Source organism: Enterococcus sp. DIV1083b (assembly GCF_051713705.1).
Classification (GTDB): domain Bacteria; phylum Bacillota; class Bacilli; order Lactobacillales; family Enterococcaceae; genus Enterococcus_D; species Enterococcus_D casseliflavus.
This window is the reverse complement of sequence record NZ_JBIOQJ010000001.1, coordinates 2,430,001-2,487,671: the sequence shown is the minus strand read 5'-3', so window position 1 is coordinate 2,487,671 and position 57,671 is coordinate 2,430,001. Positions and strand designations below refer to the sequence as shown.

Sequence of the window (57,671 nt, the reverse complement as noted above, 5' to 3'; positions counted from 1 at the left end):
ATGTGAATCATCCTGATTACATTGTTCAGCCTAGTGCAACCACTCAGTATTTAGAAATGAATCAAGCACCAGAAGATTCGCCTTTTCGAAATGCAAATCTGCGCCAAGCCATTTCGTATAGTATGAATCGACAACAAATCGTTGACAATATTTTAGGCAACGGCTCCTTACCGGCGGTCAGTTTTGTTCCTTCTGACCTAGCGTTTAATCCAGAGACAAAGGCTGATTTTGTCGAGGATGCGGCAACCACCTTAGCCTTTGACGAAGAAAAAGCCCAAGAATATTGGGAAAAGGCAAAAGCTGAACTGGGTATCGATACATTGTCTTTTGAACTGTTGACATCAGATACCGATCAATCGAAAAAAATGGCAGAATACATTCAAGGTACCTTGCAGCAAACACTGGATGGGCTGACTGTCGAAGTCACAAACGTTCCATTTTCTGTGCGCTTGGATCGTTCAAATAGCGGCGATTTTGAGATGGTCATGAACAACTGGATCGGGGATTATGCAGATCCAATCAACTTTTTGGAATTGTTCAAAAAAGACAGTTCCTATAATCGTGGAAAGTGGCTAAATGATGACTACAATCAATTGATCGAACAAGCCTCCAATGAAAATGCTAACAATCCAGAAGCTCGTTGGGAAAATATGGTAGCAGCAGAAAAAATCTTAAACGACGACTTAGGCGTTATTCCACTCTTCCAAAGTGCTGAAGCACATCTACGGTCGCCAAAAATCAAAGGCCTCATCGTTCATAGTGTTGGCGCGGCCTATGATTATAAAAATGTCTTTGTCGAAGAATAAGGAGAAAAAAGCTCCTTTTGTCTATTCATTGTCTGACTTCGCCAAAGAGGGCAGCAGACGAGAAAAACGTTACTAGAATGTTTAGCAACTTGATAACAAGGAATAAAGCAGTTCTTTTTCTAGCAGCGAACAATGACGTATTCATTTTAGCTAGATAAGAACTGCTTTTCTTTTTGGGAGGAACACCAATGAAAATCACAGCAGTTGAAACCAAACGAATTCCGATCCAGCTGAATGCACCCTTTAAAACGGCGCTCAGAGAAGTGCACGCCGTCGAAGTGATTCGAGTGCTGCTTTTTTTTGATAATGGGATCGTTGGCATCGGAGAAGCAGCACCTACCGAAGTGATCACCGGTGATACAAAAGAAAGTATTTTAAAAGATATCGAAACGGTCTTTGCCCCGTTCCTGTTAGGCAGAAAGGTAGATGCCCAATTGCTAGTAATGGATGAGCTTCATGCGTTGATCCAGCATCATACGAGCCCTAAAGCGGCGATTGATATCGCGTTGCATGATGCACTGGCAAAAGCGGCCAACTTGCCTCTTTACCGCTATTTAGGTGGTTCTGCCAATACACTGACAACCGACTATACGATCAGTGTTGGCTCACAGGAGCAGATGCTGCATGATGCCCAAGCGAAAGTCCAGGCGGGATTTCGCTCCTTGAAAATCAAACTAGGGGCAGGAACGATCGAAGAGGAAGTTGCGAAAATTCGCCGCATCAATGAACGCTTGGCAGGAAAGATTCCCTTTCGAATTGATGCGAATCAAGGCTGGACCAAAGAAGAAGCGGTGCAGATTTTAGACCAATGGCAAGACATTCCGATCGAGTTTGTTGAACAGCCAGTAAAAGCCCATGATTTTGCTGGACTCAGCTATGTGACTGCTCGTACGACGATTCCAATCATGGCCGATGAAAGTCTTTTTTCCTATGAGGATGCCAAGCGTTTGATTGCTGAAAACTGCTGCAATTATTTGAACATTAAATTGATGAAAAGCGGTGGGATCAAAGAGGGACAAAAAATTTATCAATTGGCAAAAGAGCATCAAGTGCCGGTGATGGTCGGTTCGATGATTGAAGGGTATGGGGGAATGGCGGCAGCCGCCCATTTTGCCTTGGGGATGGCCGACGTCCAATTTTATGATCTGGACGTTCCTTTTATGTGGGAGACCCAAACGACTTCCCCTGAAATGCAAGGGATTCTTCAGCGTCCAGGAAGTTTGAGAGTCACCGAACGCATCGGTCTAGGAATCAACGAATAAATAGTTATGAGAGGAGCAAAGATGAAACAAATTGTTCAGGCTGGCTCTTCCTTCTTATGGAAGGAACCCAAAGAAAACAAAGTACTAGCAAAAATCAAAGCATTTCCTTTAGAAGCGCTGCACACTTTTTTGACTGATGAAGATACGATGCGGCTTTATCAGGAAAGCTTAGTGGACTCCGAAGTATTATATGGGACGATAGTAGAAGTCATCACCCAAACGGATGGTTGGTCCCATGTGATCGTCTTGGATCAAAAAAGCAATAAACACCCACTCGGGTATCCCGGTTATCTGCCGAACGAGGTATTGAAGCCATTGCCACCAGATTATGCACCAGCTAAAAGAAGGATTGGGGTGATTGCAAAAGAAGCCGTGCTTGTTTTTGACTCGACCACACGACTTGTTTCTTTTGGAACAGTTTTACCACTTGTTGGGGAAACCGCAGATTCCTATCAAGTGGCTACGCCTAATGGACCAGCAACGATCGCTAAAGCTTTTGCTCACGTCCTATCGGACACATGGGCAAAGCTCCCAGAAAAAATAATAGCCTTAGCAGAACAATTTATAAACCAGCCCTATGTCTGGGCAGGCATTAGCGGCAGTGGCTTTGATTGTTCTGGATTCATGTATTCGCTGCATCGACTTCATGGTATTTTAATCCCCCGAGATACGATCGAGCAAGCACAACAAGCAAACATCGTACCTTACAGTCAGGCACAACCAGGGGATCTGCTGCTGTTTGCTTATGAAGAAGGAAAAGGCGAAGTCCATCATGTCGGTCTATATTTGGGGGATGACGAAATGATTCATTCAAGAACACCTGGGTCACGGGTCATGAAAACCAAAATCACTGGCTCTAATTATGAACCAGAACTCGCAGTTGTGGCGCGTTATTGGCAAAACCAGCCGAATGCATCACAGGAATGCTCATGAACATTCTTTTCATGATCGTAAGGAAAGGGGCATTTGATGGGAAAAGATGACTTGCGTGTAGCAATTAAGCCTATTCTAGAAAACTATCAGACAACCTTGGAAATGGGTTTATGGATCGGTACGCCAACGGAATGTCTTGTTGACTATCAGAGTCAAAAGTCGTTTTCGGCAGCGAGTATCAGTAAGCTTGTTTTGTATGCCTATTATCTTGAACAGATTAACGAAGAAAAAATCGATCCGCAACAGCTGATCGGTGTGAACGCCGTTGATCTGACAGGTGGTGCTGGGGTGATCCGTCTTTTTCCTCAGAAGAAAGGTTGGACCATCAGTGAACTTCTCACGGCGATGATCGCCGTATCTGATAATACTGCGACCAATGTACTATTGGACTTAGTAGGGTTGCCCACGCTTCAGGCCTGGATTCAGGAGCCAGAGATTCAATTTGAACGGTATATGATGCGACCGATCAAAGACAAAGAGAACCGCTTGACCCCCTCGGCGGCTGCTAAACTACTACTAAGGTGTGTTAAACGAGAAGAAGCTGCACTAGGGTTTTCACCCTTAAATCAGCAGCAATTTCAAGAAGGATTAGCGGGAAATTTTGCGGAAACTGCGCAGCCCGCTTGCCGCATTTTTAATAAGACAGGCCGTCTTGACCGCATCGAACACGATGTAGCGTATTTACAAGCCAATGAAACGACGATCATCATTGCGGCATTTTCCTATGATAAAACCGGTAGTGGTCAAGGGATCAGTTGGCTAAGAGAAATTGGTCAAACAGTCTATCAGCAATATTTTTAAGTAAAATGCGCTGCGTATCGCTCCTCACTTAGAGGCACTTGATCCGCAGCGTATTAATTATTTACAACAATAAAATCCCCCATATCATAGCGGTGCCGTGATTGGGAAAATTCAAAAGGCGTCCCATCGCCGAGGTAAACCGTTTGCTCAACTTCTAAAATGGGATCGGTGGCGGCACAAGCTAAGTATTGCTGGTCATAGGTGTCTGCACGATCCGCTTTGATACGACGGACAGATGTTCCAATCGAGGAGTGGAGTTGGTTCGTGATGTAGCTATAGACTGAAGAGGATAAGACTTCTTCGGTAATGCCAGGAATGACATGAAGCGGCATGATGGTATATTCTAAAACAACGGGTACATCGTCAAATAGACGCAGACGAACGATATCATAAATTTGCTGGTCACTGCGAATTTTTAGTTTTTCTTGTTCTTTCTCATCGGGAAAAAGAATGGCAAAAGAAATGATCTTGCTGGTGATTTTTCCTGTCTCTCCAAGGCGCTTCGTCAGCCCGCGATTGATCTTGGCGTTGTAATCGAAGGTTGAATAGGAATCACTGATAAACGTACCCGTGCCTTTTTTACCGTAAATAATGCCTTCCATTTGTAAAATATTCAATGCTTTTTGAATCGTCACGCGGCTCGTTTGATAATCCGCAGCCAGTTCGGATTGCTTCGGCAATTTTTTCTCTTCTTCGTAAAACCCGTGATTGATTTTGCTCCGTAAATCGGCAGCGATGTCATGGTAGTTCGCCATTTGCTTCACCTCAAAATAATAATAAGTGATAAAACGAAGTATGTAAACTTGGAGCTTTACATACCCTGTTTTGAAGGCTTTTCCTGCGTTTACATTCTTCAGGAAATGAATTACATTTGTAATGTAATCGTTTTCTAACAATTGAAGAATAGGGGTATAGGAGGGAGTTTTATGCAAGGATTTATGGATCGACTCGCTGACGTTTTAGGAAAGTTTGCCAATAGGATCAATAATTTACGCTACATCATGGTCATTAAAAATGCCTTTGCTGCTTTGATTCCAGTAATCATTACAGGAGCGTTTGGTACATTGTTTTCAGCAATGGTTTTTGATGCTGAAAATGGATTGGCACAAATCGAGGCACTGCGCTTTTTAGAAAGTTTAAAACCGATCTCATCTGCGGTCAGTTATGTGACGTTGAGTTTCTTAACGATCTATGCAGTGTTTCTGATTGGGATTGAGCTAGCAAAATTAAATAAGATTTCTGGGGTCTTTCCAGGAATCATCGCAGTGATGTCTTATCTTTCTGTTAATCCAATGATCTTTGAATTTTTGCACGAAGATGCGACGGTGGTTGCCGAAAACGTGCTGGCTAAGCAATATACTGACACGAAAGGCCTATTTTTAGGCATGTTCGTTGCGATCGTTTCCATCGAGCTTTATGCGTGGTTAGGAAGACAAAAACGGCTGCAGATCACGATGCCTGATAGTGTTCCTGGGAATGTTTCGGCAAGTTTTTCGGCATTGTTTCCAACGATTTTCACCGTGACCATCATCGCCACCGCTGGTTTTGCTATCAAAGCACTTACAGGGATGTATGCTTACGATATCATCTACAATGTCGTCCAACGACCACTGGAAGGGATCGTCCAAGGATTACCAGGTATCTTGTTGTTGATGTTTATCGCACAAGTTTTTTGGGTCATCGGGATTCATGGGAACCAGATGGTCAAACCCATTCGCGAACCATTGTTGCTGGCAGCGATCGCTGTCAATACGGAAGCTTTTGAAGCTGGAAAAGAAGTACCCAATATTATTACGATGCCGTTTTGGGATATGTATATGAGTATGGGCGGCTCTGGGGTTACGATTGGGTTGCTGATTGCGATTTTGTTCGTCGGCAAGCGGGAGGACATGCGCCAAATCACTAAATTGTCATTAGCACCTGGGATTTTCAATATCAATGAGCCAGTGATCTTCGGCATGCCAATTATGTTGAATCCCATTTTGGCGATTCCCTTTATCCTGACACCATTAGTAACAGGAACGATTGGGTACGTGGCCACAAGCCTAGGCTTTGCCGCTAAAGCAGTGGTAATGGTCCCATGGCCGATGCCACCGATCGTCAATGCTTATCTAGCTACTGCTGGGGATATCGGGGCTGTGATCACGCAAGTTATCTGTATTGTCGTGGCGATTTTGATCTATCTACCTTTTGTTTTGGTAATGAATCGTACGACCAATGAAGTTGCATAAAGGAGTTTTAAAAAATGGTAAAAATACCTGAAACATTTATTTTAGGGGCTGCTTCGTCTGCTTGGCAGACAGAAGGCTGGCAAGGAAAGAAAGAAGGGCAAGATTCGTATCTCGACCGCTGGTACAAAGAAGAACGCTTTGTCTGGCATAATGGCTACGGGCCGGCTGTTGCGACGAATTTTATGGAAAAGTTTTCAGAGGATGTTGAACTGATGCAGGAGGTTCATTTGACCCATTACCGAACATCGATCAACTGGGCGCGCTTCTTTACCGACCATGAACAGCTGATCGTTGATGAAGATTACGCTGCTCATATCGATCAGCTTATCGACCAATTGCTTGCGGCTGGGGTCGAACCGATGCTTTGTTTGGAACATTATGAACTGCCAGCTAGTTTGATGGATGCCTATGATGGCTGGAGCTCGCGGAAAGTGGTCGATCTATATACTCGTTATGCCGAAATCGCCTTCGAGCGTTACGGTGATCGAGTCAAACAGTGGTTTACCTTCAATGAGCCGATCGTTATTCAGACTCGTTGCTATCTCGATGCGATCCGCTGGCCCCATGAGCAAAACACAAAAAAATGGATGCTTTGGAACTATCACAAAGTATTGGCGTCCGCCCAAGCGGTGGCTGTCTATCATGAAAAGGGCTACGAGGGGCGCATCGGTTGTGTGCTAAATCCAGAAATGGTTTACGCACGCTCTTCCTCACCAGAGGATCAAAACGCGCAAAAAATGTACGATCTTTTTTTCAACCGAATCTTTTTTGATCCAATGGTTAAGGGGCATTATCCAGATGAACTTATCACGCTTTGCCAAACCTATGACATCTACTTTGATCCTACAGAAGAAGATTTGGAAACGATCCGCACCCATACGGTGGATTTCTTAGGTGTCAATCAGTACTACCCGAAACGCGTGCGGGCACCACGATATCAATGGCATTCGGATACACCATTTCATCCAGAAATGTTTTATGAGACCTTTGATTTGCCAGGAAAACAAATGAATAACTCCCGTGGCTGGGAAATCTATCCGAAGGTCATGTACGATATGGCTAATTATCTTAAAGAAAATTATGGCAATATTCCATGGCTGATCACTGAAAATGGTATGGGGCGGGAAAATGAAGAACAGTATATGGATGCCACAGGTCAAGTCCAAGATGATTATCGGATTCAGTTTATTACCGAACATCTTTACTGGCTGCTAAAAGCCGTCGAGGAAGGCGCCAACTGCGAAGGCTATATGCTTTGGGCATTTACCGATTGTGTTTCACCTATGAATGCGTTCAAAAATCGCTATGGTCTCGTACGAATCGAGCTAAATGAAGAACGGACTCGGTCATTAAAAAAATCAGCCGCTTGGTATCGTTCCCTGATTGATGAACGGTGGCTTCCATTTGAAGAAAAACCATTGATTCTGTAATAAAAACCCACGTTGATTTCCTCATCCTAAAGGAAATCAGCGTGGGTTTTCAGTTAAAAGGGTTGTTTATGAGGAGCAAGTTTCTCCCAGTCAAAGGTGACGCCAATCCCTGGTTCTTCTGGGGCAATCGCACAGCCATCGGATGGATCGATCACTAACGGTCTCGTGGTGTATTGATCGATTGGGAAACTGTGCATTTCGAGATACCCAGCATTAGGCATCGCTGCCAGTAGACTAACGTGCAATTCTTGCATGCCATGTGTAGAAACAGATAAGTTACTAGTTTGTGTTAAGGCAGCAATTTTCAACCAGCCGGTGATCCCACCGCAATTGGAAGCGTCGGGTTGCGGAAAATCGACATTACCATATTTGATCATATGAGCAAATTCGATAGGGGTGCGCAAGTTTTCTCCGCCTGCCACCGCAATTTGCCCTTCTTTAGCGATACGAGCGTAGCCTTCGTAATCTTCGGGGATCGTTGGTTCTTCAAGGAACAAAATGTCATAAGGCGCCATCAGTTTGGCGGCTTTGATCGCTTTTTCAACAGACCAGCTCATGTTGGCATCCACCATAAAGACAACATCGGGACCAATCAATTCTCTGACCGCTTTTATTCGAGCAATATCTTCGGCAAGTGTTTTTTGTCCCAATTTGATTTTGACCGCTTTTAATCCCATGTCTAAATATTTTTGATTATTGGCTAAGAGTTTTTCAAGAGGAAAGTTTAGATCAATCGCACCACCATAGCATTTTACTTTGTTGCTTGCGCCGCCTAAAAGTTTGTAGAGGGGTTCTTGTGCTTTTTTCGCACGTAAGTCCCACAAGGCGATATCACAAGCCGCAATGGCGAAACTTGCTAAACCGCCTCTGGCAACATAGTGGATTCCCCAGTTCATCTGATCCCACAAGGCTTCCACACATGCTGGATCTTTCCCTAAAAGGATCGCTTTTAGTTCTTTATCGATCAGTTTGGCGATCGATTCGCCACCGAAGCCACCAGTATACGTATAGCCGACCCCTTCACGTCCATCATCAGTAACGATCTTGACGATAGGCACTTCAAAGTGGGTGTGTAAGCCATGCTTCGCATCTCCCATGATTTCTGGAAGAGGTATCCGATAATACGCTGTTTGTACATCTGTAATTTTTGCCATTAAAAATCCTCCTCAAATTAATGTTCACGTGTGCATTTTAATGTTAACGTTTGCATAACCATGGTAGCATGGGAAGGCGAGATTGACAAGGCTGAATTTCCTCAAATTCAAAACTTTAAAAGAAGGAGGATCGCTATCGAAGGGATCGCATCTCATCAACTGATGCTTCATGGAACCATTTAGAATATAAATAGATATAGGGAATATTAGCTAGAAATGAAGTGAAACCCCTATAAATTGTCACAAAATAGCATTTTGTTTATTTTTAAAGCATGGTTATTGAATAAAAATCATTTTTGTATTATGATTATCTTAACAACGAGCAATGAAGAGTACTGGGGCAAATGAAAGCTTGGGGAAGTCTTTTATTTGGGATACCTAGTACTCTTATCTTTGTTAAACGACAAGTGAAATACAAAAGAGCGACTGAACTTCTTTGGTTCAGTCGTTCTTTTGTATTTCAAAAAGCGAGCGAGAGTAACTTGTCGTAAGGAAGAACAAGTTTTTCTCAATTGACAAAGGAATAATCATTGGCGGTTAAAACAGTACGAGCTTGTTCTACCTGATGCTCCTTGATTAAAATATAATCAGTATTGAAGGTAGAAACAGCAAAAATACTGATTGACTCCTCGGCTAGAAGGGAAGAGATTTTTGCAATAATGCCAATTAAGCTAAAATCCAGCACACCAATTATTTTCATCGCTTTCCATCCATCTTCTCTGTTTATCGTTTCAGAAGGGACGTTGGTAGTCGGCAATACCAAAGAAAGTTCTTCTGAGGTCTGGGCAAAAAATAGAGGGACGATCTTCAGCATCGAAGGATCGATATTCTTTACTTGGATGACAGCAAACGAGGGTTCTAATAAGGTCAATTTCATTTAATCACGTCCTACGTTTGATGCTTTCATCATATCAAATGGGAAGAACGATGGGAACAAGCTATTTAACATTTTCAATTTTAACCCAAAATAGCAAAGGGAACGATAGTCTATAGCTTGATAGGAGCTTAACCTATCGTTCTTGTATTAAACTTTTCTTCGCGTTTTTAACTCACCAATCTGACGTTCCATTTTTTCGAGGGAGCTACCAAAGTCTGTGAGAAAGACATGAAATAATAAGGAGCAGGCATGATAATCTCGGATGATTTTCTGCTTATTAGCTGGTCTTTTTTTGTCACTGAAAAATTTTTCTAATACACAGAGTGGTTCTTGCCAAGATTTCAATTGCTCCAAAGTATCTCCTAAACCATATATGTCCTGGTAGCTAATTTCTTTTACCGGCTGCTTATTACTCGTCTTAATGCCAATCTTTTCTATTTCTTTCAAAGTAACGCCTCCATTCTGTTTTTATTGGTGCTCTTATAGACACCACCTTCGGTTCTATTTTACTATATGATGTCCTTATGAACAACATCTGCTTGCAGAAAAAGGTGGCTAATACATGAACAGAAAAATAGAAATAGGCTTAAAAGAGCTTGTAAAAAGCCGAGGAATTTCTCTAAGAGAGTTAGCACGCTTATCTGATATTGAACCTTCGATTATTAATAAGCTGGCAAATGGCAAACGAGAAAAAGTTTATCTTCAACATATTGAAAGAATCGCTAATGCATTAGAAATTGACGATATTTCAGAAATTATCAGACTCACAAAAAAGTAACTTTTGAAAAGTAGGACAAGACAAAAAGAGAACACTTAGAATAGCAACACTGTACAACGTGCCTACTCTAAGGTTCTCTTTATTTTTATATTCTTTTGAGAGGGAAGAAGACGACTAAGAAGGATCGTTAACCATCAAGACCGCATCACCTCAAGCAGTAAGTATATACAATAGATGAATAACAGAACATCAAGTATAATAATGATGAGTTTTGGGAATAGATAAACTTAAAGTGTAACAATAGAGGAATACTTTCTCTATGAATAAATTTTATAGCAATTATGCCATTAGTTTAGATACAAAGCTGATGGTATCTATGTTCAGAAATAGTCAGAATAGAAAATCACCGACACGATGCTGCATAATAGCTTTTTGAAAACTCTGCAAGGTATTATCAAAAAAAAATCTTATAGCTTATACCAATTAAGGAATACTGGTCCATGTTATTTGATTATTGAAATTGGAACAAAATTTTTAGGAGTAACGTCTTTTAGAAAAGCGATAGAGCCAGAGCAACAAATAGATATAAAATCCAAATATCCAAAATAATTTCTCACCTAACGTTGGTGTTTTTGGGGAGAAGGGGAGTATAGATGTTGGAATTGTGGGAATATGTTGGAAAGACCGTTAAACTCAAACATATTAGTGGTAAGAAAATTACTGGGAAAGTTATTGACTGGACTGATGGGTATACCTCTGTTTCTTGAGAAGAAGAAATATCAATTGGATCCGCAATCTATGCTGAATCAGATTTGAAATCAATCGAGTTAATAGAAGATAAATAGCACTCAATCATAAATCAATGGTTGAGTACTATTATTGTACATAAAATTATGGTGGACAGAGGAATGGAACATAAATCACTAATTGTTTGATTGGAAGAAAAATTGATACTGAGGATCATAAAGAGAAGAAGGAACATGCTAAATTTTAAGAAGACCTTACAAGATTCAAGGAGAAGGTAAAGAACGCTTTGTAATATTTTGATAAACTTTAGTCAAGGAGGTGTGATGAATGGATAAATTTTTCAATTTTATTAAAAAAGGACTTTCCGAAGAAATCAATTTTTTTATGTTTTCCATAGATTTGGAACATTATTTAGTCGATCACTACGAGGAAATGTATACCGAAAACAAGGAAGCTACATTGTACCTGAATGATTTACTTCCTGATGAGGCTGAGAAAATGGAACCTGGAATGAATCCAGATAGTTTTTGTGAACGAGTAAAGGAAATTGTAGAGAAATCGAAAACACTTTAATTAGCACTTTTTTTACTGAGGCAGAGTCATATCAAGCCAGCAACGAACTATCATAGATTGCTGATGATCAAGCAGATTATGAAACTTACATCAAGCTTTGATGAAAAGAAACATCTTCAAAAAATTTCATGCGATGAGGCAGGGAAAATAACTATTGTGGAAGCAAAGAAAGCCGTTGAGAACACAAAACAGGAGTGGAAAAAAAGTGTATCTAAAGATACTAAGGAGTAAAAAGCCTTAAATCAAAAATAGAGTAAAAAAATCAGCCCAAGAAAAACTCGCAAAAAAGAGATTCGTATACAATTTGGTGAGAAGGTACGCCATTGAAGAGCATTGATTGCTTAAAAAAGCATCTGACTTCACTTGAACAATTAATTTAGGTTCAATCGGTATAAGAAATACAATCTAAGAAAAGCGAGGAAAAGCACATCGATGCGAAGATAAAATTTGACCACCATTTGACTACCAAATGACTACCAAATAAGAAAAACTACGAAAAACATTGCGAATCCGAAAATACAAAAAAAGTGTTCAAAACCTCTTTAAATCAAGGCTTTGAACACTTAGGAAAAACTACGAAAATCTAATCGATTTTTCTTTATGGAGATGGCGGGAGTCGAACCCGCGTCCAAACATATTGCTACCTAAAAATCTACGCTCATAGTCAACTCATTTGAAGGTTCGCTTTACAGCTTGCCGAGTGACAGGCAGTCTGTATCGCTAGTCTGATGATCTCTTTTTTATCTTACAGACGGAAAGATAAAACGTATCCCACTTAGAATAGGACCCTTACTCGAGCACATGGGCGATGCCGAGAGGATCTACGCTAACTGTTTTTAGGCAGCTAAAGCGTAAGAGTTTTCGTTTTTAGCAGTTATATTTAACTGTAACGTTTTAACGTAGACGTAACCTACGAAGCGCAATTCAGGCTCAACTATGCCTGTCGAATCCGTAACATCCCCTTGATAAAAGGGGTATCGCTACCATTCATTAGTATACCATAGTTTTGCCTGTATGCAAAGAATCAGATTAAGTCAAAGTGTTTCAGGGCGTGCACGATCCCGCCTTCGGTATTTTTCAGGGTCACGAAGTCTGCCAACTCTTTCAACTCTTGAATTCCATTTCCCATTGCAATTTTGTGGTCGCAGGCTTCTAAAAGAGCGAAGTCGTTGCTGCCGTCACCAAAGCCGAAGGTAGGTACATCTTCTAGACCCAACAATTCTACCAAGGTTTTTACGCCCGTCCCTTTAGAGGTGCCAGATTTTACGACATCGATGGAAAAGGGGGTATTACGATAAAAAGTTAATTCTGGAAAACGCTCATGATAATAAGCATCGTTGCCGACACCTAAAACCAACAACATATTGGTCCGATCTTTTTCATAATGCAGAGGATCGATTTCTGGTAAAGGGCTGCGGACATAGTTGTACGCACCAATCATTTCCTCGGTATGTCCAGTCGCCCAATAGCCTTTCTCATTGTAATAGCACAGTTCATCGCCATTGTCTTTGACTGCTTGGAACATCCGTGCGCAAAGTTCAGGTTCAAGGGTATCGGAAAAAACTTCTTTGCCGTCAATACGGATAAACGCCCCGTTCATGACGATGTTCGAGGTGATCCCAGCTGCTTCACGAATGGCGGTAACTTCAGGTTCGGTTCTTCCTGTTGCAATGATCGGCAGTACTTGGTTTTTTCGCAACATCGCCATCGCTTCAGCGATTTCGGATGTGATTTGCGAGTGTTCATCTAAAAGCGTACCGTCAAGATCAAAAAAAGTTAATGCTTTATAGGTCATGTATCTTACTCCTAAGGTTTATAGTCATCGTCCACTCACAATCTTATCAAAGATTGAAAAAAAGGCAAACCTTTATGAATAATCGGTGAAGTTGTTGGTAGAAGAAAGAAATTCGAGTATACTATAGGAAGAATGGAGTGAAACGATGATTTTTTTAGTAATTGGCAGCATTTTTTTCTTGATTGGTCTCACTTTTTTTCTTTTTCCATCAAAAAAAATGAACCTTATTTATGGATACCGTTCCTATCTAGCAAAACAAAATGAACGCAATTGGCGACAGGCCCAAAAACTATCTGCCCGATTCTTTCTGCTTTTTGGCGGAATCATGGCGCTCATTGGGTTTGTCTTGAAATGGCAAGAATGGACCAATTTTTTTCTAGTTGAAATGATCGTGATCCCTTGGTTCATCGTGCCGATCTTTGGCCTGATCGAAGAAAATCTGCAACGATTTGATAAAGAACATAGAGGTGAAGAAAATGAATATATTAATGATTGAAGACAATGAATCTGTTTCTGAAATGATGCAAATGTTTTTCTTGAATGAAGGATGGGAAGCAGTATTTAAATACGATGGCAAAGAAGGACTAGAGGCCTTTGCTGCTGAACCAGACAAGTGGGATATGATCACCCTTGACTTGAATCTTCCTTCCATGGACGGCATGATGGTGGCGCGCGAAATTCGTAAAATCTCTAGTACAGTTCCTATTATTATGTTGACGGCTCGTGATTCGGAAAGCGACCAAGTCATCGGGTTAGAGATGGGGGCGGACGACTATGTGACGAAACCCTTTAGTCCATTGACCTTGATTGCACGGATCAAGGCATTACACCGCCGCAGTGAATTGGTTGAAAAAACAACACCTGAAGCTTCCGATGCCACCTTTGATATAGTCACCGATCATTTCAAAATGAACACAAAAACAAGGGAAGCCTATTTAAATGGTAAACCCATCGATGGGTTGACGCCGAAAGAATTTGATTTGCTTTATACGTTAGCGAAAAAACCGCGACAAGTGTTTTCGAGAGAACAGCTGTTAGAACTGGTTTGGGATTACCAATACTTTGGCGATGAACGGACCGTTGATGCACACATCAAAAAACTAAGACAAAAAATTGAAAAAGTGGGGCCACAGATCATTCAAACTGTTTGGGGCGTTGGGTACAAATTTGATGATGCGGGTGCTGCTTAATGCGCTACCTGTATCAACAGCTGATTGCATTTTTTGTGGTGATCTTCGTGATCTTGATGACGATTGGTATTGCGTTTACTCAAATGACACGCCAAACGTTACAAGAACGAAATTATGAGCAGTTAATGGGGTATGCTTCGTCGGTCGCGACGATTTCGCAAATCAGTGATTCAGAATATTTACAGCAAAATATGACCCGGGATGGCTATCTACAGTATTCCTTGCGTTTGGCTGAGAATATTTTGAGCAACCAAGATATCTCCTTTGCTTTCTTTAAAAGTCCTGATGACATTATTTATCCACTAGATACCGCTCATGCTGTTGATTTTCCGATCTCTGAAAAAGACTGGCAATCCTTAGAAAATGGGGCGCGTCTACAACTGACCTCCGCCACAAATTTATACGGGGAAAAAGAACTGACTTCCTATGTGTTGATACCTTTTTCTGTCAATCGCACGGATTTTTACGGTGTAATGGTGGTTTCGCAATCGGCAAGCAGTATTTTGAATCTTGTCAGTGCCTTTAATCAAAACTTGTTTAAAGTTTGTTTGATTTCGATCGTTGTCTCATTATTGATCAGTTACCTTTTCGCTACGTTCCAAGTAAGGCGGATCAATCGAATGAAACGGGCAACCAAAGAAATTACTAATGGCAATTTTGATATTTTCTTGCCGGTGCATAATCGGGATGAATTTGATGAATTAGCCGAAGATTTTAATTTAATGACGAAATCCTTGAAAGAATCTCAAGAAGAAATTGAACGGCAAGAAGAACGTCGTCGGCAATTTATGGCCGATGCTTCTCATGAGATGCGTACGCCTCTGACGACCATCAATGGTTTATTGGAAGGGTTAGAGTACAACGCGATTCCTGAAAATCAAAAGGACAATGCGATCCGCTTGATGAAAAATGAAACCAATCGCTTGATTCGTCTTGTCAACGAAAACCTTGACTACGAAAAAATCCGAACCAACCAAATCTCGATGGTCATCAAAAAATTCGATGCAACGCAAACCATCAAAAATCTGTTGACGCAACTGGAGAGCAAGGCAGAAATTGCCAAAGATGTGTTGATTTTAGAAACAACAGAGCCAATCGATGTCTACGCGGATTATGATCGTTTCGTCCAGATCATGGTCAATATTTTACAAAATGCGATCCAGTTTACGGAAGAAGGAGAAATCCGAGTTCGAATCGAAAAAGGTTACTTGGAAACGATCATCGAAATCAGTGATACGGGAATCGGCATGTCTGAAGAACAAGTCAAAAATATTTGGGATCGTTACTACAAAGTTGATCCTTCCCGTAAAAACCGTCAATTTGGTGAATCTGGTCTGGGACTATCGATCGTTGAACAACTCGTACGCCTGCACAAAGGAAAGATCAGTGTAGAAAGTGAACTTGGCAAAGGCACGACCTTTAAAATCTCTTTTCCAGATATCGACTTAAATGAAGAATAAGGAATCGACCGGCAGCAATTCGCTTAGCCGGTCGTTTTTTTTTGCGGTTCATTGGCAGCAGCCCTCATACAAAAAGACTTGCTTTTGCAAGCAAGCCTTTTTGTATGAGGGCTATGTAAACTATAGATAAGTGGTATAGGGCGTATGGGCAAAGCATTCGTCTTCATGGATCAAATAGATGGCAACAGCAAATTGTTCGGCGATTTCTTGGCACAAAGGCAGCAGGATTTGGACCTCTTCTGTTGTTAACGTGCTCAAGACATTTTCGATTAAAAGGGTTTCTCTTTCTGAAAGTAACGCTAAGAGCAGCTGAATTTTGATCTCCTCAAAGGGGCCTAATTCTGTCCGCTCTTTTTTCAAAGCCGATAAGGGAAGCTGAACATAAGGCAGAACACCCTCTAAATCGCCCCCTTTTTTATTTGCAAGAGATACATTGTCCATGACGGATAAAAAGGGAACGGAAGGCCATTGAGCACGAATCAAGATGGCTTTTTTTTGTGAAAGCAGCAAACTTAATTCAGAAGTTTTTGTTTCATTGTCTTTCGAAACATAATAGAAACCAATTGGTTTCGTTAGCTGAGTTGGTTTTTCCATTGTTTTTTCCTCCAATACAGACTATGTCCGCTGGCAATCAAACCAGTAAAACTGGTAACAGCGGCAAGTAAGACGACAAGTGTGTGGCGTGTGCTTTCAAATAAAATAGCAAGCCAAGTGGTGCTGTTCAAATCGACATTTTGGACCAGAATTTGACTATTCTGCGGAATCGTAATGGCGAATTCTTGTCCAGGAAGACTTTGTACAGCCTCCCAAAAGTTATCAGAAGCACGCTCTCGATCAAGGGCAATGATATGCCCACTAAGTAATTCCCGCTGGAAATAAGGCTGGAAGAGTAGCAATAAGACAAAGGCGATCACAGCGGCTGCTAAGAGCGGCAAGAGCATTTCAATGATCTGCATCGCTACCCATTGTCTGGTGGTGGCGCCACTTGCTAACCAAGCTGTGTATTCCGAGCGTTTATATAATTGATAGTAAACTTGAAAGCCAATAAAGACCACTGTAAAGGCACTAAAAATTAAATAGAACAGTTGATGATAGATTGTCGTGACTGGTTGGATCTCTTCGGCTACTTTCGTTTGCAGATCTTCTGTCGCCAAGAGATCTCTTGTTTGAGCGATCACTTGATCCATCGAATAGATCAAGGCAAACGTCACGATCAAGCCAATCACGGCAAAGAAGGATACAAGCGTATAAAGCACCATGGCTTTTTTATGATAAAAAATGCTGGCAATCGCAAAATGTATAGTTTTCATCTAAGTCACCTCATCCTAGTACATAGTATAAAAGGGGAGTTTGAATAAAGTATGAAGTTCTTGTAGTAAAATATCGAAGCTAAAAAAGCAATAGAAAAAATCGGGTTTTTACGAACAAAACAGCCGAAAAAAATCCAGCAAAGCATCCGCCTTGCTGGATCGATCTTGTAGTACTTATAGGTTATTCTCCGCTATCTTGTTCCGTCATCTGCTGATATTCTTGGAAGGTTTTTGTTTGGTACAGATCGACGGTCGATTGATTGCCGTTTTGAGAAAAGGCGCTGGTTGAATCACTGCCTAGATTCTTTTCGATATCCATCACTTGCTGAAGGGCGTCTTTGTAATTATAGGTCGAAGGATCGACTTCTTCTAAACCGCTCTTCGCATAGAAACGTAAGAGATCACCATTGTTGATCTGATCAGAAACCGACAGCTGTTTGTCAACTTTGGCTTTCCACTCATCGACTTTCGCTTGCAGTTCATCGGATGGATCGTTGATCGGCATGCCGGTACGATTGTCATACAATGTACTGCTATAGTAAGTGTAGTCTGGTGTCACAAAGTCGCCATCGCGGAAGGCAACCAGTTGTTCATTTTGATCAGAGAATAAATCTTGTCCCAATTGAATATAGTTCGATGTATCTACACCGAGTAAGTGCAAGAGGGTTGGCAACGCATCAACTTGGCCACCATACGTATGATTGATGCCGCCGTTTGATTGTCCTGGAATATGGATCATATAAGGGACACGTTGCAATGAAGCATTGTCAAAGTTTGTCCAAGTCGAACTTGTTTTTCCAAGCAATTCTGCTAAGTTGCGGTTCCGAGAATTGGAAATTCCGTAGTGGTCACCATATAAAACGATGACTGAGTTTTCGTACAAGCCGCTTTCTTTCAAGTAATTAAAGAACTCTTCTACGGCTTTATCTAAATAATTCGCGGTTGCGAAATACCCATTGATCGTTTGATCAGAAGTGTTCGCTAGCGGGAAGCCGCCTTCTTCATTGGTAAATTCAGAATATGGGTAGTGGTTAGAAACTGCAATGAATTTTGAATAGAACGGTTGTTGCAGACGTTCTAAGTATTGTACCGATTGTTCAAAGAACGGTTTGTCATGTAAACCGTATTGGAATGAATTTTCATCATTGACATCATAATACGATGCGTCGAAGAAATAATCATAGCCAAACCGTTTGTAGGTTTCATTTCGGTTCCAGAAGGTACCCGTATTTCCGTGGAAAACCGCACTGGTATAGCCTTGGGTTTGACCTAGAATATCAGGCGCTGCTTCAAAGGTATTTTTTCCACCCAGTTGAGTGAATAATGCCCCCTGATTCAATCCAAACAAGGAATTTTCGAATAACGTTTCCGCATCACTGGTCTTCCCAGCTTTTACTTGATGGAAGAAGTTATCGAAACTAAAGGTACTATCGCTATGATACAAACTATTGATAAATGGCATGACTTCATGTTCAACACCATTTTCATCTTTTAATTTATAATCGATCAAGAATTGCTGAACACTTTCTAAGTGAATATAAATGACGTTCTTGCCTTTTGCGATACCGAACAGATCGTCATTCGGTTCCGCGTAATGTTCTCTGACATAGCTTTCTACTTCGTTCATGTCGTTGGGACTTGCTTCGGCACGTACTTGCGAAGCTTGATAGGTTTGCACGCCATCATAAACCGTAAAGGCGTTGATCCCAAGGTATTTCACTAAATAGTCACGAGAAAACGTTCGAGTAAGCAGTTCAGGACGATCCGCTTCTGCTAAGAAAAGATTGGCAGAAAAGACCATGACAGCTAAGGTTGAGATCGCAAAAGCCATCCGTGCCCGCACAGGACGAGTGTCCATTTTGATTTTTTTCATTGAAAAGGCTGCAATCAGCACGATAAAGTCAATGAAATACAACACATCGTAGGGACGGAACAAGCGAATCGCGCTTTCTCCTAGACCACTTGCCACTTTTCCTACACCGAGCATCGTGTTGATGGTGATAAAGTCAGTGAATTCTCGATAGTACGAAACATTGGAGAACAACAGCAGAGTCATCAAGAAATAAATCACAAGCATCGTGATATAAGCTGCTTTGGTTCTTCTTACGTACAATGCGATCGACAGCAGCAACAAAGTCGTTGCGATCGGATTGATGAATAAGATGAAGTACTGAATGCTGCTTTCAATACCTAGGTGGAAATCCACCATATAGGCAAAGATATTTTTTAGCCAAAATAATAGGGCTAATAGGAAAAAAAAGCCCATTCTTGTATTCACAAAGGTGGATACTTTATTTTTTTTCAAAGGAATCGTCCTCTCTTTTTCCAGTATAACCGGTAAATTACGATTTTACATCACAGTACATTTTACTAGGCTGTGAAAGACGTGTCAAATGAATTCCTTGTCATGACGCGGAATTAAGTATTTCTTTACTTTCAAGGATACAGACAATACAGTCGCTTTTTGCTATACTAAAAAGGAGAATGAATGGAGCAGATGAACATGAAAATAAAACTAACGAAGCAAGGATCAGCGAAGCTTCGCAAAAAGAATCCGTTGATCCAACGAGAAGATCTTCAACAAGCAATCGAGACGAAGGAGTGGGTCACCTTTATTGATCAGGCCAACCATTTCTTAGGTGTCGGCTATCTTGGGGAACAAAATAAAGGGATCGGATGGGTCGTATCCTTTGAAGAAATAGTGATCGACCAAGCATTCTTTGCGCAACGCTTTGCGAAAGCAAAAGGCAAACGCATTGCTTACTATCAAGATGACCTGACAGATGCCTTTCGTCTGTTTAATGGCGAGGGGGATCAATTGGGGGGACTTACCGTAGATTTGTATGGCGAGTATGTTGTTTTTTCTTGGTACAATGCCACCCTTTATCAACATAAAAAAGCGATCGTGGCGGCTTTTCGTCAAATCTTTCCCGAAATCAAAGGGGCTTATGAAAAAATCCGCTTTACGTCTGAACTGCCTGAATCAGCATGGGTCTATGGAAAAACGGCACCTGAACCCTTACTGGTGAAGGAAAATGGCGTCACGTATGCGACGTATTTGAACGAAGGACTAATGACGGGCATCTTTTTGGATCAAAAAGAAGTTCGTGGGCAACTTGTTGATGGCTTGGCAGCTGGCAAGACGGTTTTAAATATGTTCAGTTATACGGGGGCGTTTTCTGTCGCTGCTGCTGTCGGTGGCGCTGCTCAAACAACGAGCGTCGATTTGGCAAAACGCAGTCTAGAAAAGACCCGCGAACAATTTGCAGTCAACGGCATTGATCCAGATACCCAGCGTATCCATGTCATGGATGTTTTCAATTACTTCAATTATGCCAGCAAAAAAGACTTGCGCTTTGATGTGATCGTTTTAGATCCGCCGAGTTTTGCCCGCAACAAGAAAAAGGTCTTCTCGGTTGCGAAAAATTATGGCGACTTAGTCACTGATAGTTTGGCGATTTTAGCGCCTGATGGCTTGTTGATCGCCTCAACGAATGCGGCCAATCTTTCACCGAGGAAGTTTCAAGAAATGATCGAAGCATCCTTAGAGAAAGCACACGTTGCTTATGAATGTATTCAAAGTTATCGTCTACCAGCTGATTTTGCGGTAGATAAGCATTTTTCCGAAGGGAACTATCTGAAAGTATTCTTTTATCAAATGAAAAAGGAGTGAAGTAGATGAGCCGATCAAAACCAGTAACGTTAGACGGGAAAACACCGCTGATTTGTGTGCCATTGATTGGGAAAACCAATGAAGAGATCTTGAAACAAGCCATTGCTGCTGAGGAATCAGAGGCACAGATCGTCGAATGGCGTGTTGATCATTACAAACATGTCGAAGACCAGCAAGCGGTTTTAGATGCGTTATCACATATTCGCACGACATTAAAGCACAAAGAGCTGCTCTTCACTTTTCGAACCTTGGAAGAAGGGGGCGAGCGGCCGTTCACGTTGACCCAATACAAAGAATTGTGTCTAGCTGCTGCTGATTCAGGCTTGATCGATTGGATCGATATCGAATTAGAGAAAGCTGAATTTTTAGGTCGCGGCTTTATTCAAGAAATCAAAAAGGCACAGGTAAAGCTGATACTGAGCAATCATGATTTTGAGAAAACGCCAGAAGATGCTGTGTTGATTTTAAAGATCGGCGTAATGAATCAATTTGGTGCCGATGTTGGCAAGTTAGCGATGATGCCCAAGCAAGTCCAAGATGTTTTGCGTTTGATGGGGATCATTACTAAAGCGCGTGGCTTCAACCAACTGCCGTTGGCGATCATGTCGATGGGGGAGCTGGGGAAAATCAGCCGGGTTAGTGGGGCATTGACTGGTTCGGTCTTTACTTTTGCTTCGTTGCAAGGTGCTTCAGCACCTGGACAAATACCGATCGAACGAATGACCAACTACTTACAAGAATTTTCACTCAATGAGTAAGACCAGCCAAGGCCTTCTCTTAAAAGAAACCAAAACAAAAGAGGGATAAAATGGCGAAGAAGAAACAAAAAACCAATGCGATCCGTCAAGTAGAACAACAGAAAATCGCTTATAACGAATACACCTATGAGTGGTCGGAAGACCATCTCGATGCGCAATCCGTCGCTGTGCAACTAGCACGCCCGCAAGCCATCTACAAAACGCTGGTGGCAGTGGGCAACAAAACAGGTCCGCTGGTGGCTGTGATTCCTGGAAACAGAGAAGTGGATCTGAAAAAGTTAGCCAAAGTCAGTGGAAACAAAAAAGTAGAGATGCTGCATCTGAGAGATTTAGAAGAAACGACTGGCTACATTCGCGGCGGCTGTTCGCCGATCGGGATGAAAAAGCTCTTTCCTACTTATATTGATCATAAGGCAGAGACACTGGAAGAAATCGTGGTTTCTGCAGGAAAGCGCGGGTTGCAGATGGGGCTTGCCCCACAAGCGTTGCAACAATTGACTAGGGCGGTCTTTGCCGATTTGTTGGCACCTGAACACGAATAAAAAATCCCCGTGAACCATCTTGAAATGCCGTTCACGGGGATTATTTTGTACTATTTTATTCCATTACTTCAATATCGAAAACCTCAATATTTTCTAAACCACCATAAAAGTCAAACCATGGAGTGGCATATTGTTTTAGAATGGCGTTTAATTCTTCAACATTTTCTTTCCCTTGGGTGTCCAGCCATTCCAGTAATGCTTTGGCGCCTTGCTTCCCATAGATTTCCACACTATCGCGCCAAGTTGCTCGTCCACCTAAGATTCCTGAGAATTTAGCACCATGTTGACCAGCAAAGGTCAATTCATCGCGAAAGACATTCGCTGGGACACCCGCACTCAAATAGATAAATGGTCGCGTCGCAGCGTCACTAGCTTCTTTGAAGTAATTGGCGGCTTCTTCTTGCGTATAGACGGCCTCTAAGCCTTCTTTTTGGAAACCTTCAACTAAGTCGAACTGAACCGGTACTTCGACTTTCAAAATATCGATATGGTAGTGATCTTTCGTCAGTTCCTGAATGGTTCGGATGACCTTGCTCGGTTTGATCTTGGCAAAAGCAGGTGATTTGTCATCTGTGATCTCATCGTCGTAAACGATTGGCTCTACAAATAACGGAATATCGGCCGCTTGTGCCTCCGTACCTAAACGTTCTAAAAACGCATGTTTGGTATCTAAAATCTCTTGCGGTTCATCTGGATTATAATAAACCAAGACTTTTGCAGCATCTGCCCCTTTTTTCACTAAGCGCTGCAGCGATTCATTGGGTAGAATTTCTGGCAAACGACCCGGCGTATTGACATCATACCCTGTTTTTTCATAGGAAAGGATCAAGCCAGCGTTGGGATTCTTTGCTTCGATCCCTAAGAAGCCATATTCCTCGTCTAACAAAATACTGCTGACATATTTGGTCAATTCTTGGGAAACCAACTGCTTGAATTCATAAATGTGTTCCATCGTAAAGTCATCCGGTCCAGTTGCCGCCTTCATCATTTTTTTCATGGAACCACGTTGGTCGATCGCTAGTGCGGCAATCACACCATCCTCATTTGAAAGTTTTTGCATTCGTTCAAATTTACCTCTTGAAATTCGTTTCATTAAAAAAACCTCCCTCGATCTTGCTATCTTTAGTCTACGCCTACTTTGAGAAAAACCCAACTAATAAGCAAAAAGAGAGGAGACCCAGGTGTTGGTAGCAACGGCAAGGATATTGCTGCCAACACCTGGGTCATCGATCAATAACTGAAATAACTAGCTGTTTCTGCTGCGTTTTTCCCTGAAACATGTCCAGTACAAAACGCTGCTGTAATGTTGAAACCACCTGTATACCCATTGATATCCAATAATTCACCAGCAAAATACAAGCCGTTGATTTTCTTGCTCTCCATGGTTTTTGGATTGATTTCTTTCAGATGGACCCCGCCACCAGTCACGAAAGACTTTTCTAACGGGAACGTGCGAACGATAGTGACTGAAAAGCCTTTGATCAAGGAAGCGAGCGCAGCCAACTGTTCTGGTGAGGCTTTTTCAGCAACCAGCTCATGCAGGTCTAGCTGCTGCAAAAAGAAGGTCATCAAGCGCTCAGGCAAAAAGCCAGCTAAAGCATTCGGCAATTGTTTCTTCGAAGCCGCAGACTGAATCAATTCCTGGGTCAAGGCTTCATGGGATTTTGCTGGCAGACAATCCAGAACAACCGTCACGGGTTGTTGCTTTTTCAATTCTTGGTTCACAAAAGAGGAACAGCGTAAAGCAGCTGGACCAGATAACCCAAAGTGGGTAAACAAAAGATCCATGGTATGGGCGACGATGGGCTTTCCTTTTTGATCCAAGACACTCAACGTGATGTCTTGCAAGGAAATGCCTTGCAACGTCCGCTCTTGAATAAAGGAGTCTTCTGAAACAAGCGGCGATTCGGTTGGATAAAGTGGCGTAATGGTATGGCCGACTTTTTTTGCCATCTTATAGCCGTCCCCCGTTGCGCCCGTGGAAGGATAGGTGCGGCCACCTGTCGTCAAAATCACACTAGGGGCAGAGAACTCATCGGTTTCGGTTCGCACGCCGCGAATTTGACTGCCGTCATGGATCAGCTTTGTGACGACCGTGTTCGTCAATAGGGTGACGTGATGATCGTTGATTGCTTGAAGCAACGCTTCGACGATGGTTTTTGATTTGTTCGTCACAGGGAACATCCGTCCGTGGTCTTCTTCTTTTAAGACGACACCTAAGTCTGCGAAAAACGCCATTACATCATAATTATTGAATTGAGAAAACGTGCTATACAAAAACTTGCCGTTTCCTGGAATATGAGCAACTAAATCATCTACCGGCCGATTATTGGTTACATTGCAGCGTCCGCCGCCAGTCATCAATAATTTCTTGCCGATTTTTTTGTTTTTTTCGATTAATAACACCCGCGCACCTTGTTTGGCAGCAGTGATCGCAGCCATCATGCCGCTCGTACCTGCACCAACAACAATGACATCATAGGTTTTTTCCATTCTTTTCACCTCTTTGGGATTGTAACACATCGGCTATGAGTGCTGAAAGGATTGGTCGATTTTTTTCGAATAATAAAAAATTCTGACAATTCTAAAAAAAAGCGTGCAATTTCAGAAAATTTCTTTAAAATAGAAAATATCTTAAAGGAGGTAATGCACTATGACCAAAGCTTCAGCTTACGTGAAAGAAATTCAAGCGAAGATTCATGAGAAAGACCAACACCAACCGGAATTTCTTCAAGCAATTGATGAATTTTTGCCTACGATCGTTCCCTTTTTAGAGGAGCATCCAGAATATATTGAATCAAATATCCTTGCACTCTTAACTGAACCAGAACGTTTTATCCAATTCAGAGTCCCGTGGCAAGATGATCAAGGCAACTGGCAAGTAAACCGTGGCTATCGGATTCAATTCAACTCGGCAATGGGGCCTTACAAAGGCGGCTTGCGTTTTCACCCAAGTGTAAACTTGAGTATCTTGAAGTTTTTGGCGTTTGAGCAAATCTTCAAAAACAGCTTGACAGGTCTGCCGATCGGCGGCGGCAAAGGCGGAAGTGATTTTGATCCAAAAGGCAAATCAGATGCCGAAGTGATGCGTTTTTGCCAAAGCTTTATGACGGAGCTGTCAAAACATATCGGACCTGACTTAGATGTTCCAGCTGGCGACATTGGTGTCGGAGGCCGAGAAATCGGCTATTTGTTTGGTGCCTACAAACGATTGAAGCAATACGATGCTGGTATTTTAACTGGTAAGCCATTAGACTTCTGGGGCAGTAAAAACCGCACAGAAGCAACGGGTTATGGCGCCGTTTATTTCGTTAAGCATTTATTGACAGACCTAGGTGAAACCTTTGCAGGCAAAAAAGCGATCGTTTCTGGAAGCGGCAATGTTGCGATCTATGCAATTGAGAAATTGCAAGAATTAGGTGCGATCCCTGTCACGTGTTCTGATTCCTCTGGTTTTATCTATGACAAAGACGGCATTGATCTGGCCTTGTTAAAAGAGATCAAAGAAGTGAAGCGTGAACGGTTGACGGCTTACGCCAAGGAACGTCCATCAGCCGAATATCATGAAGGGGCATCTGTCTGGGATTTTGATACACCAGCGGAATTAGCCTTTCCTTGCGCGACCCAAAACGAGATTGATCTCTCACAAGCCAAACGTGCAAAAGCCAATGGTGTCCGGGTCGTTTCTGAAGGCGCGAATATGCCTAGCTCATTAGAAGCAGCAGAATATTTTATTGAAGAAGGAATTTTCTACTGCCCAGGAAAAGCAGCCAATGCTGGCGGCGTAGCCGTTTCTGCGTTAGAAATGAGTCAAAACTCCCAACGACTGCAATGGGAAAAAGCTGAAGTCGATGCCAAATTGGACGATATCATGAAGTCGATCTATGAAGCATGCCGTGATACTGCTGAAACCTTCGATCAAAAAAATAATTTTATGTTAGGTGCGAACGTCGCAGGCTTTGAAAAAGTTGCTAAAGCAATGTTTGCTCAAGGACTTGTCTAAAATCACCCAACAGGCTACCTATCAGGAATTACTTGAAAAAAGTTGAAAAAAAACGTAAAGTAGGTAGTGTATGAAAAACTATTTTTTCAAGGAGGACAAATCATGTCACACATCAAGTTTGACTATTCGAAAGTAGCACCATTCGTGAACGAATACGAATTGAGCTACATGCAAAGTCAAGTTACAGCAGCAGACAAACAATTACGCGAAGGAACAGGTGCTGGTAGCGACTTTTTAGGTTGGATCGACCTTCCTAAAAACTATGACAAAGATGAATTTGCGCGTATCAAAAAAGCGGCTGAAAAAATTCAATCTGATTCTGAAGTATTAGTCGTGATCGGGATCGGCGGATCTTATTTAGGAGCGAAAGCAGCGATTGATTTCTTAAATCACTCTTTCTTTAACTTGCTACCAAATGAAGAACGCAAAGCACCACAAATCTTTTTTGCAGGTAATTCGATTTCTTCAACATACTTAGCAGATTTGATCGAAATCATCGGTGACCGTGACTTCTCTGTGAATGTGATCTCAAAATCAGGAACAACTACTGAGCCAGCGATCGCTTTTCGTGTTTTCAAAGAACGTTTGATTGAAAAATACGGCAAAGAAGAAGCCAACAAACGGATCTACGCAACAACGGATAAAGCGAAAGGTGCAGTAAAAGTTGAAGCAGATGCTGAAAACTGGGAAACCTTTGTGATTCCAGATGACGTCGGCGGCCGTTTCTCTGTATTGACTGCTGTTGGTTTATTGCCAATCGCTGCCAGCGGAGCAGATATCGATGCCTTGATGCAAGGGGCAGCAGATGCTAGCGATGCTTACGCAAGTGACGACCTTGAAAAAAATGAAGCGTATCAATATGCAGCAATGCGTAACATCCTTTATCGCAAAGGCAAAGTAACCGAATTGCTGATCAACTACGAACCAGGCATGCAATACTTCTCAGAATGGTGGAAACAATTATTCGGCGAGTCTGAAGGAAAAGACCAAAAAGGGATCTATCCTTCAAGCGCAAACTTCTCAACAGATTTGCATTCTCTTGGTCAATACATCCAAGAAGGCCGTCGCAATATCTTTGAAACTGTCGTAAAAGTTGAAAAACCACGCAAATCAATTGCGATCCCTACACAAGAAGCAGATCTTGATGGTCTTGGCTACTTAGAAGGAAAAGAAGTTGATTTTGTTAATACGAAAGCTTTTGAAGGAACGTTACTTGCCCATACAGATGGGGATGTACCTAATCTGTTAGTAAAAATTCCTACAATGGATGCGTACACGTTAGGTTACACGATGTACTTCTTTGAGATCGCTGTAGGTATCTCTGGTTACTTAAACGGGGTGAACCCATTTGACCAACCAGGGGTTGAAGCGTACAAGAAAAACATGTTCGCCTTACTTGGCAAACCAGGTTTCGAAGATCTTGCAAAAGAATTGAACGAACGTTTATAATTCGACAAAGAAACGCCTTGTGCCAGTTCTGATTGGCACAAGGCGTTGTTTTATTTTGGCTCTTCGACATTTAGTGTTGGTAGAGAAAGATACAACTGAAAATTTAGTCATAACCAGTTAGGCAGAGTGCTTAACTGGTTTTTGTTTTACTTGGAAGATCAATCCTTGAATGAGATAAATTCTTGCTCGAAAGTTATGGAAATTTCGATAGCCGTAGGCTACTCGTTTTATCACTTTTATCTTGTTGTTTGTTCCTTCTAATGCACCATTACTATACCTGGTTTTTAAAGCATATTGAATCCCTAATTTGTATTTATTTAAAAACGTCAGCTTCTTACAAAACCATTGTGGGAGGCGTTGATCTAAGCTGTTGATCGTATCGAAAAAGCTTTGGCTGTCCTTGTGTTTAAGGTGATAGAGGAGGAGCTGACAGGTCTCGTAAGCCCTTGTTAATTGCTCGTCATAACTCAAAAGTTCATCGACGATCGCTTTTTGCGTCATTGGTCTACGAAAGGATCGATCATATTGATAATTGGAACTATCCAGATCATAGGCATGCTTAAGGAGTAATTTCCAGAATCGCTTCAATCGTCGATACTTTGTCGGTTCCGTTTTTTGAAAGCTATTCATTGTTTTAATTCGCAACTGATTTAACGCACGAGTGATTTGTTGGACAATGTGAAAGCGATCGGTCACGATTTTGGCGTTTGGGAAGACCGCCTTTACAAGTTCAAAATAAGGGGCATTCATATCCATCACGACGTATTTCACGTTCGCTCGTGCTTTTCGAGTGAATTTAAGGAAATATGGTTTTAAGAAAGCCAGGCGACGATTCTCCAATACACCGATTAATTGCTGGGTCTGCCCATTCATAAAGACAAAACTCATTTTTCCACTGCAGGACTTCATCGATTTGAACTCGTCAAAACAAAGGACCGAAGGTAATGTATCAAAACGAGGATGATACGTTTTTAAACAGGTGTGTAGGACACGCAGAACGGTTACGTCAGAGACAAAATAGCGATCGGCAATTTCTTTTCTTGTTGTATTCTTCGCCAGTTCCAAGGCAATTTGAACCTTTAATTCCTTTGAAAGATAGCAGTTTTCATCCACCAAATTGGTCTGAGCGTTGAATGTCGACTGACATTCTTTACAGTAAAAGCGCGTACGTACCAAGCGTAATTCTGTTTTGATGTCTCGATAAGGCAAAAGTTGGACTTTTGTTTTATGTGAGCCATTCTTGATGATTTGTCCTTCATTTTTGATACCACATTTACGGCAATGGCTTGGTATATAGCTAAGTTTGGCATGGATAAGATTGGTGCGAAACCCCTCTTCTTCTATAGTCTCTAACCATTCTTCTTCGAAGAATAAATTTTCATCTGTTAAACCTAACAAGTTTCTAGTACAATGATCCATGGAGATATCCTTTCTTGGTGTGGTTTTGTTTTAGTCGACTAAATTCTACCAGTTAGGCTATCTCTTTTTCTATCTTTTTTTACAAAAAAAGTGTCAGTAGAAAATCCGTAGATTTTCCACCAACACTAAATATTGTAGAACCTTTATTTTCGCGTTTGTTGTGTTACTCGATAGTTGATCCAAAAAATCAGCAGTCTTCTTTTAATCCCCAAAGCAACGCAGCAGACAATAGTCCAAAGATACAGGTTTGAATAATTGGCATTTGACTCATCTCCTTTTGATTTTCTTTAGTATAGAATGATTTTTAAGAAGTAGCACGAACAAACCAGTGCGTTTGAACGAACGAAACTGTCATTTCTTGGTGACAAATGCGTGATAAATTGAAATAAAACGTTTTCAATTTGATGCTTTTTTGTTATTATATCTTTATGAAAGAAAACGGTTGAGGTGAGGATATGGAGAATATTACGATCGGTGAAAAATATGTCTGCCAACCTGTCGGGGCGAGCAAGCCTGTGATCGGTGTGGTGGAAAAACTATACGTACATACGGCGTTGATCGTCGTTTCAAGTTATGAAGAAGAAGATCAAGCACAAGTAGAAGCTTGTAATCGTCGGATGATCGTCAGTTTCAATAAAATTTGTACGCAAACGAACGTTGCCTAACCAACTAGCAAAAAATGCTGCTCAACGGATCACCGTGAGCAGCATTTTTCTTTGTGTGAGATCAGCCAACGCCAATCACGAAATTCAATAGTTTGTCTGAATAAGTCATATCTTCTTCCGACAAACTCAACTCTTCATTTAAAATCCCCATTTGGTCAGTAATGATCCCGTCTACACCGTAAAAACGCATTCGGCTGATAGTATCCGCATCATTGGGGGTCCAAACGAACACTTCCTTGCCATCGGTCCGGGCAGAAGCGATGAAGTTGCGGTTGATCGTACTGTATTCCATTGTCAGAAAGTCGGCACTGGTCAGTGGCGGCCCTACGACATTGAAAGGCATGATGTATCCCGACGTCAATTCAGGCGCCTTCTCTTTTAATTCTTCAACAACTGTATAGGAGAGACTTTGCATAATATGCCCATTTGCAACTAAATCCTCTTGGTATCGTTCTAAGAAGGCATCTACGAGTGCCGCAGTATCTTTTTGTTGGGTTTTGATCTCCACCAGTAATTTTTGGTCCAACTGATTGGCAAGCGCCAAGTACTCGTCAAAAGTTGGAATACGGGCTGTCTGGTTGTTTTCTGAAACCGTCAGTGATTCGGCGTAACTCAAGGGCAATTGCTCGGGTTTTCCTTTGCCGCCTGTCAAAGGCCGGTAAGAAAAATCATGGTAGACAATAAAATGACCATCACTTGTTTGCTGGACGTCCATTTCCACGTAGTCCGGCTGATATTTCTCACTAGTAAAACGTAACGCTTCAAGGGAATTTTGGACCCCTTGTCCGTCGCTTACCCCTCGATGGGAGATCGTTACCGGATGGATCGAAGCAGCTGAGGTCAGATAGTTCATATTATACAGACTAACCCCAACACCAAAAAGTACCGTGACCAAGGTAAACAAGGAACTTTTCAGTCCTAGAAAATGTCGCTGGTTCAATGGTTCTTGGTGGAACCACGAAGGGATCTCTGGTAAAAAGCCTTCATCATCCATGAAATCAACGATGATGTAAAAAATAGCCACGGTCGATAAAATGACATTCAGTAACAAAATAAACTGCAAGAAAGTCATAATAAAAACAGCACTATACAACGCATAGTCCGGTGTAACAACTTCAATCACCGCTTGAAGGGTAATCAGCAGCGTGAAGCCCAGAGTCGTGATCAATAAGATACTACCACCGATAAAGACAAATTGACCAACGATGGCAAAAAAACGGCGTTTTGTTACTTGGAGGCTTTCTTTGATCGCTTTTCGAAAGGGCAGATCACGTAAAATCATTTCCGGTAAGGCAAAGATCACGCGAATCCCCAAGTAAATCAACAAAACATAAACCAAAAGCACTGCCCCGATGATCAAGACACGATTGGCAAAAATAAAGTCCATGATAAAAGCAGGGATTTTGATTTTTGCGAGTAAATCCGAATTAAAACTCAATCCACCGATGGGTAAAATCAGTAAGAAGTAAAAAAGGAAAAATAAAAAGGTCATCGGCCGTAATTTGCGCAATTGCAAAATAGTCATTCGTAACAATTGCCGCAAGCTGATGGGCTGCTTCTTTTTGATAAAATAGACACTCAGCAGCAAGAAAGTAAATTCAAAAAAGACGGCTAATAAGATCAAAAGCAAAATCAGGGTTAATGAGAGCAACACAACAGGGTGATCTGTAAAGATACTACCGATATTATCGAAAGAAAGGTAAGGCAAGCCGCCGCGCTTTAAGACGAACTTGGTGGAAGCCGATAATATCGGGATCACTAAGAACAACAAGGCACCGTGCATCAATAAAACATCACGGAAGTAGGCATTGCTGTCTTTCAAAAAATCCCAAGTGTTGACTAAGCTGTTTTTTAAATAATTCATGGTCGTCATCCTAACAAAAGTAAGTATTTTGGTTCCTATTTATTCTAAAAAGGCGGAAAAAAAGAGTCGAACAGTTTCAGAAGCACATTCGCCACAGGTATAGATCCCTGTATGAAAAGGGTTCTACAATATTTAGTGTTGGTGGAAAATCTACGGATTTTCTACTGACACTTTTTTTGTAAAAAAAGATAGAAAAAGAGATAGCCTAACTGGTAGAATTTAGTCGACTAAAACAAAACCACACCAAGAAAGGATATCTCCATGGATCATTGTACTAGAAACTTGTTAGGTTTAACAGATGAAAATTTATTCTTCGAAGAAGAATGGTTAGAGACTATAGAAGAAGAGGGGTTTCGCACCAATCTTATCCATGCCAAACTTAGCTATATACCAAGCCATTGCCGTAAATGTGGTATCAAAAATGAAGGACAAATCATCAAGAATGGCTCACATAAAACAAAAGTCCAACTTTTGCCTTATCGAGACATCAAAACAGAATTACGCTTGGTACGTACGCGCTTTTACTGTAAAGAATGTCAGTCGACATTCAACGCTCAGACCAATTTGGTGGATGAAAACTGCTATCTTTCAAAGGAATTAAAGGTTCAAATTGCCTTGGAACTGGCGAAGAATACAACAAGAAAAGAAATTGCCGATCGCTATTTTGTCTCTGACGTAACCGTTCTGCGTGTCCTACACACCTGTTTAAAAACGTATCATCCTCGTTTTGATACATTACCTTCGGTCCTTTGTTTTGACGAGTTCAAATCGATGAAGTCCTGCAGTGGAAAAATGAGTTTTGTCTTTATGAATGGGCAGACCCAGCAATTAATCGGTGTATTGGAGAATCGTCGCCTGGCTTTCTTAAAACCATATTTCCTTAAATTCACTCGAAAAGCACGAGCGAACGTGAAATACGTCGTGATGGATATGAATGCCCCTTATTTTGAACTTGTAAAGGCGGTCTTCCCAAACGCCAAAATCGTGACCGATCGCTTTCACATTGTCCAACAAATCACTCGTGCGTTAAATCAGTTGCGAATTAAAACAATGAATAGCTTTCAAAAAACGGAACCGACAAAGTATCGACGATTGAAGCGATTCTGGAAATTACTCCTTAAGCATGCCTATGATCTGGATAGTTCCAATTATCAATATGATCGATCCTTTCGTAGACCAATGACGCAAAAAGCGATCGTCGATGAACTTTTGAGTTATGACGAGCAATTAACAAGGGCTTACGAGACCTGTCAGCTCCTCCTCTATCACCTTAAACACAAGGACAGCCAAAGCTTTTTCGATACGATCAACAGCTTAGATCAACGCCTCCCACAATGGTTTTGTAAGAAGCTGACGTTTTTAAATAAATACAAATTAGGGATTCAATATGCTTTAAAAACCAGGTATAGTAATGGTGCATTAGAAGGAACAAACAACAAGATAAAAGTGATAAAACGAGTAGCCTACGGCTATCGAAATTTCCATAACTTTCGAGCAAGAATTTATCTCATTCAAGGATTGATCTTCCAAGTAAAACAAAAACCAGTTAAGCACTCTGCCTAACTGGTTATGACTAAATTTTCAGTTGTATCTTTCTCTACCAACACTAAATGTCGAAGAGCCATGAAAAGCAGCTCCTTCATGTTCGGCTCAATGAATTGATCGTTTTTCTTACCTATTTTTCTTATCCGCCTAACAAACCAGTTAAGAATGTTCCACCATAAATCAAAGCCATGCTGTACAAGAAAATTGAAGCAGGTTTTGCCAACAAAATAATCAGCGTAAATTTCTTCACTGTCATGTTGGTCAAGCCAGCCATTAGACAAAGGGCATCATCTGGGGCGACTGGTAGAAAGATTGCAAGGGCGAAAAGTTTTTCAAATCGGCTTTGGTTATCTAACCAGCCAATATATTTATCGTAAGTTTTGTCACTGATCATACTTAAAATGAATGGTTTACCGTATCGTCGGCCTAGCAGGAAAATAATGACAGAACCAATACTGATTCCTACATAGTTATAAACGAATCCTAGATAAGGACCGAAAATCAAGACACCTGCAGCGCTGGAGACACCACCGGGAATGATCGGGATCACTACTTGCAAGATCTGCAAAAGGATAAAGACGATTGGTCCTAAGATAACGGAATTTCCAACTAGACCTCGCAGTGCATTAATGTCTTTGAAAACACCTAGATTGATAAAATAGATCGTTAATGCGATAGATAAACCTAAGCCAATAATAGAAATCGTATTAATGATACGACGAGAAGTTGCTATGCTCACAGGACTTCATCTCCTTTATGTTTCATAATCCCACTATACGGGGTGAGACCAGAAAAATCCAGTAAAACAAATGACAAACGTCAAACAGTTTTGTAAGGTATGCCTTTATTATAAAAGAAGTCCGAAAAGAAAACATTGTACTAAAGTCTGAAATAAGAAAAATTTATAGTTTCTGCGCACCAATAGTTTCAGGAGATTTTTTTATCTGAGGGATGTTTTTTCGTTCGCTTCATTTGCCAACGATTAACAATCTTTTCGACCACACTCGTCATCATGAAGCCTCCAGCGATCGCCCCAGCGGTGATGACAACGATCATCAGATTTTCAAAGCCGACAAAGTTGTCGCCCAAAGCGAATTCTCGAACGGCTTTGTAGGCAGGACCACCCGGTACGAGAGGAACGAGGCTAGGAATGTTAAAAATGATCATGGGCATTTTTTTTCTGCGGGAAAAAAAGATGCTGACGCAACCGACGGCAAATGCGGCTAAGAAGTTGGCGCTGCCTAGACCGTAGCCAATCGTTTTCAATGACCAATAGATCATCCAGCCAACCGTTCCAGCAATGCCTGTTGCAACTAAGGCTCTTTTAGGAATATTGGTCAAGATACCAAAGGTCACGGTGCTTAAAAAGCTAAAGGAAAGGTGAATAAAAATCGTCATGAGATCCCTCCAAATAAGGTGAAGACCGTGGCGATGCCAACACCGATCGCGGCAGCTGTGAAAATAGCTTCAGTTCCCCGAGCAGTCCCACTGATGAGATGGCCTGCCAAAATATCCCGAAAGGAATTGGTGATCGCTACACCAGGAACTAAGGGCATGACGGCACCGATAATCAAATTATCGACGTTTTGTGCGACATGAAGAGAGACCGCTAGAAGAGACAAAGTACCGATCAGTAAAGAGGCGCAAAACATATCCAAAAAGCGGATATCGATGACTTTTTTGACCCAATAGGCGCATAAAAATCCCAGACAGCCAATGACAAACGTTGCTAGAAAATCAAACCAAGCACCGCCGAAAATAATCATTAAAGTACTGCTGACCACGCCCGCACTAAACACCTGCAGCCAATAAGGAAAACTTGGTGTCGTTGGATTGACCTTTTTTAATGCCTCGTGCAGTTCCACTAACGAGATTTTTTTTTCAGCATAGGCACGGGACAATCCGTTGACGGCAACAATTTTTTCGAGATTGATGACTCGATCATGAACATTTTCTACTTGTGCATAGTGGCTACTGCGTAAGCCCATAAAAAGTCCAGTTGCTGTTACATAACTAATGCTACCTTGCTCCCCGGCATTTGCTGCAATTCGATTCATTGTATCTTCCACTCGATAGACTTCCGAGCCGTTTTCCATCATGATTTTTCCTGCCAACAAACAGGTCTCCAATAATAGCTCTTTTGATTCAGCCATTTCCAAACTCCTTTTTCAATCGAATTTGCGCACTACATTCTTAGTGTACAATTTCAGCGAGTTTTCAACAAGGAAGAAAAGTAGATTTGAAAAATAACTAGCAGTCAATGCGTAGGATTTTTTGTGATAAATGAAAGGAGAAGCACTTCTTTTAATTAGTAAACATTCGTTTTTAATGAACAAAGTGAATAGAAATAAGATAACGGATGGAGTGTTTTATTTTAAAAAAATGAATATCTCGGTTACAATTAAATAAATATAAAAAGGGGGATTTATTGATGCGAAGGAAGGTCTATACAAGAGAACACATTTTGAAGGCCGCTTATGAACTGATCAATAGAGAAGGTTTTGGCAATTTTACGGCCCGGAATATCGCTAAGCACATGGGAATTTCTACTCAACCGATTTATCTTGAGTTCGAAAATATGCAGGACTTAAAAAATACCTTGGTGGAGGCTGTTTTCAAAGATTTATCGGAAAATGTTTTTCCAGTTGTTCGAACAGGAGACAAACTTGTTGATTTAGGCCTGAATTATATACGCTTCGCTCAAGAGCAGCACAATCTCTACATCGCCCTTTTTATCGACGACTATGGCGGTGGGAAATTGATGCATGATTTTTCATCGACCTATTTCAAATCCTTGATCAAATCAGAAGAAAAATATGCGGATCTTTCAGAAGATGCGGTAAATGCACTACATAATGGCGCATGGATCGTTGTGACTGGTTTGGCTTCCTTAATGTCGGCGGGTATCATCACACCCACCGATGACCAGATTATCAAAATCATCAACGAGACTATTGAAGGCGTAATCGAAAAGAAAGATAGCTACATCTTCGATTAAAGAACAAAAAATCTGCATCCCATTACTTATTGGGTGCAGATTTTTCTTGACATTTTTAATAAAACTAGCGAAAATAACTGTTATGGAGAGTTGGCAGAGTGGTAATGCAGCGGACTCGAAATCCGCCGACCCGGTTCATCCCGGCGCGCAGGTTCAAATCCTGTACTCTCCTTATATCAACGCTTTGGAGCGTTTAGCCTATCTTTCGAGATAGGCTTTTTTGTTTGTTGTGGGCAGAAAAATGGGCAGAGAAGCTAACTGACTGCCGAGTTTGCTCGATGACCATCTGAAAAACCCTCAGCTTACACTCAATCGGGAAATCAACAGAAATGTACGCCAATTCGCTGGACTCTTTTTTCTTGTGGTGCGGCAACAAACGAAAAGAATCAATCGGGCAAACGTGCTAAGGCGTATTCAATTTGTTCAGAAGTAAAGCCTTCAAAGGAAAGTTGGCTCGCCACACGCTCATCTGATAAGGATAAATTTTGCGAGTAGCGAATTGCTTTTTTCAAAGCTTGCTCGTTCCAATCGGCATCCACGGTGGCTACGGCAAAGTCTGCTGCGCTCTCAGAAAAATCTTCATAGAGTAGTTGGCGTTTCAAGCTCGACTGAGAAAACGCATTGCTGGATAAGTATCTTTCTGCACGATTCAGTGCATTTCTTTCTTCACGAGAAAGTTGAGGTGTATGTTGCTCGTTGTTTGCGGGTTCTTCTTGTTGCGCACTGCTTGCTTCGTTGTTGCCAGCTGTTTGTTCTCCTTGTGGTTGTTCCATGGAAGTAGCGGCATCGCCAAAGGATTCATTTTTCCCTGATTCGTTACGTAAAGAAAGGCTTAATTGCGCAGTGATGCTATCGAAAGACGCTACATCTTGGTAGAAGGACAAGCCACCATACGAAAACAAGACAATAAAAGCGGAAGCGACAATGAGAAAAACATTTCGATCTCGTTTGTTTTTTTGAGTTATCAACCCAATATAAAATAAGATAATGCCAAAAATGAAACCGATCAAACCGATAAAAAACAAACCAGCGAAAAATATAGCCATAAGCATCCCCCCTAAGAAAACAGTTTCCTAAAGTTAATAGTACTATGTCTGGAATCAGAAAACAGATTTGTCTTTTCATGAATAGAGGAAAAGAATGATTTGACAAATGTAACGTGTATGCTATTAATGGATCATTCATATGTATTAAAGAAGTGACGCTCAAGAATTACTGGTGAAATCGCTAGTAAACGAAATGAAAGTACAGTTGTATCAGTAGGAGGGAAGAAGATGGATTTTCAAGAAAAAGATTACTTCATGCGTTACACAAAAGTTGCGGCACAGGGATTGAGCAAATTTATTAAGCAAGGATCTGTTGATGAAATCTTACAGCTAGATGAACAGCAAAGTGGACAGAAGCAAGAAGCGGATACTGCAAAAGACAAAAGCGAGCCAAAAAACAAGAAAGCACCTAGCTAATTTTTTCCTTAGCGAGGTGCTTTCAGTACGAATCGGTATCCTTCATTTGGATAAACTCCTTATGCAGTTTTTTTCAATTCTTGTACAGCTTGCTCGATCGTAATTCCAGTCGCAAAATGATTCGCATCTTTTTTATCGAAAACGATAAATAAATTCAATTTGGTATCCAGAGTTACACGATATTGTAGATCTGTGTTATAGAATGTCATAGTCATTCTCCTTTCTTAAAACTTGTCATTGAAAGGCAACGGTTAGTTGATAACGAAATTCCATAGTTAGAATAACACTTTTTTTCACATTCGTCCAATAAAACTATCAAGCGAACAAATCTGACTGATTATTTTCAGGAAATCAATGCTGAGAATGGCAGCAAAAGAAGTTTCCTGGAGTCAGTAAATTCGGGAAAAGTATCTTTGTACATTTTCAGAAAAATAGAATTCATAAAAAATTTCTTAAGAATTTTGAGGATAGCTATTTTCTTAGATAACAAATTTGTAAGATTGAGAGTATGAGTTGGTTGGAAACCTTGATATCATAAGGTTTATCTCCAAATTGTGTTTTGTGCAAAAATATATTGATTGTATTTTTTTGAAAAAGAGATCGTATCTCTTGAATTCTATGGTATGATTTACTTTAGAAAAATGAAAATGGATTATGAAAACGGATGTGAAAATATGTGCGGAATTGTCGGCTTTGTCAATTCGAAAGACCAAAAAGAAATCATTATTGAACGCATGATGGACCGGATCGTTCATCGCGGACCAAACAGTTCAGGAAAATTTACCGACGACCAAGTAGCGTTAGGGTTTCGTCGTTTATCGATCATCGACTTAGAAGGTGGCTCACAACCGATTTTTAACGAGGATCGAACAAAAGTCATTATTTTTAATGGGGAAATCTATAACTTTCAAGTGTTGCGGGAAGAATTGATCCAAGCGGGTCATGTTTTTTCTACCCATGCGGATACCGAAGTAGTCTTACATGGCTATGAGGAGTGGGGCATTGATGTTTTGCAGCGCCTGCGAGGAATGTTTGCTTTTGCCATCTGGGACACAGAAAAACAAGAGCTTTTCGGCGCTCGGGATCACTTTGGCATCAAACCATATTACTATGCGCAAATGAATGGCAGTTTTATGTTTGGTTCTGAAATCAAGAGCTTTTTGCCTCATCCAGATTTCAAGAAAGAGTTGAACCAAGAGGCGTTGAAACCTTATTTGACGTTTCAATACTCGCCTTTGAACGGAGAAACCTTCTTTAAAGGCGTTCATCGTTTGCAAGAAGGGCATTATTATTTGTTTAATGAACAGGGATTGACGATCAAGCAGTATTGGGATGCAGATTTTTCAGTGAAAGAAAATCATTCAAGAGAAGAATGGGTCGACAAAATCGATCAAGCAGTCCAGGAATCAATTGCCGCTCATCAAATCAGTGATGTTGAAGTCGGCTCATTTTTATCCAGTGGTGTCGATTCAAGTTACGTAGCTTCTGTCTTGCGACCAGATCGCTCGTTTTCAATCGGGTTCGATGACAAAACCTACAACGAAGCGATCGAGGCCCGCAAATTGACGGAAAAACTTGGTTTGAACAACACAGCAGCGGTCATCGATGGTGAAATGTCCTTTGAGGCATTCCCGTTGATTCAGTATCACTTGGACGAACCAGATTCTAACCCAAGCTGTGTCCCTTTGTACTTTTTAGCCAATCTGGCAGCACAGCAAGTGCGAGTCGTTCAATCTGGGGAAGGGGCAGATGAATTATTTGCCGGTTATGCTGCTTATGGCTTCCACACAAACTCTAAAGCGGTGCGCGTTTTTGCCCAAGGCTTGAAAAAACTGCCGCAAAACATCCGCTTTCGTTTAGGACGTCAAATCGGCAAAATGAAAAACTTCCATGGTCGAATTCATCTTTATGAAGCAACGGCACCTGCCCAAGACTTCTTTATCGGGCAAGCCCTGGTCTTTGAAGAAGAGGAAGCACTACAGCTTTTAAAACCAACGTATCAAAAAGGACCATCTGTTGCTGAAATCGTTGCGCCTCATTATGAGAAAGTCAATGGTCTCAAAGACGAGGTCAACAAGATGCAATATTTGGATCTTCATCAATGGATGCCGAAGGATATCTTGTTAAAAGCAGACAAAATGTCCATGGCGAGTTCCTTGGAATTACGTGTTCCTTTATTGGATATCGAGATGCAGAAGTTGTCGCAAACGATCCCGACGAAATATTTGATCAATCAAAACAACACCAAAGATGTGTTTCGACAAGCGTCAAACCGTCATTTGCCAAAAGAGTGGGCAAACCGTGAAAAACTCGGCTTTCCTGTACCTATAAAGGCATGGCTGAAAGAAGGAACAGGGTATGAAGCAGTCAAGAGCCTTTTTGAGTCAGACTTTGCGGCAACCTTCTTCGATCAAACAGCAATTTTACAAATGCTTGAAGACCATCGCCAAGGAAAACCGAATCTTCAGCGAAAAATCTGGACGATCTTTACGTTCTTGACCTGGTATAAAGTATTCTTTATTGATGAATCGATTCCCGAAGCCAAAGAAATCGTTTATGAAACACTTTGATTTGAATATGGCAGCAAAAAAAAAGCTGATGCGGACATCCCGCATCGGCTTTTTTTATAGACCTAAATATTTTTCCAAGTAATCGACCATGCCATCTTCCGCATTGGTTTTGTCGGTAACATCATTGGCGATCGATTTTAATTGTTGCGTGCCATTCGCCATGGCAACGCCCCAGCCCGCATAATCTAGCATCTCCAAATCGTTGTGTTCATCACCAAAAGCGATGATATCTTGTCGATCCAAAGACAAAGAATCCGCGATCACCGAAAGACCAAGTGCTTTATGGACCCCTTTTGGTACGATCTCTAAGATAGCTTGAGGTCCGCCCCATGTTCGAACATCGACCGCATCGTCGAATTGATCCTTGATACGTAAAGAAACAGATTCTGCTAATTCATTTTCGGTTTTCACCAGTAATGAAGTGGGGTCCGTTTTTAAATTTGCTAATAGATTTTTTTCGGAAGCATTGCCCGAAAAGAAAAAGTGTTGATCAAATCCACTTAGGTCATCAATGAAAAAGGTTTCGCGATTTTCTGCTGCCACAAACGTCAGCCCCAGCTGCTCTTTTTGCGCCATGAGCTCAAACGCAATTTCTCGAGAGATCGAGTGCTCCATTTCATTTGCCCAGACTTGTCGAGGTTTATGGACCAACCCGCCGTTAAAATTGACCATTGGTGTTGTGAGCGCCAATTCTTTATAGAACTGATCGCTCATACGAAAAGGTCTTCCTGTAGCGATGGTAACAAAGTGTCCCGCTTTGGTGGCGCGAACCAGTACCTCACGTGTGCGAGGGGAAAGTTGGGATTCAGTATTTAAGGTTGTGCCATCTAAATCAATGGCGATGATTTTTGGTTTCAAAAGACTCGCTCCATTCTCTTATGGTAGTGGCTTAAGTGTAACATATTTCTGTCATTTCACAATACAAGTAAGTTTTCGATAAGTTTTCATAATATTTACAAGGCAAAACACGAACATTAAACGTTTTTGGTTCGTTTTATTCGGAAAAAGGTTTGAAAAGCGAAAATTATTCCCTTATAATTTGTAATTGTTCGATGAAAAGCGCAATTATTCATTTTTTCTTTTCATAGAAACGATTAAAGTTCAGGAGTGAAACATAACATGGAAAAGTTTTTCAAATTAAAGGAGAATAAAACGACGGTTTCCACAGAAGTGATGGCTGGGGTCACCACCTTCTTCGCGATGAGTTATATTTTGTTTGTGAATCCGACGATTTTATCTGCTGCAGGCATGCCGTTTCAAGCTGTTTTCTTAGCAACGATCATCGCTTCAGTGATTGGTACCCTGATCATGGGCTTATTTGCAAATGTGCCTTACGCGCAAGCACCTGGAATGGGCCTTAATGCATTCTTCACCTTTACCGTCGTTTTTGGTTTGGGGTATACGTGGCAGCAAGCATTAGCGATGGTTTTCATCTGCGGCTTGATCAACATTTTTATCACGGTCACTCGTATCAGAAAAATGATCATCCATGCGATTCCAGAAAGCATGCAGCATGCAATCGGCGGCGGGATCGGGATCTTTGTGGCTTATGTAGGGATCAAAAATGCCAACTTGCTAAACTTCAGTGCAGACACTGCCGCAGTGACGGGTTCAGTTGTCGACGGTGAGACGATCGTGAGTGCCAATTTTAATGGGGGGATCGTCCCAGCTTTGGCGAATTTCAATAATGCACCTGTTTTGTTAGCAGTGATTGGTTTAGTAGTGACTACTTTATTAGTGGTGAAAAATGTTCGTGGGGCAATTATTTTTGGTATTTTAGGAACGACGATCATCGGTATTTTGATGGGTGTGGTGGATTTAAGTGCCATTGATTGGCACGGGAATTCATTAGGAAGTTCCATCAGCGAACTAGGCATCACATTTGGCGCTGCGTTTGGCTCTGAAGGAATGGGCTCACTATTCAGTGATTCTGCCAAAATCCCTCAAGTAATTATGACGATTTTAGCGTTTAGCTTATCAGATGTCTTTGATACGATCGGTACCTTTATCGGGACTGGACGTCGTACAGGGATCTTTTCGAAAAAAGATGAAGAAGCGGTTGAAAACAGTAACGGGTTGAACACGAAGATGGATAAAGCCCTTTTTGCAGATGCCGTAGCCACTTCTGTAGGTGCCATTGTAGGGACCTCAAATACAACGACTTATGTGGAATCAGCAGCTGGTATCGGTGCTGGTGGACGCACGGGCTTGACTTCTGTTGTAGTGGCAGCACTCTTTGCAATCAGCAGTATCTTTTCTCCACTGATCTCAATCGTTCCCGCACAAGCGACAGCACCAGCGTTGATCTTAGTTGGGGTAATGATGATGGCTTCGTTTGCAGACATCAAGTGGACCGATCTAGAAGAAGCAGTTCCCGCTTTCTTCGCGTCTATTTTTATGGGCTTGTCTTACAGTATTTCCAATGGGATCGCTGTTGGTTTCATTTTCTACGCATTAGTGAAAGTAGTGAAAGGAAAAGCCAACGAAGTGTCTCCGATCATCTGGGTCGTCAATGCGTTGTTTATCCTAAACTTTGTCATTTTGGCTTTGATCAGTTAAGTTTAATGAAGAAAATCTTTCTGTATGTTACCTGCAGAAAGATTTTTTTATTTGATTATTACTCACGATACGGTATAGTATTTGTGAAAGAAGGTTTGTAAATGAAGATTGATTGGAAACGAAATCTACTGATTTCATGGGTAGGTTGTTTTTTTACGGGTGCCAGTTTTAGTCTTGTCATGCCATTCATTCCCTTATATATAGAAGAGTTAGGCGCTCCAGAGAGTCAAATTGAGTTGTTTTCTGGATTAGCAATCTCAGTAACGGCGTTTGCGGCGGCTATCATTGCTCCAGTATGGGGAAATCTAGCAGATCAAAAAGGTCGTCGCTTAATGATGATTCGCGCGGCTGCGGGGATGACAGTGACGATGGGGTCTTTGGCTTTTGTACCGAATGTCTATTGGTTGTTGATCATGCGTTTCTTTACCGGAATTTTATCGGGGTATATTCCCAATGCGACTGCATTGATTGCTTCGCAGGCGCCTCGAGAAAAAAGCGGTTGGGCGCTTGGGACATTGGCTACAGGAGCCATCGCAGGGAATTTGATCGGTCCATCGATGGGTGGGGCGTTGGCGCAATGGTTCGGCATGAAAAATGTTTTTATCATTACTGGTGTTGTGCTGCTAATTACGCTCTTGCTTACGATTTTTCTCGTTCAAGAAGATTTTGAGCCGGTTGAAAAGGGCGATTTGCTGTCCATCAAAGAAATTTTTGGTCAAATCAAAAATATGCAGTTGCTTGTCGGTTTGTTTATTACGTCACTGATTTTACAGCTAGGTGTAACGAGTATCAGCCCGATCCTTACATTGTATATTCGTGATCTAAGCGGGAACAGTGGCAATATTTTGTTTGTCAGCGGATTGATCGTCTCTGTTGCTGGTGTTTCGGCAATCATCTCTTCGCCATTTTTAGGCAAAATCGGTGATCGTTACGGCAATCACAAGGTATTGTTAGGCGGTTTATTGCTGTCATTTTTCTGTTTCATTCCGATGGGCTTTGTCTCCACACCGTTTCAGTTGGGCGTGCTGCGCTTCTTGCTTGGTTTTTCGACAGGTGCGTTGATGCCGTCGATCAACACACTGATCAGCAAGATCACCCCGATGGAAGGGGTCAGCCGTATCTACAGCTACAACCAAATGTTCTCTAACTTTGGACAAGTGTTAGGTCCGATGGTCGGCTCAACGGTGGCAGCTGGCTTTGGTTATCCCGCCGTCTTTTGGGTAACTAGCGGGTTTGTACTGATCAATATTTTTATCTCAGGATTTAATTTCCGTAAAAGCTTGCGTAAAACGGACATCAGTGAATAGTTGAAAAGAAAAAAAAACCAGTTACAATAAAGGTAACTGGTTTTTTTTTAATGGCTTGTCTTTTCAGGCGCTGGTGCGATAATACCAACAAGAATGATCACCACACCTGTGACCAAAGAGATGATTGAAGTTAATTGAAAATCATAAGTTGCTCCAGCAAGTGAGCTGCCTAGATAGCCAACGACTTGACCTAATACAAAAGTCCAAAATAAAGTGACTAAGTAACGCATGACGACACCTCTTTTCTGCGTATCTTCCATTTCGACTTTAGTTTATCACAAAAATTTTTATTGTAAAGATTTTCACTTTTTCATTTTGTTTTTCAAATCTAATTACTAGCAGAAAGAAAGAGAATTTTCATTTTTGGAGGGATTTCAATGTATTCACAGCTCACCACCTTAAGCGCCTATTCGTTGCTGCAAAGTACGATCAAAATTCCTCACTATATAGAGCAAGCCAAAAAGATGGGCTATCAGACGTTGGGTCTGACCGATCATAATGTTCTCTATGGCGCGGTCGAGTTTTATCAGCAATGCCTAGCACAGGGCATCAAGCCGATTTTTGGCGCTTTGTTCGACTGTACCTTCGGAGAGGGATCAATGTCCTTTCCATTGTACGTATTTGCAAAAAACCTCAAGGGCTATCAAACCTTGATGCGTTTATCAAGTGAAAAAATGATCACCGAGCAGTTGAATTTAGCTGCTTGTGATTCTTTGCAGGACCTCTTTGGTTTGCTGCCTGAAGGCGAGGGGTTTCTGCCTTCTCAGCACGATGATCTAGAAGCCAATCAAGAAGCACTGCGAGCAATCAGCCATAAATTTGATTCTGAGAGCTTGTTTTTAGGTATTACTAGCAAAGGGTTAGATCCAGAAACGATCGCTTGGTTTAACGAGCAAAACATTGCACCATGTGCGTATCAACCAATCGCGGCTTTAGCACAAGAAGAAGCCTTTGCAGTCAAAGTGATGACGCATATCAAAGAGGGCTCGCAAATTGAAGACTTTCGTCAGGCTAAAGAGCAAGGGGCTGCGCAGCTTTTTCTACAACCAGCAGACCAACTGACCGCGGCATTTGAAGAATGGTCGCAGGCATTGATGAATAATCAGCGGATTGCAGCTGAATGCGCCGTCGAGCTGCCGCTGCATCAGCGGCTGTTGCCTCATTACCCGCTACCAGCCGAAGAAAGTGCTGCGGACTATTTGCGGAAAATTTGTTTTGAGCGTCTGCCTCAGCGTGTTGCCCACGTTACATCGGCGTACGAACAGCGTTTGGATTATGAGTTGTCCGTCATCCATAAGATGGGCTTTGATGACTATTTCTTGATTATTTGGGACGTCATGGACTTTGCCCACCAACAAGAGATCGTTACCGGCGCTGGAAGGGGATCGGCTGCTGGCGCACTGGTGGCATATGTTTTATCGATCACCGACGTAGATCCAATCAAATACGATCTTTTGTTTGAACGATTCTTGAATCCAGAACGTTACACGATGCCTGATATTGATTTAGACATTCCTGACAATCGCAGAGACGAGATTTTACAGTATGTGCGCCAAAAATACGGGCAAGAATATATGGCACAGATTGCGACGTTTGGCACCATGGCGGCCAAAATGGTTCTGCGAGATGTTTCTCGTGTCTTTGGTCTTTCGCAAAGTGAAGCCAATCGCTGGTCAAAAGCCATCCCCAATGCCTTGAAAATGACCTTAGATCTTGCTTATGAACATTCCAATCAGCTGCGAGAATTGGTGTCGTTTAATGAGCGAAACCAAGTAATGTTTCAAGTCGCCAAAATTTTAGAAGGCTTGCCACGTCACGTATCGACTCATGCCGCTGGTGTGGTGATCAGTGACAAGAATTTGCTTGATCTGGTTCCCTTACAAGAAGGCAGCGATGGGATCTGGCTGACCCAATTTACCATGAATGACGTAGAAGCCATTGGCCTATTGAAGATGGACTTTTTAGGCTTGAGAAACTTATCGATCATTGATAATACCTTGAAAGGCATTAAACGAATCAGCCAACAAATCGTTACCCAAAAGGAGATTCCTCTTGATGATCCAGCAACATTGCGCTTGTTTCAAAAAGGCGAGACCGCAGGGATCTTCCAATTTGAATCAGCGGGGATACGCAATGTGCTGCGTAAGTTAGGACCAGAAAGCATCGAGGATATTGCCGCAGTCAATGCCTTGTATCGTCCAGGACCGATGCAAAATATCGATACCTTTATTAAGCGGAAAAAAGGACAAGAGCGTGTCTCTTATCCAGATGACAGCTTGATTCCGATTTTGCAAAACACTTACGGAATCATTGTCTACCAAGAGCAGATCATGCAGGTAGCTTCCAAAATGGCTGGTTTCAGCTTAGGACAAGCAGATATTTTGCGTCGAGCAATCAGTAAAAAGAAAAAAGACGTCTTGGATGAGGAACGTCGTCATTTTGTGCAAGGCGCCTTAGCCAATCAGTACGATGAAAAGATCGCCAATTTGGTCTATGACTATATCGAGCGGTTCGCCAATTATGGGTTTAATCGATCCCATGCGTTTGCCTATTCCTTTATCGGCTTTCAAATGGCCTATCTGAAGGTACACTATCCCGCACCATTTTTTGCTTCGATCCTTCACTCGGTACGCAACACCGCCAGCAAAATGAAAGAATATTTAAATGAAGCCGCACGTTATGGCGTAGAAGTACTGCCGCCTTCGATCAATGCCAGTGGGTTTAGTTTTCAACTGCAAAATGAAAAACAAATTCGTTTTGGTTTCAGCAGTATCAAAGGAATCCGACGCGACATGATCCAAGACATTTTGGCAGAAAGAAAAGAGCATGGTAATTTCACGTCTATGGATCAATTTTTGCTTCGCTTAAATCAGCGGAACAGCAAATGGTTAAAATTGGATTATTTATTGCCGCTTTTGAGCATCGGCGTATTTGATGGGATCGCCCCCAATCGAAAACAAGCACTGATCCAGCTAGAAGGAAAGATCCAAAACATTACTTATAGTGGCGGCAGTTTGGATCTCTTAGAAACTATGGCATTAAAAGAAGAAGCCGTTGCCGATTACAAACTAGAAGAAAAACTGGCTTTGGAAGAAGAATACTTAGGTGTTTATTTGTCTGGCCATCCCGTGGAACAGTTTCAAAAATTGCACCAATTAAAACAAATCACTGATATTGCCGATCTGGTTCCGAATGAACGGGTGCGTACCCTTTTATATGTGCGCAAGATTCGAGAGATTCGAACGAAAAAGGGCGAACAAATGGCGTTTGTCGAAGGAACAGATGCCAGCAAAGAAGTGTCAGTAACGATTTTTCCCATCGTTTATCGACAAGTACGTTCCTTGATTGAAGAAAATGCTGTTCTTTATATCGAAGGAAAGGTCGAGGTAAGTCGTTACAATGGTGAAATCCAACTCATTGCTGATAAAATAGACTTAGCAGAAAACGTTCAAAATAAAATTGCGTCACAAACTTGTTACTTAAAGATTTCTGCTGAAGCTGAAACGTCGCACCTGCAAGCATTGTCGAAGGAAATGAAGCAGCATCACGGAAATATTCCAGTGGTGATGTTCTATGAAAGCAGTGGCAAAAAAGTGTTATTAGCAGAAGAAAACTGGGTGACGGATGAGCCGAACTTTGTCAAACAACTGATCGCATTATTAGGAAATGGAAATGTAATTTTCAAGTAATTTTCCGAAAACGGTAATTCAACTTACACTTTTTTCAACTTTTTCCCACTATTTCAAGACATTTTCATGGAATAATGGTAGAATATGTCTCGTGGTTATTACTTGAAAACTAGCAAACAGGGGCTTCCCTAAACAAAATCTTTTGATGAGGTGAAAGAATAATGAAACGCATTGGAATTCTAACCAGTGGCGGCGATGCACCAGGAATGAACGCAGCGATTCGCGCAGTTGTCAGAAAGGGTATTTTTGACGGACTTGAAGTATACGGAATCAACTATGGCTATGCCGGACTAGTCGCAGGCGACATTCGTCGCTTAGATGTTGCTGATGTTGGTGACAAAATTCAACGTGGTGGAACATTCTTATATTCAGCACGTTATCCAGAATTTGCGACACAAGAAGGACAATTAAAAGGAATCGAACAATTAAAGAAATTTGGCATCGAAGGGCTAGTCGTGATTGGTGGAGATGGATCTTACCATGGTGCGATGGCACTTACTCGTCACGGTTTCCCAGCGATCGGGATTCCAGGAACGATCGATAATGACATTCCAGGAACAGATTTCACGATTGGTTTTGATACAGCGATCAATACTGTCTTGGAATCGATTGACCGTATCCGTGATACAGCGACATCACATGTCCGCACATTCGTGATCGAAGTAATGGGTCGTGGTGCTGGCGATATCGCTTTATGGTCAGGTGTGGCCGGTGGTGCGGATGAAATCATCATCCCAGAACATGATTTTGACATGCAAGTTGTTGCTGATCGTATCCGTGAAGGACGCGACCGCGGGAAAAAACATTGCTTGATCGTTTTAGCCGAAGGTGTGATGGGCGGAAATGATTTTGCTGACAAACTTTCTGAATACGGCGATTTCCATACCCGTGTATCCATTCTAGGACATGTTGTCCGTGGTGGTTCACCAAGCGCTCGTGACCGTGTGTTAGCAAGTAAATTTGGTTCATATGCCGTTGAATTATTGCAACAAGGCAAAGGCGGTCTATGTATCGGTATCGAAAACAATGAAATGATTGCTTCTGATATCATCGATACCCTTGAAAACAATCGTCACAAACCAGATCTTAGCTTGTATAACTTGAACAAAGAAATCTCATTCTAAAGAGGTTTTTAAGCAACGCAACAGTAATTTTGTAAAAAAAGCTTATTAGCTATTTTAAATAAATGAATAGGAGCGTTTAGTAATGAAAAAAACAAAGATCGTAAGTACATTAGGACCAGCAAGTAACAGTGTGGAAATTATTTCTCAACTGATTGAAGCCGGTGCGAATGTCTTCCGCTTTAACTTCTCTCATGGAGATCATGAAGAACAATTAGCGCGTATGACAATGGTTCGTGAAGCCGTAAAGAAAACTGGTAAAGATGTCGGTATCCTGTTAGATACAAAAGGTGCTGAAATCCGTACAACTGTACAAAATACGACAGAAGCAGACTTTGGTCGTGCTGGATACATCCAATTCAACGTTGGCGATGAAACACGTATTTCAATGGATCCAGAACACAAAGGAACAAAAGAAAAAATTGCTGTAACTTATCCTGGTTTATTTGAAGATGTTCATGTGGGCGGACACATCTTGTTTGATGATGGCTTGATCGACATGGAAATCAAAGAAAAAGACGAAGCAACCCGTGAATTAGTGGTTGTCGTTAAAAATGCTGGAATGTTAGGATCACGTAAAGGGGTCAATGCTCCTGGCGTATCAATCAGCTTACCTGGTATTACTGAAAAAGATGCAGAAGATATCCGTTTTGGTCTTGATAACGATATCGACTTCATTGCCGCTTCATTTGTACGTAAAGCGCAAGACGTTTTAGAAATTCGTGAAATTTTAGAAGAAAAAGACATGACGCATGTGCAAATCTTCTCTAAAATCGAATCACAAGAAGGTATCGATAATATCGATGAAATCATCAAAGTTTCTGATGGTATCATGGTTGCCCGTGGTGACATGGGTGTTGAGATCCCTGCTGAAGAAGTACCAATGGTTCAAAAGAGCATCATCAAAAAATGTAACGCTGCTGGTAAATCAGTTATCACAGCAACACAAATGTTAGAATCAATGCAACAAAACCCACGTCCAACTCGTGCAGAAGCTTCTGACGTTGCCAATGCTGTCTTTGACGGTACTGATGCAACAATGCTTTCTGGTGAGTCAGCAAACGGTGACTACCCTGTTGAAGCAGTAGCAACAATGGCACGTATCGACGTGGAAGCAGAAAAAGCTTTATCAGAAAACAGCACTTTCCAAATCAACCAATTTGATAAAACAGATGTAACGGAAACAATCGGTTTATCTGTTGCTCGTGCAGCGAAAAACTTAGGGGTTAAAACAATCGTTGCTGCCACTGAATCTGGCTACACTGCGAAAATGATTTCTAAATATCGTCCAGATGCTGACATTTTAGCTGTCACATTTGACGAACGCACAAAACGCGGCTTGATGCTTAACTGGGGTGTGTACCCAACCGTTGCTGAAAAACCATCAACAACTGATGAAATGTTTGAATTAGCAGCAAAACAAGCAGTTGATTTAGGCTTTGCTAAAGAAGGCGATCTAATCTTAATCACAGCCGGTGTTCCTGTTGGTGAACGCGGAACAACCAACGTAATGAAGATCCAATTGATCGGATCAAAATTGCTTGAAGCGCAAGGAATTGGTGAAAAATCAGTTGTTGCCAATGCCGTGATCGCTCACAGTGCCGAAGAAGCAATTGCGAAAGCAAAAGATGGCATGATTTTAGTTGTACCAACAACAGATAAAGAATATATGCCAGCAATCGAAAAAGCAGCAGCTTTAGTTGTTGAAGATGGCGGCTTGACTTCTCATGCAGCAGTTGTCGGAATCGCGAAAGATCTACCAGTGATCGTTGGTGCCAAAGACGCAACAACAACCATCAAAGATGGCGAATTGGTTACTCTTGATTCTCGTCGCGGTATCGTTTATCGTGGAGAAACAACAGCGATCTAATGATTTTTAACGATTGATCAAGCAACAGGCAAGTGCACGTTGTGCGCTTCCTGTTGTTTTTTTGAGAGTGTCGAAATCCCTTGAGAAAAGGCATTAAAATGACACGATCAAAAATGAAAAAGGTGTCAAGAAAATTTCATTGACAAAGCCTCAGAAGCCCTGTATAATTGCTTTTGTTGCTTAGGGGTGATAAAAATGAAATGGTCTTTATTGGAATTAAAAAAATACCAAGAGACACCGCTGATGTTTGAAGAAACACTTGACCTAAAAAGTCAACTGATAAAACGCGATGGACAGATCATTGATTTGTCTCCTGTAAAAGTAAAAGGGCTGATGAGTGTTGATAAGCAAGGATACTTGCTGCACTATCAAGTGGAAACGACGATGACATTGCCATCTACTCGTTCTTTGACACCCGTAGCGATTCCTTTTGATTTTTCAGTGGATGAACAATTCATGACACCAGAGCAATTTCAGCGTCGCGATGAAACGATCGTCGAAGAAGAAGTTTTGATCATTGAAGGTCAAACCATCAGCTTAGATGAATCAGTCGCTGATAACCTATTACTTGCGATTCCTTTGCAAGTCCTGACAGAAGAAGAAAAGCAAGGTTCAGCAATGCCATCTGGCAACGATTGGGCTGTTTTGTCAGAAGAAGACTTTGCAAATCAAAAAGAAGCGCAAGCTCAACAAGTTGATCCTCGTCTTGCAAAATTATCCGAATTATTCAATGAATCAGATGACGATAACGCGTAGGATTGGAATAAATTGCAGCCTCAAGGTTGCGTTCATTAACAAGGAGGTGTAGCAAAATGGCAGTACCAGCTAGAAAAACTTCGAAAGCGAAGAAAGCAAAACGTCGTACACATTACAAATTGACAATCAACGGTTTGAACGAATGTGCAAACTGTGGTGAAATGAAAAAAAGCCACCATGTCTGCTCTAACTGTGGTCATTACGATGGCAAAGACGTAGCAACAAAAGAAGCATAATTCCTTTTTTTCAGAAAGAGGATTCTAAAACCTTAGGCTAACCATGGAGCCTGAGGTTTTTTTGTTTTTTTGGAAAAGATGGAACTTTTCAGAAATATTTTTTGTCCATCGAAAGAGAATAGTTCAAAAGCAGGTACATTTGCGCTATAATGAAAAAGATAATTGAATCTTAGGAGGATGAAAGATGACAAAACAACAAATCGGCGTTGTCGGTATGGCTGTTATGGGCAAAAACTTAGCGTTGAACATCGAAAGCCGCGGTTATTCAGTTGCCTTATTTAACCGTACTGGTTCAAAGACAGAAGAAGTAGTAAAAGAACATCCAGATAAAAATTTTAAAGCAACTTATACGATAGAAGAATTTGTCCAATCAATTGAAAAACCACGTCGTATTTTATTAATGGTAAAAGCAGGATTTGCGACGGATGCTACGATCCAAGAACTATTGCCTCATCTAGACAAAGGCGATATTTTGATCGATGGCGGAAATACCTTCTTTAAAGATACCGTTCGTCGTAACGAAGAGTTGGCAAACTCAGGAATCAACTTTATCGGTACGGGTGTTTCTGGTGGGGAAGAAGGCGCCTTGAAAGGTCCTTCGATCATGCCTGGTGGTCAAAAAGAAGCATATGAATTGGTTGCACCGATCTTGGAACAAATTTCAGCAAAAGCTGAAGATGGTACACCTTGTGTAACTTATATTGGACCAAATGGTGCAGGCCATTACGTAAAAATGGTTCATAATGGGATCGAGTATGGCGACATGCAGCTGATTGCGGAGTCTTATGACTTGATGCAAAACATTTTAGGTTTATCTGTTGATGAAATGGCTGATATCTTTGCCGAATGGAACAAAGGTGAATTGGATAGCTACCTAATTGAGATCACAGCGGATATCTTGACACGTAAAGATGATCAAGGAACAGGCAAACCGATCGTTGATGTCATCTTAGATGCTGCAGGCAATAAAGGAACTGGGAAATGGACGAGCCAAAGTGCCTTAGACCTAGGTGTTCCATTGCCATTGATCACTGAATCTGTTTTTGCTCGCTATATCTCAGCTTACAAAGAAGAACGGGTCAATGCCAGCAAAGTATTACCGAAACCAGAAGCGGTTGCTTTTGAAGGAAACAAAGAAGAATTTATCAATAAGATCCGTGAAGCCTTATACTTCAGTAAAATCATGAGCTATGCACAAGGTTTCGCGCAATTACGTACAGCATCAAAAGAGTACGATTGGGATCTTCCTTTTGGTGAGATTGCCAAAATTTGGCGTGCAGGCTGTATCATCCGTGCGCAATTTTTACAAAAAATCACGGATGCTTATGACAAGAATGCTGACATCGAAAACTTATTATTAGATGATTACTTCAAAGACATCACGAAACGCTATCAATCTTCTGTACGTGAAGTAGTTGCGCTAGCTGTCCAAGCGGGTGTCCCTGTGCCGACGTTCTCCTCTGCGATCGCGTACTTTGATTCGTATCGTTCGGATCGTTTGCCAGCGAACTTGATCCAAGCACAACGGGATTACTTCGGCGCGCATACGTATGAACGGACAGATAAAGAGGGAATTTTCCATTATTCATGGTATGACGAAGCGTAAGCTTTAAGAGAATCCAAAAGAGAAAGGCCGAAAGTGAGAACTTTCGGTCAATCTCTTTTTTATTTTTTAGATACATGATAAAATAAGACAGATAATGTCTATTTTAAAGGCAGAATAATCAATAAAGGGGCTATCAATAATGAGTAATATTCTAATCATTGAAGATGAAAAGAACTTAGCTCGATTTGTGGAATTAGAATTGAAGCATGAAGGGTATAATACCGAAGTTCATTACAACGGACGGACGGGACTGGATGCTGCGCTGAATAATGAATGGGATGCAATCTTATTGGATCTAATGCTTCCAGAGCTAAATGGGTTAGAAGTTTGCCGACGTGTGCGTCAATCGAAGAACACCCCGATCATCATGATGACCGCGAGAGATTCTGTGATTGATCGAGTATCAGGTTTGGATCATGGTGCTGATGATTATATTGTGAAGCCTTTTGCAATTGAAGAATTGCTGGCACGCTTACGTGCGTTGCTTCGCCGTATCGATATCGAAGGGGACAAAAACGTCGCAAAACAAACCACGATCACTTACCGCGATCTAACGATTGAAAAAGAAAACCGTGTCGTTCGACGTGGAACAGATGTCATTGAACTAACAAAACGCGAATATGAGCTATTGTTGACTTTAATGGAAAACGTCAATGTCGTTTTAGCCAGAGATGTTTTATTAAACAAAGTCTGGGGCTATGAGACAGAAGTTGAAACCAACGTTGTCGATGTTTACATCCGCTACTTACGAAATAAAATTGATGTGCCAGGGGAGGAAAGCTATATCCAAACCGTTCGTGGTACAGGTTATGTGATGCGGTCGTGAACCTTAAAAAAAGAATGAAAAAATTAAAAGAACTGAAGGGGCCTTCTTTAACTGTAAAGTGGGCCTTCGCAAGTTCTTTCTTTATATTCGTCGTATTTACGATCTTTGCTGTGATCACCTATAAAACATCGGTGAATTTGATCGTCGCTAAAGAAGAAAACAATGTGGAGCGAACGATGTCAGAGGTCGCTTCTCGTTTAGCCAATTCGGATCAAGAACTAACATTGGTTCGAACATATCGTAATTTAACCAAAAATGATGCGGGGACGACGAGCATTTATGATCGCACTTCAACGATCGATGGCAACTTAATGAAAATCGATTCCTTTATTTCGGAATTAGGCCAAGCGCCGTTGAGCTTGTTTGTTTATAATTTGAATGAGGATCTTGTGTTTAAAACCCATGAAAATGATTTAGCACTGATCGACACGCAGCGCAAAGCGCCAACCATCGTAACGCTGGATGGTATCACAGGCTTTCTCTCGATCCAGCCCATCTATTCAAAAGGCACCAGAGAGCGGATTGGCTATGCACAAACGTTTTATGAATTGACTTCTTTTTACGAAATACGCAGCAAATTGCTGCTGACTTTGATTATCTTAGAAGTCGTTTCTCTGATTCTTAGTAGTGTGCTCGGGTTCTTTTTATCAGCGTATTTCCTTCAGCCATTAAAGGTCTTGCGAGATACGATGGAAACCGTTCGGAAAAACCCACAGTCAACGGTGCATATGCCAGAATTAAATACGAACGATGAACTGTCTGATTTAGCAGATATCTTTAACGAAATGCTGGATCGCATGCGCCTATACATTGAACAGCAAGAGCGATTCGTCGAAGACGTTTCTCATGAGTTGCGAACGCCTGTGGCGATCATTGAAGGACATATGAATCTGTTGCAGCGTTGGGGAAAAGACGATCCAGAGATTTTGGATGAGTCTCTGGCAGCCAGTATGCAAGAGATCAGTCGGATGAAGACGCTAGTACAGGAAATGTTGGATCTCTCAAGAGCGGAACAAGTGGATGTTCATTATGCAAATGAAACAACCAATGCAAAAGAAGTTGTCTATCAAGTCTTCAATAACTTTAAAATACTGTATCCGGATTTTGTTTTTACATTGGATGATGACTTATACCATGAGTTGAAGCTGAAAATCTATCGCAATCATTTTGAACAGATCATTATTATTGTCTTGGATAACGCAGTGAAATATTCCACTGATCGAAAAGAAGTTCATCTATCCATTTCGTTGGATCGGCAATCCTTTGAAATTGCCATTCAAGACTTTGGTGAGGGAATCTCCAAAGAAGACCTCGACAAGATCTTTAATCGTTTCTATCGGGTAGATAAAGCCCGTGCTAGAACCAAAGGCGGTAACGGGCTAGGGCTCTCTATTGCGAAACAGTTATTGGAAAGCTATAAAGGAAAAATTTCAGCAGAGAGTGTCATCGGTCAAGGAACGATCTTTCGAATCTATATACCGATCGTTCAATCAGAAGATCGGACGAAAAGAGAACGTTAGGCGAAAAGCTTAAGTTCTCTTTTTTTATCCATTAATGATAGATTTAGCCGCGAAATACTTCTTATAAACGAACGTTCGAATCGTTTAACAATGAATAATTCGCTTATAAAAATAGTTGCCAAAAAGCCTATTTTTTTAGTTGATTTTTCCTTTAAGAATTGCTATATTATTACTTGTCCTTGTTAAGACATTTGTAACAAACACTGATTGATTTTTTTTGGAATTAGATGTTGACGAAACATTTTACAAGTGTTATTATAACAAAGTCGAAAAAATATCATCTCTGAAAAACCTAATAAATCAAAAAAACTTTTCAAAAAAGTGTTTGACATATAACGGTTGAGATGGTAAGATAAAAAAGTCGCTGAGGTTAAGAAAGAAGTTAAATAACAACTTCTTGAAAAAACTTTTTAAAAAAAGAGTTGACAAACAAACGTCGCTCTGATATGATATAAAAGTTGCTAACACAGCACGGTAGACCTTTGAAAACTGAACAAAGCAAGCAAACGAACCAATGTGTAGGACGTTTTAATTTATTGAAACAAATACATGCAAGCAATAGCTAGCAAAGTTAATTTTTATGAGCTTAATGACCGTATGGTCATTCAAACAAATCATTATGAGAGTTTGATCCTGGCTCAGGACGAACGCTGGCGGCGTGCCTAATACATGCAAGTCGAACGCTTTTTCTTTCACCGGAGCTTGCTCCACCGAAAGAAAAAGAGTGGCGAACGGGTGAGTAACACGTGGGTAACCTGCCCATCAGAAGGGGATAACACTTGGAAACAGGTGCTAATACCGTATAACACTATTTTCCGCATGGAAGAAAGTTGAAAGGCGCTTTTGCGTCACTGATGGATGGACCCGCGGTGCATTAGCTAGTTGGTGAGGTAACGGCTCACCAAGGCAACGATGCATAGCCGACCTGAGAGGGTGATCGGCCACACTGGGACTGAGACACGGCCCAGACTCCTACGGGAGGCAGCAGTAGGGAATCTTCGGCAATGGACGAAAGTCTGACCGAGCAACGCCGCGTGAGTGAAGAAGGTTTTCGGATCGTAAAACTCTGTTGTTAGAGAAGAACAAGGATGAGAGTGAAATGTTCATCCCTTGACGGTATCTAACCAGAAAGCCACGGCTAACTACGTGCCAGCAGCCGCGGTAATACGTAGGTGGCAAGCGTTGTCCGGATTTATTGGGCGTAAAGCGAGCGCAGGCGGTTTCTTAAGTCTGATGTGAAAGCCCCCGGCTCAACCGGGGAGGGTCATTGGAAACTGGGAGACTTGAGTGCAGAAGAGGAGAGTGGAATTCCATGTGTAGCGGTGAAATGCGTAGATATATGGAGGAACACCAGTGGCGAAGGCGGCTCTCTGGTCTGTAACTGACGCTGAGGCTCGAAAGCGTGGGGAGCGAACAGGATTAGATACCCTGGTAGTCCACGCCGTAAACGATGAGTGCTAAGTGTTGGAGGGTTTCCGCCCTTCAGTGCTGCAGCAAACGCATTAAGCACTCCGCCTGGGGAGTACGACCGCAAGGTTGAAACTCAAAGGAATTGACGGGGGCCCGCACAAGCGGTGGAGCATGTGGTTTAATTCGAAGCAACGCGAAGAACCTTACCAGGTCTTGACATCCTTTGACCACTCTAGAGATAGAGCTTCCCCTTCGGGGGCAAAGTGACAGGTGGTGCATGGTTGTCGTCAGCTCGTGTCGTGAGATGTTGGGTTAAGTCCCGCAACGAGCGCAACCCTTATTGTTAGTTGCCATCATTTAGTTGGGCACTCTAGCGAGACTGCCGGTGACAAACCGGAGGAAGGTGGGGATGACGTCAAATCATCATGCCCCTTATGACCTGGGCTACACACGTGCTACAATGGGAAGTACAACGAGTTGCGAAGTCGCGAGGCTAAGCTAATCTCTTAAAGCTTCTCTCAGTTCGGATTGTAGG

General features: G+C 41.6%; 51 protein-coding genes, 1 tRNA gene, 1 rRNA gene and 1 other RNA gene (2 of these 54 only partly in view). 34 read left to right on the top strand and 20 right to left on the bottom strand.

Translation table 11 applies throughout. The annotated features are described in order from the left end of the window. The 4 genes from IGI69_RS11550 to IGI69_RS11535 all read left to right on the top strand — a co-directional run. On the top strand, positions 1-806 hold the end of the coding sequence (locus IGI69_RS11550; RefSeq protein ID WP_373193593.1) for a peptide ABC transporter substrate-binding protein. 856 nt of this gene lie to the left of the window's left edge; only the last 806 of its 1,662 coding nucleotides appear in the window; its start codon lies off the left edge, out of view; its stop codon occupies positions 804-806. 188 nt (positions 807-994) lie between these two features. Beyond that, complete coding sequence (locus tag IGI69_RS11545; RefSeq protein ID WP_373193594.1) at positions 995-2,068, top strand: dipeptide epimerase; 1,074 nt, start codon at positions 995-997, stop codon at positions 2,066-2,068. 21 nt (positions 2,069-2,089) lie between these two features. Next, positions 2,090-3,001, top strand: a complete 912-nt coding sequence (locus IGI69_RS11540; protein WP_284591043.1) for a C40 family peptidase — start codon at positions 2,090-2,092, stop codon at positions 2,999-3,001. A gap of 36 nt (positions 3,002-3,037) precedes the next feature. Then, entirely contained in the window at positions 3,038-3,802 is a 765-nt protein-coding gene (locus IGI69_RS11535; protein WP_015510117.1) for a serine hydrolase, read from the top strand. Positions 3,803-3,855: 53 nt separating this feature from the next. On the opposite strand, the gene IGI69_RS11530 is transcribed toward IGI69_RS11535, so the two are convergent. Then, the gene (locus IGI69_RS11530) at positions 3,856-4,557 is read right to left on the bottom strand and encodes a GntR family transcriptional regulator (protein ID WP_010749712.1); all 702 of its coding nucleotides are present in this window, start codon (positions 4,555-4,557) and stop codon (positions 3,856-3,858) included. Between the two features lie 171 nt (positions 4,558-4,728). Between IGI69_RS11530 and IGI69_RS11525 the strand changes: the two genes are divergently transcribed. Both IGI69_RS11525 and IGI69_RS11520 read left to right on the top strand, forming a co-directional pair. Beyond that, positions 4,729-6,033, top strand: coding sequence for a PTS sugar transporter subunit IIC (locus tag IGI69_RS11525; RefSeq protein WP_438740888.1), 1,305 nt, complete (start codon positions 4,729-4,731; stop codon positions 6,031-6,033). 14 nt (positions 6,034-6,047) lie between these two features. Next, positions 6,048-7,463 (top strand): glycoside hydrolase family 1 protein, encoded by a 1,416-nt coding sequence (locus tag IGI69_RS11520; RefSeq protein ID WP_010749710.1) that lies wholly within the window; start codon positions 6,048-6,050, stop codon positions 7,461-7,463. A 53-nt stretch (positions 7,464-7,516) separates the two neighbouring features. Here the strand turns inward: IGI69_RS11520 and IGI69_RS11515 are convergent, their stop codons facing one another. The 3 genes from IGI69_RS11515 to IGI69_RS11505 all read right to left on the bottom strand — a co-directional run bounded on the left by IGI69_RS11515 (position 7,517) and on the right by IGI69_RS11505 (position 9,941). Then, positions 7,517-8,617, bottom strand: coding sequence for a mandelate racemase/muconate lactonizing enzyme family protein (locus IGI69_RS11515; RefSeq protein ID WP_438740886.1), 1,101 nt, complete (start codon positions 8,615-8,617; stop codon positions 7,517-7,519). A gap of 508 nt (positions 8,618-9,125) precedes the next feature. Continuing rightward, a complete protein-coding gene (locus IGI69_RS11510) occupies positions 9,126-9,494 on the bottom strand; it encodes an ACT domain-containing protein (protein WP_438740884.1) in 369 nt (122 codons plus the stop codon). Between the two features lie 147 nt (positions 9,495-9,641). Then, on the bottom strand, positions 9,642-9,941 hold the full coding sequence (locus IGI69_RS11505; protein WP_438740882.1) for a hypothetical protein: 300 nt from the start codon (positions 9,939-9,941) through the stop codon (positions 9,642-9,644). Between the two features lie 115 nt (positions 9,942-10,056). Here IGI69_RS11505 and IGI69_RS11500 point away from each other — a divergent pair, with 115 nt between their 5' ends. From IGI69_RS11500 to IGI69_RS11490, 3 genes are all read left to right on the top strand, one after another. Then, complete coding sequence (locus IGI69_RS11500; RefSeq protein WP_074933564.1) at positions 10,057-10,272, top strand: helix-turn-helix domain-containing protein; 216 nt, start codon at positions 10,057-10,059, stop codon at positions 10,270-10,272. A 1,014-nt stretch (positions 10,273-11,286) separates the two neighbouring features. Then, entirely contained in the window at positions 11,287-11,532 is a 246-nt protein-coding gene (locus IGI69_RS11495) for a nitrogenase subunit molybdenum-iron protein alpha (protein ID WP_074536011.1), read from the top strand. A 78-nt stretch (positions 11,533-11,610) separates the two neighbouring features. Further along, a complete protein-coding gene (locus tag IGI69_RS11490; RefSeq protein WP_438740879.1) occupies positions 11,611-11,763 on the top strand; it encodes a 3-oxoacid CoA-transferase in 153 nt (50 codons plus the stop codon). Positions 11,764-12,130: 367 nt separating this feature from the next. Here IGI69_RS11490 and ssrA read toward each other — a convergent pair. Further along, positions 12,131-12,494, bottom strand: a transfer-messenger RNA (tmRNA) gene (gene ssrA / locus IGI69_RS11485). Positions 12,495-12,556: 62 nt separating this feature from the next. Then, positions 12,557-13,327: a Cof-type HAD-IIB family hydrolase gene (locus IGI69_RS11480; RefSeq protein WP_438740877.1), complete on the bottom strand. Its 771-nt coding sequence runs from the start codon at positions 13,325-13,327 to the stop codon at positions 12,557-12,559. A gap of 145 nt (positions 13,328-13,472) precedes the next feature. On the opposite strand from IGI69_RS11480, the gene IGI69_RS11475 reads away from it, so the two are divergent. From IGI69_RS11475 to IGI69_RS11465, 3 genes are read left to right on the top strand one after another with little or no spacing between them, the layout of a single operon-like run. Next, positions 13,473-13,823, top strand: a complete 351-nt coding sequence (locus IGI69_RS11475) for an SdpI family protein (RefSeq protein ID WP_005237201.1) — start codon at positions 13,473-13,475, stop codon at positions 13,821-13,823. Beyond that, positions 13,804-14,517: a response regulator transcription factor gene (locus IGI69_RS11470; RefSeq protein ID WP_005237200.1), complete on the top strand. Its 714-nt coding sequence runs from the start codon at positions 13,804-13,806 to the stop codon at positions 14,515-14,517. Before IGI69_RS11475 ends, IGI69_RS11470 begins: the two co-directional genes overlap by 20 nt. Continuing rightward, positions 14,517-15,977, top strand: coding sequence for a sensor histidine kinase (locus IGI69_RS11465; protein ID WP_087664373.1), 1,461 nt, complete (start codon positions 14,517-14,519; stop codon positions 15,975-15,977). Before IGI69_RS11470 ends, IGI69_RS11465 begins: the two co-directional genes overlap by 1 nt. Before the next feature lie 120 nt (positions 15,978-16,097). Here the strand turns inward: IGI69_RS11465 and IGI69_RS11460 are convergent, their stop codons facing one another. The 3 genes from IGI69_RS11460 to IGI69_RS11450 form a co-directional block, all read right to left on the bottom strand. Next, positions 16,098-16,571, bottom strand: coding sequence for a hypothetical protein (locus IGI69_RS11460; RefSeq protein ID WP_005237198.1), 474 nt, complete (start codon positions 16,569-16,571; stop codon positions 16,098-16,100). Beyond that, positions 16,550-17,287: a hypothetical protein gene (locus IGI69_RS11455; protein WP_244733309.1), complete on the bottom strand. Its 738-nt coding sequence runs from the start codon at positions 17,285-17,287 to the stop codon at positions 16,550-16,552. The genes IGI69_RS11460 and IGI69_RS11455 overlap by 22 nt, the downstream gene beginning before the upstream one ends. Before the next feature lie 181 nt (positions 17,288-17,468). Further along, entirely contained in the window at positions 17,469-19,553 is a 2,085-nt protein-coding gene (locus IGI69_RS11450) for an LTA synthase family protein (protein ID WP_438741530.1), read from the bottom strand. 237 nt (positions 19,554-19,790) lie between these two features. On the opposite strand from IGI69_RS11450, the gene IGI69_RS11445 reads away from it, so the two are divergent. The 3 genes from IGI69_RS11445 to ybaK are packed head-to-tail and all read left to right on the top strand — an operon-like array spanning position 19,791 to position 22,260. Next, complete coding sequence (locus tag IGI69_RS11445; RefSeq protein ID WP_438740874.1) at positions 19,791-20,960, top strand: class I SAM-dependent rRNA methyltransferase; 1,170 nt, start codon at positions 19,791-19,793, stop codon at positions 20,958-20,960. Between the two features lie 5 nt (positions 20,961-20,965). After that, positions 20,966-21,718: a type I 3-dehydroquinate dehydratase gene (aroD, locus tag IGI69_RS11440; protein ID WP_438740872.1), complete on the top strand. Its 753-nt coding sequence runs from the start codon at positions 20,966-20,968 to the stop codon at positions 21,716-21,718. Between the two features lie 50 nt (positions 21,719-21,768). Further along, positions 21,769-22,260, top strand: coding sequence for a Cys-tRNA(Pro) deacylase (ybaK, locus tag IGI69_RS11435; RefSeq protein ID WP_010749699.1), 492 nt, complete (start codon positions 21,769-21,771; stop codon positions 22,258-22,260). 55 nt (positions 22,261-22,315) lie between these two features. Here ybaK and IGI69_RS11430 read toward each other — a convergent pair whose 3' ends face one another. Next, the gene (locus IGI69_RS11430) at positions 22,316-23,353 is read right to left on the bottom strand and encodes a tagatose 1,6-diphosphate aldolase (RefSeq protein WP_005237193.1); all 1,038 of its coding nucleotides are present in this window, start codon (positions 23,351-23,353) and stop codon (positions 22,316-22,318) included. Between the two features lie 137 nt (positions 23,354-23,490). Continuing rightward, on the bottom strand, positions 23,491-24,753 hold the full coding sequence (locus tag IGI69_RS11425) for an NAD(P)/FAD-dependent oxidoreductase (RefSeq protein WP_010749698.1): 1,263 nt from the start codon (positions 24,751-24,753) through the stop codon (positions 23,491-23,493). A gap of 160 nt (positions 24,754-24,913) precedes the next feature. Between IGI69_RS11425 and gdhA the strand changes: the two genes are divergently transcribed. Beyond that, entirely contained in the window at positions 24,914-26,263 is a 1,350-nt protein-coding gene (gdhA, locus tag IGI69_RS11420) for an NADP-specific glutamate dehydrogenase (RefSeq protein WP_010749697.1), read from the top strand. A gap of 102 nt (positions 26,264-26,365) precedes the next feature. Further along, the gene (locus IGI69_RS11415) at positions 26,366-27,712 is read left to right on the top strand and encodes a glucose-6-phosphate isomerase (RefSeq protein WP_005229134.1); all 1,347 of its coding nucleotides are present in this window, start codon (positions 26,366-26,368) and stop codon (positions 27,710-27,712) included. 117 nt (positions 27,713-27,829) lie between these two features. On the opposite strand, the gene IGI69_RS11410 is transcribed toward IGI69_RS11415, so the two are convergent. Further along, positions 27,830-29,131: an ISL3 family transposase gene (locus tag IGI69_RS11410; RefSeq protein WP_438740869.1), complete on the bottom strand. Its 1,302-nt coding sequence runs from the start codon at positions 29,129-29,131 to the stop codon at positions 27,830-27,832. A 455-nt stretch (positions 29,132-29,586) separates the two neighbouring features. On the opposite strand from IGI69_RS11410, the gene IGI69_RS11405 reads away from it, so the two are divergent. Continuing rightward, positions 29,587-29,796, top strand: coding sequence for a hypothetical protein (locus tag IGI69_RS11405; protein ID WP_005237189.1), 210 nt, complete (start codon positions 29,587-29,589; stop codon positions 29,794-29,796). A 61-nt stretch (positions 29,797-29,857) separates the two neighbouring features. On the opposite strand, the gene IGI69_RS11400 is transcribed toward IGI69_RS11405, so the two are convergent. Beyond that, the gene (locus tag IGI69_RS11400; RefSeq protein ID WP_244733313.1) at positions 29,858-31,660 is read right to left on the bottom strand and encodes a glycerophosphoryl diester phosphodiesterase membrane domain-containing protein; all 1,803 of its coding nucleotides are present in this window, start codon (positions 31,658-31,660) and stop codon (positions 29,858-29,860) included. Between the two features lie 261 nt (positions 31,661-31,921). Between IGI69_RS11400 and IGI69_RS11395 the strand changes: the two genes are divergently transcribed. After that, positions 31,922-33,223 carry an ISL3 family transposase gene (locus IGI69_RS11395; RefSeq protein WP_438740869.1) on the top strand — a complete coding sequence of 434 codons (1,302 nt, stop codon included), beginning with the start codon at positions 31,922-31,924 and terminating at the stop codon, positions 33,221-33,223. Between the two features lie 121 nt (positions 33,224-33,344). Here the strand turns inward: IGI69_RS11395 and IGI69_RS11390 are convergent, their stop codons facing one another. From IGI69_RS11390 to IGI69_RS11380, 3 genes are all read right to left on the bottom strand, one after another. After that, complete coding sequence (locus tag IGI69_RS11390) at positions 33,345-33,944, bottom strand: TVP38/TMEM64 family protein (RefSeq protein ID WP_005229140.1); 600 nt, start codon at positions 33,942-33,944, stop codon at positions 33,345-33,347. Between the two features lie 188 nt (positions 33,945-34,132). Further along, a complete protein-coding gene (locus tag IGI69_RS11385) occupies positions 34,133-34,603 on the bottom strand; it encodes a threonine/serine exporter family protein (protein WP_016608602.1) in 471 nt (156 codons plus the stop codon). Beyond that, the gene (locus IGI69_RS11380; RefSeq protein WP_010749694.1) at positions 34,600-35,358 is read right to left on the bottom strand and encodes a threonine/serine exporter family protein; all 759 of its coding nucleotides are present in this window, start codon (positions 35,356-35,358) and stop codon (positions 34,600-34,602) included. Before IGI69_RS11380 ends, IGI69_RS11385 begins: the two co-directional genes overlap by 4 nt. 278 nt (positions 35,359-35,636) lie before the next feature. On the opposite strand from IGI69_RS11380, the gene IGI69_RS11375 reads away from it, so the two are divergent. Both IGI69_RS11375 and IGI69_RS11370 read left to right on the top strand, forming a co-directional pair. Beyond that, entirely contained in the window at positions 35,637-36,203 is a 567-nt protein-coding gene (locus tag IGI69_RS11375; RefSeq protein WP_010749693.1) for a TetR/AcrR family transcriptional regulator, read from the top strand. Between the two features lie 84 nt (positions 36,204-36,287). After that, a tRNA-Ser gene (locus IGI69_RS11370) sits at positions 36,288-36,375 on the top strand. A 214-nt stretch (positions 36,376-36,589) separates the two neighbouring features. Here IGI69_RS11370 and IGI69_RS11365 read toward each other — a convergent pair. After that, complete coding sequence (locus IGI69_RS11365) at positions 36,590-37,249, bottom strand: Ltp family lipoprotein (protein WP_438740866.1); 660 nt, start codon at positions 37,247-37,249, stop codon at positions 36,590-36,592. Between the two features lie 228 nt (positions 37,250-37,477). Here IGI69_RS11365 and IGI69_RS11360 point away from each other — a divergent pair, with 228 nt between their 5' ends. Further along, positions 37,478-37,666, top strand: a complete 189-nt coding sequence (locus tag IGI69_RS11360; RefSeq protein ID WP_438740864.1) for a hypothetical protein — start codon at positions 37,478-37,480, stop codon at positions 37,664-37,666. Between the two features lie 59 nt (positions 37,667-37,725). Here IGI69_RS11360 and IGI69_RS11355 read toward each other — a convergent pair whose 3' ends face one another. Beyond that, a complete protein-coding gene (locus tag IGI69_RS11355; RefSeq protein ID WP_005229155.1) occupies positions 37,726-37,875 on the bottom strand; it encodes a hypothetical protein in 150 nt (49 codons plus the stop codon). A 465-nt stretch (positions 37,876-38,340) separates the two neighbouring features. Between IGI69_RS11355 and asnB the strand changes: the two genes are divergently transcribed. Continuing rightward, the gene (gene asnB / locus IGI69_RS11350) at positions 38,341-40,236 is read left to right on the top strand and encodes an asparagine synthase (glutamine-hydrolyzing) (protein ID WP_151196513.1); all 1,896 of its coding nucleotides are present in this window, start codon (positions 38,341-38,343) and stop codon (positions 40,234-40,236) included. A gap of 54 nt (positions 40,237-40,290) precedes the next feature. Here the strand turns inward: asnB and IGI69_RS11345 are convergent, their stop codons facing one another. Then, positions 40,291-41,094 (bottom strand): Cof-type HAD-IIB family hydrolase, encoded by an 804-nt coding sequence (locus IGI69_RS11345; protein ID WP_005229159.1) that lies wholly within the window; start codon positions 41,092-41,094, stop codon positions 40,291-40,293. A gap of 261 nt (positions 41,095-41,355) precedes the next feature. On the opposite strand from IGI69_RS11345, the gene IGI69_RS11340 reads away from it, so the two are divergent. After that, positions 41,356-42,795, top strand: coding sequence for an NCS2 family permease (locus tag IGI69_RS11340; RefSeq protein ID WP_005237180.1), 1,440 nt, complete (start codon positions 41,356-41,358; stop codon positions 42,793-42,795). Between the two features lie 101 nt (positions 42,796-42,896). Continuing rightward, complete coding sequence (locus IGI69_RS11335) at positions 42,897-44,102, top strand: multidrug efflux MFS transporter (protein WP_005231893.1); 1,206 nt, start codon at positions 42,897-42,899, stop codon at positions 44,100-44,102. 47 nt (positions 44,103-44,149) lie between these two features. Here the strand turns inward: IGI69_RS11335 and IGI69_RS11330 are convergent, their stop codons facing one another. Next, positions 44,150-44,332: a YjzD family protein gene (locus IGI69_RS11330; protein ID WP_008377814.1), complete on the bottom strand. Its 183-nt coding sequence runs from the start codon at positions 44,330-44,332 to the stop codon at positions 44,150-44,152. Positions 44,333-44,479: 147 nt separating this feature from the next. On the opposite strand from IGI69_RS11330, the gene dnaE reads away from it, so the two are divergent. From dnaE to IGI69_RS11285, 9 genes are all read left to right on the top strand, one after another. Further along, positions 44,480-47,791, top strand: coding sequence for a DNA polymerase III subunit alpha (gene dnaE / locus IGI69_RS11325; RefSeq protein WP_438740861.1), 3,312 nt, complete (start codon positions 44,480-44,482; stop codon positions 47,789-47,791). 161 nt (positions 47,792-47,952) lie between these two features. Continuing rightward, positions 47,953-48,915, top strand: a complete 963-nt coding sequence (pfkA, locus tag IGI69_RS11320; RefSeq protein ID WP_005229169.1) for a 6-phosphofructokinase — start codon at positions 47,953-47,955, stop codon at positions 48,913-48,915. An 82-nt stretch (positions 48,916-48,997) separates the two neighbouring features. Continuing rightward, positions 48,998-50,782 carry a pyruvate kinase gene (gene pyk, locus IGI69_RS11315; RefSeq protein WP_005229179.1) on the top strand — a complete coding sequence of 595 codons (1,785 nt, stop codon included), beginning with the start codon at positions 48,998-49,000 and terminating at the stop codon, positions 50,780-50,782. A gap of 195 nt (positions 50,783-50,977) precedes the next feature. After that, complete coding sequence (locus IGI69_RS11310; RefSeq protein WP_010749661.1) at positions 50,978-51,538, top strand: YceD family protein; 561 nt, start codon at positions 50,978-50,980, stop codon at positions 51,536-51,538. Between the two features lie 56 nt (positions 51,539-51,594). Next, complete coding sequence (rpmF, locus tag IGI69_RS11305) at positions 51,595-51,774, top strand: 50S ribosomal protein L32 (protein WP_005229191.1); 180 nt, start codon at positions 51,595-51,597, stop codon at positions 51,772-51,774. A 184-nt stretch (positions 51,775-51,958) separates the two neighbouring features. Next, positions 51,959-53,380, top strand: a complete 1,422-nt coding sequence (gene gndA / locus IGI69_RS11300; protein ID WP_005229192.1) for an NADP-dependent phosphogluconate dehydrogenase — start codon at positions 51,959-51,961, stop codon at positions 53,378-53,380. A gap of 139 nt (positions 53,381-53,519) precedes the next feature. Next, positions 53,520-54,206, top strand: a complete 687-nt coding sequence (locus IGI69_RS11295) for a response regulator transcription factor (RefSeq protein WP_005229193.1) — start codon at positions 53,520-53,522, stop codon at positions 54,204-54,206. 14 nt (positions 54,207-54,220) lie between these two features. Next, positions 54,221-55,726 carry a HAMP domain-containing sensor histidine kinase gene (locus IGI69_RS11290; protein WP_034696083.1) on the top strand — a complete coding sequence of 502 codons (1,506 nt, stop codon included), beginning with the start codon at positions 54,221-54,223 and terminating at the stop codon, positions 55,724-55,726. 615 nt (positions 55,727-56,341) lie between these two features. Beyond that, a 16S ribosomal RNA gene (locus IGI69_RS11285) occupies positions 56,342-57,671 on the top strand; it runs 229 nt beyond the window's last position.

Bases quoted from the DNA above. Each gene is read 5' to 3' on its own strand.
- IGI69_RS11360 (WP_438740864.1), top strand. From the start codon at position 37,478: ATGGATTTTCAAGAAAAAGATTACTTCATGCGTTACACAAAAGTTGCG.
- IGI69_RS11495 (WP_074536011.1), top strand. From the start codon at position 11,287: ATGGATAAATTTTTCAATTTTATTAAAAAAGGACTTTCCGAAGAAATC.
- IGI69_RS11415 (WP_005229134.1), top strand. From the start codon at position 26,366: ATGTCACACATCAAGTTTGACTATTCGAAAGTAGCACCATTCGTGAAC.
- IGI69_RS11340 (WP_005237180.1), top strand. From the start codon at position 41,356: ATGGAAAAGTTTTTCAAATTAAAGGAGAATAAAACGACGGTTTCCACA.
- asnB (WP_151196513.1), top strand. From the start codon at position 38,341: ATGTGCGGAATTGTCGGCTTTGTCAATTCGAAAGACCAAAAAGAAATC.
- IGI69_RS11530 (WP_010749712.1), bottom strand. From the start codon at position 4,557: ATGGCGAACTACCATGACATCGCTGCCGATTTACGGAGCAAAATCAAT.
- ybaK (WP_010749699.1), top strand. From the start codon at position 21,769: ATGGCGAAGAAGAAACAAAAAACCAATGCGATCCGTCAAGTAGAACAA.
- IGI69_RS11545 (WP_373193594.1), top strand. From the start codon at position 995: ATGAAAATCACAGCAGTTGAAACCAAACGAATTCCGATCCAGCTGAAT.
- IGI69_RS11425 (WP_010749698.1), bottom strand. From the start codon at position 24,753: ATGGAAAAAACCTATGATGTCATTGTTGTTGGTGCAGGTACGAGCGGC.
- IGI69_RS11470 (WP_005237200.1), top strand. From the start codon at position 13,804: ATGAATATATTAATGATTGAAGACAATGAATCTGTTTCTGAAATGATG.
- IGI69_RS11455 (WP_244733309.1), bottom strand. From the start codon at position 17,287: ATGAAAACTATACATTTTGCGATTGCCAGCATTTTTTATCATAAAAAA.
- rpmF (WP_005229191.1), top strand. From the start codon at position 51,595: ATGGCAGTACCAGCTAGAAAAACTTCGAAAGCGAAGAAAGCAAAACGT.
- IGI69_RS11520 (WP_010749710.1), top strand. From the start codon at position 6,048: ATGGTAAAAATACCTGAAACATTTATTTTAGGGGCTGCTTCGTCTGCT.
- IGI69_RS11540 (WP_284591043.1), top strand. From the start codon at position 2,090: ATGAAACAAATTGTTCAGGCTGGCTCTTCCTTCTTATGGAAGGAACCC.
- IGI69_RS11410 (WP_438740869.1), bottom strand. From the start codon at position 29,131: ATGGATCATTGTACTAGAAACTTGTTAGGTTTAACAGATGAAAATTTA.
- gdhA (WP_010749697.1), top strand. From the start codon at position 24,914: ATGACCAAAGCTTCAGCTTACGTGAAAGAAATTCAAGCGAAGATTCAT.
- IGI69_RS11330 (WP_008377814.1), bottom strand. From the start codon at position 44,332: ATGCGTTACTTAGTCACTTTATTTTGGACTTTTGTATTAGGTCAAGTC.
- IGI69_RS11490 (WP_438740879.1), top strand. From the start codon at position 11,611: ATGAAACTTACATCAAGCTTTGATGAAAAGAAACATCTTCAAAAAATT.
- IGI69_RS11335 (WP_005231893.1), top strand. From the start codon at position 42,897: ATGAAGATTGATTGGAAACGAAATCTACTGATTTCATGGGTAGGTTGT.
- IGI69_RS11355 (WP_005229155.1), bottom strand. From the start codon at position 37,875: ATGACATTCTATAACACAGATCTACAATATCGTGTAACTCTGGATACC.
- IGI69_RS11295 (WP_005229193.1), top strand. From the start codon at position 53,520: ATGAGTAATATTCTAATCATTGAAGATGAAAAGAACTTAGCTCGATTT.
- IGI69_RS11535 (WP_015510117.1), top strand. From the start codon at position 3,038: ATGGGAAAAGATGACTTGCGTGTAGCAATTAAGCCTATTCTAGAAAAC.
- IGI69_RS11290 (WP_034696083.1), top strand. From the start codon at position 54,221: ATGAAAAAATTAAAAGAACTGAAGGGGCCTTCTTTAACTGTAAAGTGG.
- IGI69_RS11375 (WP_010749693.1), top strand. From the start codon at position 35,637: ATGCGAAGGAAGGTCTATACAAGAGAACACATTTTGAAGGCCGCTTAT.
- IGI69_RS11430 (WP_005237193.1), bottom strand. From the start codon at position 23,353: ATGAAACGAATTTCAAGAGGTAAATTTGAACGAATGCAAAAACTTTCA.
- IGI69_RS11525 (WP_438740888.1), top strand. From the start codon at position 4,729: ATGCAAGGATTTATGGATCGACTCGCTGACGTTTTAGGAAAGTTTGCC.
- IGI69_RS11405 (WP_005237189.1), top strand. From the start codon at position 29,587: ATGGAGAATATTACGATCGGTGAAAAATATGTCTGCCAACCTGTCGGG.
- gndA (WP_005229192.1), top strand. From the start codon at position 51,959: ATGACAAAACAACAAATCGGCGTTGTCGGTATGGCTGTTATGGGCAAA.
- IGI69_RS11500 (WP_074933564.1), top strand. From the start codon at position 10,057: ATGAACAGAAAAATAGAAATAGGCTTAAAAGAGCTTGTAAAAAGCCGA.
- IGI69_RS11515 (WP_438740886.1), bottom strand. From the start codon at position 8,617: ATGGCAAAAATTACAGATGTACAAACAGCGTATTATCGGATACCTCTT.
- IGI69_RS11475 (WP_005237201.1), top strand. From the start codon at position 13,473: ATGATTTTTTTAGTAATTGGCAGCATTTTTTTCTTGATTGGTCTCACT.
- IGI69_RS11450 (WP_438741530.1), bottom strand. From the start codon at position 19,553: ATGGGCTTTTTTTTCCTATTAGCCCTATTATTTTGGCTAAAAAATATC.
- IGI69_RS11510 (WP_438740884.1), bottom strand. From the start codon at position 9,494: ATGAAATTGACCTTATTAGAACCCTCGTTTGCTGTCATCCAAGTAAAG.
- IGI69_RS11380 (WP_010749694.1), bottom strand. From the start codon at position 35,358: ATGGCTGAATCAAAAGAGCTATTATTGGAGACCTGTTTGTTGGCAGGA.
- IGI69_RS11310 (WP_010749661.1), top strand. From the start codon at position 50,978: ATGAAATGGTCTTTATTGGAATTAAAAAAATACCAAGAGACACCGCTG.
- aroD (WP_438740872.1), top strand. From the start codon at position 20,966: ATGAGCCGATCAAAACCAGTAACGTTAGACGGGAAAACACCGCTGATT.
- IGI69_RS11400 (WP_244733313.1), bottom strand. From the start codon at position 31,660: ATGAATTATTTAAAAAACAGCTTAGTCAACACTTGGGATTTTTTGAAA.
- IGI69_RS11480 (WP_438740877.1), bottom strand. From the start codon at position 13,327: ATGACCTATAAAGCATTAACTTTTTTTGATCTTGACGGTACGCTTTTA.
- IGI69_RS11365 (WP_438740866.1), bottom strand. From the start codon at position 37,249: ATGGCTATATTTTTCGCTGGTTTGTTTTTTATCGGTTTGATCGGTTTC.
- dnaE (WP_438740861.1), top strand. From the start codon at position 44,480: ATGTATTCACAGCTCACCACCTTAAGCGCCTATTCGTTGCTGCAAAGT.
- pyk (WP_005229179.1), top strand. From the start codon at position 48,998: ATGAAAAAAACAAAGATCGTAAGTACATTAGGACCAGCAAGTAACAGT.
- IGI69_RS11395 (WP_438740869.1), top strand. From the start codon at position 31,922: ATGGATCATTGTACTAGAAACTTGTTAGGTTTAACAGATGAAAATTTA.
- IGI69_RS11465 (WP_087664373.1), top strand. From the start codon at position 14,517: ATGCGCTACCTGTATCAACAGCTGATTGCATTTTTTGTGGTGATCTTC.
- pfkA (WP_005229169.1), top strand. From the start codon at position 47,953: ATGAAACGCATTGGAATTCTAACCAGTGGCGGCGATGCACCAGGAATG.
- IGI69_RS11445 (WP_438740874.1), top strand. From the start codon at position 19,791: ATGAAAATAAAACTAACGAAGCAAGGATCAGCGAAGCTTCGCAAAAAG.
- IGI69_RS11385 (WP_016608602.1), bottom strand. From the start codon at position 34,603: ATGACGATTTTTATTCACCTTTCCTTTAGCTTTTTAAGCACCGTGACC.
- IGI69_RS11460 (WP_005237198.1), bottom strand. From the start codon at position 16,571: ATGGAAAAACCAACTCAGCTAACGAAACCAATTGGTTTCTATTATGTT.